The 57,671-nt window shown below is 52.1% G+C and carries 48 protein-coding genes (1 of these 48 running past the window's edge); 7 read left to right on the forward strand and 41 right to left on the reverse strand.

Going from position 1 to position 57,671, the window contains the following annotated elements:
• Window positions 1-77: 77 nt before the first annotated feature.
• The 13 genes from KQJ23_RS05415 to KQJ23_RS05475 form a co-directional block, all read right to left on the reverse strand.
• Window positions 78-608 carry a GNAT family N-acetyltransferase gene (locus tag KQJ23_RS05415; RefSeq protein ID WP_216477676.1) on the reverse strand — a complete coding sequence of 177 codons (531 nt, stop codon included), beginning with the start codon at window positions 606-608 and terminating at the stop codon, window positions 78-80.
• A gap of 18 nt (window positions 609-626) precedes the next feature.
• Window positions 627-1,067, reverse strand: a complete 441-nt coding sequence (locus KQJ23_RS05420) for a Fur family transcriptional regulator (RefSeq protein ID WP_216477677.1) — start codon at window positions 1,065-1,067, stop codon at window positions 627-629.
• Between the two features lie 108 nt (window positions 1,068-1,175).
• A complete protein-coding gene (locus tag KQJ23_RS05425; RefSeq protein WP_216477678.1) occupies window positions 1,176-1,943 on the reverse strand; it encodes an ABC transporter ATP-binding protein in 768 nt (255 codons plus the stop codon).
• A gap of 13 nt (window positions 1,944-1,956) precedes the next feature.
• Window positions 1,957-2,886, reverse strand: coding sequence for an ABC transporter ATP-binding protein (locus tag KQJ23_RS05430; RefSeq protein ID WP_216477679.1), 930 nt, complete (start codon window positions 2,884-2,886; stop codon window positions 1,957-1,959).
• A gap of 2 nt (window positions 2,887-2,888) precedes the next feature.
• Window positions 2,889-4,496 (reverse strand): ABC transporter substrate-binding protein, encoded by a 1,608-nt coding sequence (locus KQJ23_RS05435; RefSeq protein WP_216477680.1) that lies wholly within the window; start codon window positions 4,494-4,496, stop codon window positions 2,889-2,891.
• Window positions 4,497-4,509: 13 nt separating this feature from the next.
• Window positions 4,510-5,316 (reverse strand): ABC transporter permease, encoded by an 807-nt coding sequence (locus tag KQJ23_RS05440; RefSeq protein WP_216477681.1) that lies wholly within the window; start codon window positions 5,314-5,316, stop codon window positions 4,510-4,512.
• 23 nt (window positions 5,317-5,339) lie between these two features.
• Window positions 5,340-6,275 (reverse strand): nickel ABC transporter permease, encoded by a 936-nt coding sequence (gene nikB / locus KQJ23_RS05445; protein WP_216477682.1) that lies wholly within the window; start codon window positions 6,273-6,275, stop codon window positions 5,340-5,342.
• A 37-nt stretch (window positions 6,276-6,312) separates the two neighbouring features.
• Window positions 6,313-7,005: a class I SAM-dependent methyltransferase gene (locus tag KQJ23_RS05450; RefSeq protein WP_216477683.1), complete on the reverse strand. Its 693-nt coding sequence runs from the start codon at window positions 7,003-7,005 to the stop codon at window positions 6,313-6,315.
• Window positions 7,006-7,256: 251 nt separating this feature from the next.
• The gene (locus KQJ23_RS05455; RefSeq protein ID WP_216477684.1) at window positions 7,257-9,314 is read right to left on the reverse strand and encodes an alpha-glucuronidase family glycosyl hydrolase; all 2,058 of its coding nucleotides are present in this window, start codon (window positions 9,312-9,314) and stop codon (window positions 7,257-7,259) included.
• A 71-nt stretch (window positions 9,315-9,385) separates the two neighbouring features.
• On the reverse strand, window positions 9,386-11,062 hold the full coding sequence (locus KQJ23_RS05460; protein ID WP_216477685.1) for an ABC transporter substrate-binding protein: 1,677 nt from the start codon (window positions 11,060-11,062) through the stop codon (window positions 9,386-9,388).
• A gap of 201 nt (window positions 11,063-11,263) precedes the next feature.
• The gene (locus KQJ23_RS05465) at window positions 11,264-12,136 is read right to left on the reverse strand and encodes a carbohydrate ABC transporter permease (RefSeq protein WP_216477686.1); all 873 of its coding nucleotides are present in this window, start codon (window positions 12,134-12,136) and stop codon (window positions 11,264-11,266) included.
• Window positions 12,137-12,252: 116 nt separating this feature from the next.
• Window positions 12,253-13,182, reverse strand: coding sequence for an ABC transporter permease (locus KQJ23_RS05470; RefSeq protein ID WP_216477687.1), 930 nt, complete (start codon window positions 13,180-13,182; stop codon window positions 12,253-12,255).
• Window positions 13,183-13,195: 13 nt separating this feature from the next.
• On the reverse strand, window positions 13,196-15,373 hold the full coding sequence (locus KQJ23_RS05475; RefSeq protein ID WP_346779349.1) for a glycoside hydrolase family 3 C-terminal domain-containing protein: 2,178 nt from the start codon (window positions 15,371-15,373) through the stop codon (window positions 13,196-13,198).
• Window positions 15,374-15,544: 171 nt separating this feature from the next.
• Between KQJ23_RS05475 and KQJ23_RS05480 the strand changes: the two genes are divergently transcribed.
• Window positions 15,545-16,417, forward strand: a complete 873-nt coding sequence (locus tag KQJ23_RS05480; protein ID WP_216477688.1) for a helix-turn-helix transcriptional regulator — start codon at window positions 15,545-15,547, stop codon at window positions 16,415-16,417.
• 527 nt (window positions 16,418-16,944) lie between these two features.
• Here KQJ23_RS05480 and KQJ23_RS05485 read toward each other — a convergent pair.
• Genes KQJ23_RS05485 through KQJ23_RS05525 form a run of 9 tightly spaced genes read right to left on the reverse strand, consistent with a single transcriptional unit; the run spans window position 16,945 to window position 29,013 of the window.
• A complete protein-coding gene (locus KQJ23_RS05485; protein WP_216477689.1) occupies window positions 16,945-20,661 on the reverse strand; it encodes a cobaltochelatase subunit CobN in 3,717 nt (1,238 codons plus the stop codon).
• 46 nt (window positions 20,662-20,707) lie between these two features.
• Window positions 20,708-22,738 carry a VWA domain-containing protein gene (locus KQJ23_RS05490; RefSeq protein WP_216477690.1) on the reverse strand — a complete coding sequence of 677 codons (2,031 nt, stop codon included), beginning with the start codon at window positions 22,736-22,738 and terminating at the stop codon, window positions 20,708-20,710.
• Window positions 22,728-23,666, reverse strand: a complete 939-nt coding sequence (locus tag KQJ23_RS05495) for a magnesium chelatase ATPase subunit I (RefSeq protein ID WP_216477691.1) — start codon at window positions 23,664-23,666, stop codon at window positions 22,728-22,730. Before KQJ23_RS05495 ends, KQJ23_RS05490 begins: the two co-directional genes overlap by 11 nt.
• Window positions 23,667-23,684: 18 nt before the next feature.
• Window positions 23,685-24,512, reverse strand: coding sequence for an ABC transporter ATP-binding protein (locus tag KQJ23_RS05500; protein ID WP_216477692.1), 828 nt, complete (start codon window positions 24,510-24,512; stop codon window positions 23,685-23,687).
• Entirely contained in the window at window positions 24,509-25,516 is a 1,008-nt protein-coding gene (locus tag KQJ23_RS05505) for a FecCD family ABC transporter permease (protein WP_249529526.1), read from the reverse strand. The genes KQJ23_RS05500 and KQJ23_RS05505 overlap by 4 nt, the downstream gene beginning before the upstream one ends.
• Window positions 25,500-26,543: an ABC transporter substrate-binding protein gene (locus KQJ23_RS05510; protein WP_216477693.1), complete on the reverse strand. Its 1,044-nt coding sequence runs from the start codon at window positions 26,541-26,543 to the stop codon at window positions 25,500-25,502. The genes KQJ23_RS05505 and KQJ23_RS05510 overlap by 17 nt, the downstream gene beginning before the upstream one ends.
• A 58-nt stretch (window positions 26,544-26,601) precedes the next feature.
• Window positions 26,602-27,801, reverse strand: coding sequence for a GTP-binding protein (locus KQJ23_RS05515; protein ID WP_216477694.1), 1,200 nt, complete (start codon window positions 27,799-27,801; stop codon window positions 26,602-26,604).
• A 20-nt stretch (window positions 27,802-27,821) separates the two neighbouring features.
• A complete protein-coding gene (locus tag KQJ23_RS05520; RefSeq protein ID WP_216477695.1) occupies window positions 27,822-28,634 on the reverse strand; it encodes an AAA family ATPase in 813 nt (270 codons plus the stop codon).
• 25 nt (window positions 28,635-28,659) lie between these two features.
• A complete protein-coding gene (locus KQJ23_RS05525; RefSeq protein WP_216477696.1) occupies window positions 28,660-29,013 on the reverse strand; it encodes a DUF3024 domain-containing protein in 354 nt (117 codons plus the stop codon).
• 204 nt (window positions 29,014-29,217) lie between these two features.
• Here KQJ23_RS05525 and KQJ23_RS05530 point away from each other — a divergent pair, with 204 nt between their 5' ends.
• The 3 genes from KQJ23_RS05530 to KQJ23_RS05540 are packed head-to-tail and all read left to right on the forward strand — an operon-like array spanning window position 29,218 to window position 32,332.
• Window positions 29,218-30,135, forward strand: a complete 918-nt coding sequence (locus KQJ23_RS05530) for a permease (RefSeq protein ID WP_249529527.1) — start codon at window positions 29,218-29,220, stop codon at window positions 30,133-30,135.
• 13 nt (window positions 30,136-30,148) lie between these two features.
• Entirely contained in the window at window positions 30,149-31,216 is a 1,068-nt protein-coding gene (locus KQJ23_RS05535; RefSeq protein ID WP_216477698.1) for a TIGR03943 family putative permease subunit, read from the forward strand.
• 33 nt (window positions 31,217-31,249) lie between these two features.
• The gene (locus tag KQJ23_RS05540) at window positions 31,250-32,332 is read left to right on the forward strand and encodes a CobW family GTP-binding protein (protein WP_216477699.1); all 1,083 of its coding nucleotides are present in this window, start codon (window positions 31,250-31,252) and stop codon (window positions 32,330-32,332) included.
• Between the two features lie 282 nt (window positions 32,333-32,614).
• On the opposite strand, the gene KQJ23_RS05545 is transcribed toward KQJ23_RS05540, so the two are convergent.
• The 15 genes from KQJ23_RS05545 to rpmG form a co-directional block, all read right to left on the reverse strand.
• Window positions 32,615-34,387: an ABC transporter ATP-binding protein gene (locus KQJ23_RS05545; protein WP_430522281.1), complete on the reverse strand. Its 1,773-nt coding sequence runs from the start codon at window positions 34,385-34,387 to the stop codon at window positions 32,615-32,617.
• The gene (locus KQJ23_RS05550; protein WP_216477700.1) at window positions 34,356-36,158 is read right to left on the reverse strand and encodes an ABC transporter ATP-binding protein; all 1,803 of its coding nucleotides are present in this window, start codon (window positions 36,156-36,158) and stop codon (window positions 34,356-34,358) included. Before KQJ23_RS05550 ends, KQJ23_RS05545 begins: the two co-directional genes overlap by 32 nt.
• Window positions 36,159-36,277: 119 nt before the next feature.
• Window positions 36,278-37,237, reverse strand: coding sequence for a helix-turn-helix domain-containing protein (locus KQJ23_RS05555; RefSeq protein WP_216477701.1), 960 nt, complete (start codon window positions 37,235-37,237; stop codon window positions 36,278-36,280).
• Between the two features lie 2 nt (window positions 37,238-37,239).
• On the reverse strand, window positions 37,240-38,739 hold the full coding sequence (locus KQJ23_RS05560; protein WP_249529528.1) for an ABC transporter ATP-binding protein: 1,500 nt from the start codon (window positions 38,737-38,739) through the stop codon (window positions 37,240-37,242).
• Entirely contained in the window at window positions 38,736-39,437 is a 702-nt protein-coding gene (locus tag KQJ23_RS05565; RefSeq protein WP_249529529.1) for an energy-coupling factor transporter transmembrane component T, read from the reverse strand. The genes KQJ23_RS05560 and KQJ23_RS05565 overlap by 4 nt, the downstream gene beginning before the upstream one ends.
• Window positions 39,437-41,176, reverse strand: coding sequence for an ABC transporter ATP-binding protein (locus tag KQJ23_RS05570; RefSeq protein WP_216477703.1), 1,740 nt, complete (start codon window positions 41,174-41,176; stop codon window positions 39,437-39,439). The genes KQJ23_RS05565 and KQJ23_RS05570 overlap by 1 nt, the downstream gene beginning before the upstream one ends.
• Window positions 41,169-43,010: an ABC transporter ATP-binding protein gene (locus KQJ23_RS05575; protein ID WP_216477704.1), complete on the reverse strand. Its 1,842-nt coding sequence runs from the start codon at window positions 43,008-43,010 to the stop codon at window positions 41,169-41,171. The genes KQJ23_RS05570 and KQJ23_RS05575 overlap by 8 nt, the downstream gene beginning before the upstream one ends.
• Before the next feature lie 28 nt (window positions 43,011-43,038).
• Complete coding sequence (locus KQJ23_RS05580) at window positions 43,039-43,635, reverse strand: MptD family putative ECF transporter S component (protein ID WP_216477705.1); 597 nt, start codon at window positions 43,633-43,635, stop codon at window positions 43,039-43,041.
• A 180-nt stretch (window positions 43,636-43,815) separates the two neighbouring features.
• The gene (gene rpsN, locus KQJ23_RS05585; RefSeq protein ID WP_216477706.1) at window positions 43,816-44,085 is read right to left on the reverse strand and encodes a 30S ribosomal protein S14; all 270 of its coding nucleotides are present in this window, start codon (window positions 44,083-44,085) and stop codon (window positions 43,816-43,818) included.
• Window positions 44,086-44,087: 2 nt separating this feature from the next.
• Window positions 44,088-44,522, reverse strand: coding sequence for a Fur family transcriptional regulator (locus KQJ23_RS05590; protein ID WP_216477707.1), 435 nt, complete (start codon window positions 44,520-44,522; stop codon window positions 44,088-44,090).
• A 43-nt stretch (window positions 44,523-44,565) separates the two neighbouring features.
• Window positions 44,566-45,744, reverse strand: a complete 1,179-nt coding sequence (locus KQJ23_RS05595; RefSeq protein ID WP_216477708.1) for a metal ABC transporter substrate-binding protein — start codon at window positions 45,742-45,744, stop codon at window positions 44,566-44,568.
• Complete coding sequence (locus KQJ23_RS05600) at window positions 45,725-46,597, reverse strand: metal ABC transporter permease (RefSeq protein ID WP_216477709.1); 873 nt, start codon at window positions 46,595-46,597, stop codon at window positions 45,725-45,727. The genes KQJ23_RS05595 and KQJ23_RS05600 overlap by 20 nt, the downstream gene beginning before the upstream one ends.
• Window positions 46,543-47,247: a metal ABC transporter ATP-binding protein gene (locus tag KQJ23_RS05605; RefSeq protein WP_216477710.1), complete on the reverse strand. Its 705-nt coding sequence runs from the start codon at window positions 47,245-47,247 to the stop codon at window positions 46,543-46,545. The genes KQJ23_RS05600 and KQJ23_RS05605 overlap by 55 nt, the downstream gene beginning before the upstream one ends.
• A gap of 78 nt (window positions 47,248-47,325) precedes the next feature.
• Entirely contained in the window at window positions 47,326-48,528 is a 1,203-nt protein-coding gene (locus KQJ23_RS05610) for a GTP-binding protein (protein WP_216477711.1), read from the reverse strand.
• Window positions 48,529-48,545: 17 nt separating this feature from the next.
• Window positions 48,546-48,695: a 50S ribosomal protein L33 gene (rpmG, locus tag KQJ23_RS05615; protein WP_216477712.1), complete on the reverse strand. Its 150-nt coding sequence runs from the start codon at window positions 48,693-48,695 to the stop codon at window positions 48,546-48,548.
• 446 nt (window positions 48,696-49,141) lie between these two features.
• Here rpmG and KQJ23_RS05620 point away from each other — a divergent pair, with 446 nt between their 5' ends.
• A complete protein-coding gene (locus tag KQJ23_RS05620) occupies window positions 49,142-50,137 on the forward strand; it encodes a permease (protein WP_216477713.1) in 996 nt (331 codons plus the stop codon).
• Window positions 50,138-50,216: 79 nt separating this feature from the next.
• Window positions 50,217-51,116, forward strand: coding sequence for a TIGR03943 family putative permease subunit (locus KQJ23_RS05625; protein WP_216477714.1), 900 nt, complete (start codon window positions 50,217-50,219; stop codon window positions 51,114-51,116).
• 244 nt (window positions 51,117-51,360) lie between these two features.
• On the opposite strand, the gene KQJ23_RS05630 is transcribed toward KQJ23_RS05625, so the two are convergent.
• The 3 genes from KQJ23_RS05630 to KQJ23_RS05640 form a co-directional block, all read right to left on the reverse strand.
• Window positions 51,361-52,242: a carbohydrate ABC transporter permease gene (locus KQJ23_RS05630; RefSeq protein WP_216477715.1), complete on the reverse strand. Its 882-nt coding sequence runs from the start codon at window positions 52,240-52,242 to the stop codon at window positions 51,361-51,363.
• A gap of 12 nt (window positions 52,243-52,254) precedes the next feature.
• Window positions 52,255-53,196: an ABC transporter permease gene (locus tag KQJ23_RS05635; RefSeq protein ID WP_216478082.1), complete on the reverse strand. Its 942-nt coding sequence runs from the start codon at window positions 53,194-53,196 to the stop codon at window positions 52,255-52,257.
• A gap of 71 nt (window positions 53,197-53,267) precedes the next feature.
• The gene (locus tag KQJ23_RS05640) at window positions 53,268-54,980 is read right to left on the reverse strand and encodes a type 2 periplasmic-binding domain-containing protein (RefSeq protein WP_216477716.1); all 1,713 of its coding nucleotides are present in this window, start codon (window positions 54,978-54,980) and stop codon (window positions 53,268-53,270) included.
• Window positions 54,981-55,472: 492 nt separating this feature from the next.
• Here KQJ23_RS05640 and KQJ23_RS05645 point away from each other — a divergent pair, with 492 nt between their 5' ends.
• Entirely contained in the window at window positions 55,473-57,611 is a 2,139-nt protein-coding gene (locus tag KQJ23_RS05645) for a helix-turn-helix domain-containing protein (RefSeq protein WP_216477717.1), read from the forward strand.
• A 26-nt stretch (window positions 57,612-57,637) separates the two neighbouring features.
• Here KQJ23_RS05645 and KQJ23_RS05650 read toward each other — a convergent pair whose 3' ends face one another.
• On the reverse strand, window positions 57,638-57,671 hold the 3' end of the coding sequence (locus tag KQJ23_RS05650) for an AraC family transcriptional regulator (protein ID WP_346779350.1). 797 nt of this gene lie beyond the right edge of the window; 34 of the gene's 831 nt are visible here — the last part of the coding sequence; its start codon lies beyond the right edge, outside the window; the stop codon is at window positions 57,638-57,640.

The raw sequence follows: 57,671 nt of genomic DNA on the forward strand, positions 1-57,671 counted from the left end.
CCTTGGTTTTTATGAATATCATCTTATTTTGTTGGTAGGGTAATCCAAAGTTACTTTTGGGACACCCTCTTCTTAATTCAACTCTCCCGCACACGATAAACTTTGCTGTACAGAATGTCCTTGCAAGCGAGGAACTCTTGCTCGGTGAGTAACCTTGGATAGCTCATGATTTTCAGCGGCAGCGGCTTCCCGCCTTCCCGCAGCGGCGGTTGAACATAGCTGTATTCATTCAGGCGAAAGCCCAGCCGCTCATAGAAAGAGATCCGTCTTGCGGACAACTCGTCCTTCGGCAGCTCTACCTCGAGGATCGTCGGCTTCACCGATTGCTCCCCTAATTGCTCCTCCAGACATTTTCTCACAAGCTTGTTGCCAACCCCGCCCCCGCGCACCGATGGATCAACCGCGAGATGCTCAATGAAACGCAGCTCAGGAAACTCCCAGACTGCCAGAAAAGCAATGATCCGCTCTTCCTCGTCTCTCTCCGTGAGCAGCCGATACTCCGGCCGGACCAGAAGCTCCTCTTGCCCGGCCTTGGTACGATATTCCGTCACCGGAAAGGATGCCGACATGATTTCATATACACGTTCAAACTGTTTTAGCTGACTCATTTAGAATTAATCTCCTGTTTATCCTTCTGTTACGTTCTGGCAAGCCTCGCAGATTCCGTACACCTCGAACCGGTGCCGGATCACCTTATAATTTCCCGGCAGCTCCAGCCCATGATCCATCGGACAGAAGTCGAAGGCCAGTGTCTTTTCGCAGTTAATGCAGATCAGGTGATGATGATGGTGCGCCGCGCAATTTTCCCGGAATTTCAAGCCGCCTTCCATGAAATAGAAATGCTCCAGCACGCCCATCTCACTTAGCATTCGAAGATTGCGGTATACCGTATCCAGACTCATGCTTGGATAATGAACGGACATTTGATCATAGACATCCTTGGGTGATAAATAACCGTCATAATCGGCAAAAATCTGAGCCAGCGTCTTTCGCTGCTCCGTTACCCTCCACCCGTTACGCGCCATCGTATCCAGCATCTCTTGAACCTTGGAGTGGCTCTTTTCCATATCCTGCGCACATTCCCTTCCTTGACATCTAAAGCGTCTGGTCCGCTAGGCCCAGCCCGCAAAAAATTCTATCCTTCTATTTTATCAAGAAAAGGGAGAGTTGTCATATCAGGTAGTGGCGGAAGCGATCAGCTTCCTTGTGTAAGGATGTTCCGGATGGGAAATGATTTGTGCAGAGCTCCCTTCTTCGATGATCCTGCCCTCCTTCATCACTGCGATTCTGTCTCCAATCCGGCTAACGAGAGCGATATCATGCGTGATGAACAGGAGAGAGAGGCCCAGTTCCTGTTTTAGCTGCATAAGCAACCTCACAATCTGGGATTGGACGGACACATCCAGTGCGCTGGTGGCTTCGTCGCAAATCAGCAGACTGGGGCTGCTGATAATGGCTCGGGCAATAGCCGCCCGTTGGCATTCTCCGCCGCTCAGTTCTCCGCAATAACGCTTGCCGTACTCCCTCTTTAATCCGACCATATCCATCATATGGTACGCTCTCTCCTCCATTTGCCGGCGAGGCATCCCGCTATGATAGCGAAGCCCTTCGCAAATCGAGTATAGCAGCGTCATTCTCGGTGAAAAGGAGGAGGACGGATTCTGGAAAATCATTTGCATTCGTTGACGCTGAAGAAAGCCCTTGCGGCAAGGTTTGCTTGGGAGCCGGGTCCCATCAAAAACGATTTCGCCCTCCGTGACATCCAGAAGTCCGGCGATCATATGGGCCACCGTAGATTTACCGCTGCCGCTTTCCCCGATCAGGCCAAAGCATTCTCCGCTTTTGACAAATAAATCAATGAGGTCAACTGCGGTGACCTTTGAATTTGACCGATGAAACACTTTTTTCAGGGCCTTTGCCTCCAAAATCACGTGATCGTCCATAAGTGGGTTCCTCTTATTCCTCCCGTATCCAATGGGTTGATGAAAAATGCTTTCTCCCAGGCGTTCGATCCGCTTGAACTTCCTCCCTCATGCTATCCCCTTCTCTTACCGCTTTTCTATCATCCGCAGGACCGGGATGCATGGCATCCCGGCTGATCGTCTCCAGCCTGGGAACTGCACGCAACAACCCTTGTGTATACGGATGGCGGGCATGACGGAGAACCTCTTGCTTCGTTCCCCATTCAACGAGCCTTCCTTGGTACATCACACCGACCATGTCCGCCATTTTCTCGACGACAAGCATATTGTGAGTAACTAGCAGGATAGAGAGGTCATGTTTTTTTTGCATGCGAATCATCAGCTCGATCATTTCGGCTTGTACCGTAACATCCAATGCGCTGGTAGGCTCATCGGCCAAAATAAGCTTTGGTTGGTTCACTATGGCCATCGCGATGGCTATGCGCTGACACATGCCCCCGCTCAGTTCAAAAGGATAGGCTTTAAGGATGCTGGCGGGATCGATAAACTGCATCTCGGCAAGCAGCGCAGCTGCTTGTTGGAGCGCTTGTTTCCTGCCCATTGGCCGATGTACTCTGACGGCTTCATGGAACTGTTCCTGTATCCGCATCCGGGGATCCAAAAATGCCTCCGGATTCTGAAAGATCATCGATAGCCCTGAGCCTCTCAATTTGCGGTATTCTTCTTCCGGCAAGCCGGGCAGGCTTCGCTTTTCAAAAATAATATCCCCGGATACGATTTCTCCATTTTCCCCCAACAGGCCAATAATACTGCGCAAAAGTGTGCTTTTCCCGCTTCCGCTCTCGCCTACAATGACTACCGTTTGCTTGTCCTCTATCCGTAAATCGATCCCTTTGACAACAGGTGAATGATGGTACCGGACATTCAGATCATGGATTTGCAGCAGCATGGCGTCTTCCGTCATCGTTATTTGGCTTCCGTCGAAGAATCCAGAATATAAAATTCAGACGGTTGGGCATGAAAGTAGGCTACGGTTTCGCTATTGTAGACACATGTAAAGTTTTTATGGGCAAAAAATATGAACGGCGCATCATCCAAAATATGCTGGGTAATCCCGGTAATCGCCTCATTCTTCTCTTCCTCGCTGGAAGCCTTATGAAGACTCGCTGCCAATGCATCCACTTCGGGATTGGAATATTTGCCGAAGTTGTTGCTTCCGTCCGTAACGAACATATACTCGATAAATGCTTGCGGGTTGCCTGTGGAACCGGCCACATAAGATTCATAGGTCAAGTCGAATTCACCGTTTTTTCTGGCTTCGCTGATGTTTTCCATCGACTCCACCTTTAAATCAATTCCGATTTCCTGCAGCTGGCTTTGTAGCACCTGGCTTAATTCGAGCATCTCCTTCTGTGCGCTTATCCCGATCATTTTTAACGACAGCTTCACTCCGTTCTTCTCCAGAATGCCGTCTCCGTTCGTATCGGCAAAACCCGCATCGGCCAGAAGCTGTTTTGCCTTCTCCGGATCAAAAGCGGTTACTGACGCAGTTACATTTTTGATTCCTCCAAATGTGAAAGCTTCCGGATAAATGCCGTAGGATGGAACCGTTGTATTGTTGGAAATGACTTTCGTATAGCTGTCGCGATCAATCGAATAACTGATGGCTTTTCTCACTGCTGCATCCTGTACGGCCGGAGATTGCATATTGAAGCGAATCAGCTGGGTTCTCATGCCTGTGCTGGTATCGATTTTCAGATGCTCGGCGTTTTGAATAACAGGGATCGCGGTTTCCGGCACCTGGACGACAACGTCAATTTCACCGTTCTGAAAGGCCATCGTCAAGGCATCCGCATCCTTGACTGTTTTGAAGATCGCCTTGTCCAGCTTTGGCGCCTCTCCCCAATAATGCTCGTTCTTAACAACGACAAGCTCCACCCCGGGATTAAATTCATTTGGAATATAAGGGCCGGTATAATATGTTTGTTCAGCGAAATCCGTAGAGCCTTCAGCGTCATAAACGGTCCATAGGGGATCCGTCAAATCATTGGCCAGGCCGGTCGCCGCTTCCGAGAGCACGATCTTCAAGCTTTGTCCCGAGGCTTCAAATCCTTGGATCGGCAGCAGCTCTTTGGCGCGTTCATTGACCTCAAGCGTACGTTCGAAGCATCTTTTAACCGCTTCTGCCGTCATTTTGACGCCATTATGAAATACAACGTCATCGCGCAAAATAAACTCCCAGGTTTTGTTGTCCGCTGTTTGATAGGACTCCACGAGCCAAGGCACCGCCTTGAACGCGTCATCTAAACGGAACAAGCCTTCGCCGACTCCATAAGAGCCGATTGCCCAACCGTCCCAGCCGTAAGCCGGATCCCATTGTTCATTGTAAAAATAACCAACCGAGCCGAAAGTCAGTACTTTTTCCTCGGCTTTTTCAGCCAACGCGACAGGTTGTGAGGTTGAACTCTGTTGCCCGTTGGACTCCTGTTCGCTTTTGCTTGCGCAGCCGGAAAACAAACCTGTGAATATCAGGCAGATTAATGTCATTGTGATCGCCTTTGTTTTCATATTCATATCTCTCCCTCTTTTATTTTCCGGTTGCTTTGCGGTCCAGTAACCCGCGAAGGGTATCGCCCAGATAGTTAAAGCAAACCACGACGACAAACAACGCAAACCCGGTAAAAATAACGACCCATGGAGCCGTCTGTAAATAATTTCTGGCTTCGCTCATCATCGCTCCCCACTCCGCTGTTGGACGCTGGGCCCCCAGCCCCAAAAAGGATAGTCCGGCCATGCTCAAAATAACGGCGCTAATATCGAGAACACCTGTGATCAGAATCGGCGAACCGATGTTGGGAAGCATGTATTTCAAAACGATGTGATGATTTCCGGCTCCGCAAAGCCGGGAAGCTTTAATGTAATTCTCATTTTTGATTCCTAGGACCAAGCTTCTTCCCAGCCGGGCATAGGATGTCCAAAAGACGACCGCCAGCGAAATCATGCCGTTCATCAACCCGATCCCTAAGGTTCCGGCAACAGCCACCGCCAGTAAAAAGTAGGGGAATGCCTGAAAGATCGTAGTGATCCGCATCAAGAGGGCGTCGACGATCCCCCCAACATAACCCGAAATCACGCCTATAGCCGTACCGAAAGCCGCGGCAACCAGGACAACAACCAGCGCGGAAAAAATCGACACCGATGCGCCTGACAGGATCCGTGAGAAGACACATCTACCTAAATGATCTGTCCCGAAGGGATGCTCCCAGCTTGGTGAAAGCTGTGCCAGCGCCAAATTCGTTTTATAGGGATCATGAGGGGCGAGGTGCGATCCGAACAAGGCAAGAAGCAGAATGCTGCCAACTAACGCAAGACTTAAAATGAGACCTGTTTTCATTTTTTTCTGCTTGTCCAGTCCTGTCACCCTCCGATCCTTTTCAGCTTTGGATTCAGCAGCAGATAAAGGAACTCGATGATGGCATTCACCAGCAAATAAATAAATGCCATCCATACGACATAGCCCTGAATAACAGGGTAATCCCGGTATTCAATCGCTTCAACCGCCAGCTTCCCCAAGCCAGGCCAGTTAAAGATGCTCTCTACGATAATCGTTCCTCCCAGCAACACGCCAAGGGAAATGCCCGTTAGCGTGACGATGGGCGTAAGCGTATTTTTCAAAATATGCACAAAAAACACGACGCGGCCGGGTACTCCTCTAGCATAAAGTCCTGCAACATAATCATGCTGCAGCTCCCGGAGCACGACCGAACGAATCTGTCGGATATAAACAGAGATCAAATTCAGCGATAAAGCCAGCACGGGGAGAATCAGCCCTTTAAGACTTCCGGCCCCGATGACGGGCAAAAGCTTAAGCTTATAAGACAATTGATACATCAATATCAGTGAAATAAAGAACACGGGAAGCGATACAAAAATGTAATTGGTCAGCTGAATCAACCGGTCAAACCAAGAGCCCTGATATTTCGCGCAGGCCACTCCCAAAGGAACCGCAACGGCCATCGTAACCAGCATGGACGAAACGGCAAGCAGAAGCGTATGCGGCAAGGCTTTGATCAGTTCCTGCGCTACGGGACGGTTTGACTTGATGGAGACGCCCATATCTCCTTGCAGCAAATCTCCCAGCCAGGCAATGTATTGTACGGGAATGGGGCGATTCAGCCCCAGCTGCTCCCTTGTTTTTTGCAGCAATTCCTCCGAAGGCGCGATTCCGTTTTCGGTGAGCCACATTTCGGCAGGATCACCGGGAGATAGGTAGGATAATGCAAACGACAACGCCGTAATACCGATCAGTGTGACGAGAAACGAACCCATGCTTTTTCCAGCAGCCCGAATCAAAGCCTAGCCTCCTCCCGGTTCCAATGCAGCTTGTCCATCACTCTGCGGAAGGAGCAGTGAAGCGATAAATGTACGCTTCTTGATATTCATATTGCATCCGATCGGAAATAGCGTTAAACCACATATCGTTAGGATCGATGGTAATGTAGCCTGGAGGCGGCATTCTGCGCAGTTCTACCTTAAAGCCCTCCTGAAAAAAAGCATCCGCAATATCGTTTAGGGAGTGCAGTTGCATCGGCAGCGAGCCGTGGCGGTCAATTTGTTTCTTGTAATGCAGCAAGCTGGGGTTTTTGCTGTAATCCGTATAGGTGCAATAGTATACTCCTCCCGGCTTAAGAGCCTGCTTGATTTTCCAGGCGTGCTCCGCCAGATCCTGAATCAGATAAATGACGGAAATACTGAAGGCGATATCAAAGGCATGATTGAATTTATCGACATGTGCGGTCACCTCATAAGTTATCGGCAAATCATTTTTCCGCGCGTTCGCTACTTCAATGGATTGCTTGGCCAAATCAACCCCGGTTCCGTCCAAGAAGGGCTTTTGAGCATACAAAAACCTGAGAAAGCCCCCTTGATTGCATCCGAAATCGAGCACACGGGATGTGCTGAAATCCGTCTCTTCAATCATGCTGACGACCTTCCGCCAATGGGGCTGATGGTTGTCCTCCATCGCTTGCTCCCCCCGTTCCCGATCATTCCACCACACATCGTAAAGCTGTTGATCCGTCATAAAAAATCCTCCACTTCACTAATCGTAAAAATTACTAATAAAATCAGAATACATGCCTGACTGAGGACTGTCAACTGTAATGTTCCAACCGTGTATTGAATCTATTTCACCTAGATAGCACAAATGGTCTTAGATATTATTCGGACGGCAAGCCAAAAAGCCCGGCATACCTACGTGTACACCGGGCTCTTTATATTTTAGTGTCCTCATTCCCCATTGATCCTTAGCTTGAAGAGACTATAGTTAAAAAATCAATAGATCGTTCGGCCGTGCTCGTCCGCGATGCCGCTCTTGCGCCAAAAGTAAGTATTGATGACGTCCCGCCATTCTTTGGCGTGCTCGATTTGCTCCTGAAGCCGGCTTCGCCCTTGCTCGAAAATATCATGGTCGATCAATCCTTTTAGCCCTTCCCACTGTTCGGCCAACGCCTCGGATCCCTTTACACCCTCAAAATGGGAATCGTAAATATGCTGAATGACCGTCTTGCCGGAATGAAGCCGGTGTGTGTAAGGAACGTGATGAAAAAAGAGCAGCAGTTCATCCGGGGTCGTCTCGGCGGATTCAAACCGTTCCGAATGAGGACGATGATACTGGCTCGCATAACCCGTTCCCGTTCGTACGCTCCGATCCACCCCAATGCCGTAACAGTCGGCAAAATGATAGGTGCCCCACATTGAATATTCGTAGCCATCGACATCCGGGCCGTAATGATGATTCGGCTTGACCATCCAGCCGACACCGAGCGGTGAGGTATATGATTCGTACAAGCTCCATGAAGACATCAACATGGCAAGAAGGGTCTTGATAACGCGATCATGATCTCCGAAGGTCTGCTTTATCCACTCTTCCGCAATTCTATCGGCAGCTAACTCCGGATTCCAGGCAAGACGGCCATAGCCATACAAGTTCGCTTGAGCAAGCGGATGTCCCGTCCAGTTGGCGTCATCGCCAACATTGGACACCGCCGCGAATCCGCCCAGCGGTCGTCCGAACAACGAGCCGTCCGCGACTTTCTTGATCGTTGATCCTTCGCCTCGGGCATGGGTATCGAAATCAAGCGCTTCTTTCCATTGCGGAACAAGGTAGCACAAATGGCGCTGTTGACCGGTATACTCCTGCGTAACTTGGAATTCGATCAGCATATTCGTATGCGGCATCGCACCAAACAGCGGAGACACCGGCTCCCGGACCTGAAAATCCATCGGGCCATTCTTCACCTGCAATACGACGTTATCCCTAAACCGGCCATCCAGCGGTGTGAAATGATCGTAAGCGGCGCGTGCACGGTCTGTCTTCCGGTCGCGCCAGTCCTGCTTGCAGTTATAGACAAAGCAGCGCCAGACGACGATACCGCCATACGGCGCCAAAGCCTCCGCCAGCATGTTGGCCCCATCGGCATGGTCTCGGCCATAAGTGAAGGGTCCCGGACGAAACTCGGAATCCGCCTTGACAAGGAACCCGCCGAAATCGGGAATCCATTTATAGACTTCCTTCACTCGATCCTTCCACCAGGTACGAACTGCTTCTTCGAGAGGATCGGCCGTAGCGAGACCGCCCATTTCTATCGGTGCGGCAAAATTAATACTAAGATACAGGCGAATGCCATATGCACGAAATACATTTGCCATATCTGCGATCCTAGGGAGATACCGCTCACTCAAAAACAAGGTCTCCTCTCTGTGTACATTAACGTTATTGACGACGATGCCGTTGATTCCCACCGACGCCAGCAACCTCGCGTAATCGCGGACTCGGGACAGGTCTGGAACCACTTCCCCTTCCGCATAGAAAATCGAGCGTCCCGCATATCCGCGTTCGATACTTCCATCAACATTGTCCCATTCGTTGATCAGCCGCAGGCCATTTGCCGGATTGCTCAATTCGTCTAACTCATTCAGCCGCTCCCCTGTCTTAATTAAACGCAGGAGGGCAAATGCCCCGTACAGTACTCCCCGGCCGGTCGAACCCGCGATGATGATACTTTGACCAGCCCGCCGAAGGCGGAAGCCATCCGCTTGAACCGCCGACATTTCTACTTCACTAAAGGCGCTTGCAACTTCTGAACATCCCTGGAACGTCCCGATCCGCAAGCATCCCCCTCCATCTGCCGGAACGGCATTGTCCGGACGTCTGCCCGTCCAGGCTGTGATCGTCTCCGTCAGTTCGTAAGCTGCCGTTCGAATACATTCATCGCTCTCTTCCGCGATAATCCTGCTTGCCCAATCCGTCAGGGAAGAGACTTGATCTTTGTCCGTCAAAGCCCTTCTTCCCAGCCAGGCATCATATCCGGCCTGCTCTGCAACCTTCATCTCTCTTTCTCCCTTCCATTAAAAAAGAACCCGGCGCACCGTAAAGGCTTACCAGGCTCTTTTGCGCTAATTTAATATCCCAGCAGACTTTTCGTGCTTTCAAAAATTTCGTTAGCCATTTGCGCGTAGCGGCTGCTGCCGTTTGCTTCTACCGTAGCTACATAATTATCCCAGTTGGAGAGCGGCTCCTGTCCGGTAATAAACTTCAAGGTCATCGTGCTGACAAAGTCCATCAGCGGCGTCTGGATCAGGTTCAGTTGTTCGGCTTGATCCGTTGTAGCCATGATTGGCGGATCAATCTTCCGCGCCTCGCGCGTCGCGAATATCCGGTCGTTGTAGTCCCGCTCCCCTGGCGTCATTTTGGACAGCTTGAGCTTGGAGGAACCTCCATAAGCGAACATCCCGTTCCCAAAGCCAAAGTCGACATTCAGCTTTTTCGTAGCCGTAGGGTTCATGCCGTTGTAGGAGATATCCGGATCCAATACAAAGTTGCCTTCCGCATCTTTGGTGTAGGTTTCGCCCTCTACACCCCATAAGCTGAGTGTTTGACCTTCATCGGAATACCACAGCCAGTCGACGAAACGCAGCATTTTGATGAATTTCTCTTCACCCAGATCTTTCAGCGCATTTTGGCTGATCATAACCCCGTTCTCGAGGCGGGATGTTTCCATCTGCAGCATTCCCTTAGGACCGCCTGGTTGTACGATCATGTATAGTTCGGCATTCGGATCCTCCATCTTCGTCTGGAAATCGGCCATCAGCTGGTAGTTGCCGTTCATGACATAGCTATCGCCCTTAAAGAACTTCGCTTGAGCAGCATCATCCTCTTGAGTGAACGACTCCGGATCCATGATCTTTTCGTTAATTAACTTATTGAAATAAGTAACGTAAGCTTTGAAATCTTCCGATGCATCTGCAAAAAAGAACTGATTTTTCTCGTGGTCAAACTTCATGCCGTTTGCTTTACCCCAGCCGCCGGTCACGCCGTAAGCTACCCCGGCGATATTCAGCGTGGATTCTCCTTTGAATTCATCGGAGAAAATATTGTCTTTTCCGGTAAACTCCTTGACCTTTTTCAGCGCTGCATAGAAATCCTCATACGTCCATTTTCCTTCTTCAGCCTCTACATCAATACCAGCCGCTTCGAAGATATCCTTACGGATGATGTAGGAGTATCCGCCCCCGGAAACCTCCCAAAGACCAGGCAGCACATAATATTTACCATCCGCCTGAAGCTTGACCTTCAAATCCTCCTCCAGACCCCAATCTTTAACCGCTTTCATATAATTCGGCATGTATTGAACCCAGTCGCTGATCGGCACGATTTGTCCGCCGGCGACAAAGGCTGCCTCTTCATACGTTTTCGGAATGATGTAAGGAGCGTCGCCACTGTTCACAAGCAGCGATTTCTGGTTTTCGTATTCCGTTCTAGCCGTAATGGACAAATCGAAGTCTACGTTGGTTCTTTCCTTGACCGCGCTCCAGAATCTCCAGTTTTCGTTGTAAGGATAATTCTCGTGATCACTGTACATCATCGAATAGGTAACCGGTTCATTAGAGTGGAACGTTTCACCTTCGCCAAAGGTGTAGTCCAGAGCTTCCTCTGCATTTTTGTTGTTTGTGCCCTCATTGGCCGGTGCCGGCGTGTTATTGGCACTCTTGTCTGAGCCCGAGCAAGCCGCCAGCCCGAAGACCAGCGCTACCGCCATCATGACCCCCAACCATTTGTGAATCCCCTTCTTTTTCATAGCTAACCTCCTAAATGTTTTGTGAGCATAGCCTCCAGAATTGACTTCGTACAAAACTCGCTTCGAAAGCATACGCTTAGTTTTGTGAGCGCAGCTTCCTGAATTGACTTCATACAAAACTCGCTTCGGAAGCATAGGCTTAGAATTTGGTGAACCTATGAATAGCTTGTAACGAGGAAATCTATATAATGAAATATCCTGTTACCCTTTTACAGCACCAATCATCATCCCTTGGACAAAATACTTCTGCACGAACGGATACACACAGATGATCGGCAAAGAGGTAAGCACCATAGCCGTAGACTTAACCGTCGCCGCTATTTGCGATGTTTCCTCGGACGTGGCGCCCATTTCGGTCGGACTGATCGCACTATCGATAACCTGCTTGAGGTACAGCGCAACCGGCCATTTTGCCTTCGTTTGCAAATAAAGCGAGGGTCCGAACCAGTTATTCCAGATCCCGACGATGACGAACAGCACCATCGTGGCGAGAATCGGCTTCGATAACGGCAAGATAATCCGCCAAAAGATGCTGTATACATCCAAGCCGTCTACCTTGGCCGCTTCCTCGACCTCTGTCGGCAAGCTTGCGAAGAAGGTCTTCATCAGGATGACATTAAATGCGCTGATGGCGCCGGGAATAATAATGGCCCAAATCGTGTCACGCATAGCCAGTGTTTTGGCGACCAGGATGTAATTCGGAATCAACCCGCCGCTGAAATACATCGTAAACAGGACAAAGGGAATAAAAAACTTGTTCATGCGCAGCTTTTCTTTGGATAACGGATAGGCCAGCACCGCTGTGGCGAAGACCGAAATGGCCGTACCTACCACTGAATACACAATGGTGTTGCCGTAATACCGGAAGAAGTCCGGTTTGCTCAAGATAATCTCATACGTTCTGGTCGTGAACTCCACCGGATAAAAGCTGACCTTACCCGCATATACAGCCGCCTCCGAGCTAAAGGACTGGGCGACCAAATAGACAAACGGATATAATGTCACTAACACGACCAGCGTCATAATAAGCCCGTTTACAATTTGAAATGTTCGGTCGGAAGCCGAAGCTTTCATATCTGTCCTCTCCTTTCTACTAGAGGTTGTTCAAAAAGTCGTCTTCCCATGATGATGTAATGCAGGGAGCGGAATCGACGTCGAAGGTCCTGAAAACCCGACTTTTTGAACACGCATTACCATAAGCCCGACTGCGTCGTTTTCTTGGAAATCACATTGGCGGCAGTCACCAATATCAGACCGATGATGCCCTCGAACAACCCGACGGCGGTAGCGTAACTGAAGTTCCCTCCCGTGATACCCATCCGGTATACATAGGTGGAAATAACGTCCGCGGTTTCATATGTCAACGGATTATAAAGCAGCAGGATTTTCTCGAAGTTCGATCCGAGAATACCCCCGATATCCAAAATCAAGAGCGTCATAATGGTTGGCAAAATCCCTGGAATCGTCACGTGCCAAGCCAGCCGGAAGCGATTTGCGCCATCGATTTTCGCGGCTTCGTAAAGCTCCGTATTAATCCCGGTCATCGCCGCCAAATACAGGATCGTGCCCCAACCGAGCCCTTGCCAAAGCCCGGAAGCGATATACAGTGTCGGGAACCACTCCGGCAGGGAGATAAACCCGATTTTCTCAAACCCCATATTAGCCAACAACGTGTTGATTGGACCGGTTAACGAAACCATTTCTTTAACCATCCCGGCGACGATAACGACAGAAATGAAGTGCGGCAGATACGAAACCGTCTGTACAAATTTCTTGATCTTGATCCGCACGATCTCGTTCAAGAGCAAGGCAAAGCCGAGCGTAAGCGGAAAACGGAATAACAGATAAACAACACTCAAAAACAGGGTATTGCGGAACGCCCGCCAAAAGGCCGGATCCTTCATGAACATCTCGAAATATTGAAGTCCGACCCACTCGGTCCCCATCAAATTGGGACCGCCCCTGTATTTGCGGAAAGCGATAATATTCCCAAGCATCGGCACATATTTGAACAAGAGAAAATAAACGACCGGAATGATTAAAAATGAATACAGCTTCCACTCTTTTCTGACGTGTACCCACAGCGGGCTCACGCCTTCCGCCTTGTTACTGGATGGCATTATCAATCACTCCTTATATCTCAAGCTCGTTGTCGGCCATAAGCGTGAATGCCTCGGGCTGCTTGCTGGTCAGCTTGCGGCTTCGCTGGTCCGGCTGGGAGGTGCCTGCGTAGACGGTGTAGGTTCCTTTCTGAATTTTGCTCGCTCCTTCCTCGTCGCATAAAGCGAAAGCGGAAGCCGGCAAATGCAAATTCACTTCCTTGGTCTCACCCGGTTCCAGGTGAATTTTTCGGAGCGCCTTTAGCTGGGCATTAGGCGTCCCGGCCCGCTCGGCCTTGACGTAAAGCTGCAGTGTTTCTCCTCCTGCCCTTTTGCCGTCGTTGCGCAACAAGGCGGTTACCTGAACACCTTGGGAAGTGATCCGTTCCGTATCCAGCTTCACGCCGTCCAAGACGATATCGGTATAGGAAAGCCCGTAACCAAACGGATACAATGCCTCGCCCGTCATGTAGCGGTATGTCCGGTTTTTCATCGAATAATCGGTAAAGGCGGGAAGCTCCTCCGTTGAGCGGTAAAACGTCACCGGCAGCTTGCCCTCCGGAGAAAATTCGCCGAACAACGCTTCCGCAATGACTCGTCCCCCTTGAGCGCCCGGATACCAGCCCTGCAAGATCGCCGGAACATGCTCGTCAGCCCAACTGAGATCAAGCGCACTCCCGGCTAATACGATCAAGACCACTGGCTTGCCGCTGGCATAAGCGGTTCTCAATACTTCCTCCTGAAGTCCCGGAAATTTCAAATCCGGTTTGTCCCCGCTGCCGAACTGGTTTCCGGTATCCCCTTCTTCCCCTTCCAGTTCTGCATCCAGCCCCAGACAAACCACGACAACATCGCTCTCCGCACAGACGGCCTTGACCTCGGAAATCCGGTCGTTTCCGGTGCTGAGCCCGCTGATGCCGTTCTTGTACAAATGGCAGCCCTCGGAATACAAGATGCGGGCAGCGTCGCCGATATAATCCTGGATGCCTTCCAAAACCGTAATATAGCGGGAAGCTGTCCCTTCGTAATTACCGACCAGCGCCTTGCGGTTATTGGCATTGGGCCCGATAACGCCTATTGTGCCGATCGCGTCTTTCCTCAGAGGCAGCAGGCCGGCTTCATTCTTCAGCAGCACCAGGCTGGAACGGGCGGCTTTGCGGTTTAACGCCTGCATCTTGGGGGTATCCACTTCGTTATAGGCAATCGCGTTAAACGGTACTTGCTCCGGCTCGTCAAACAGGCCAAGCTTCATGCGGGTCGTGAACAGCCGGATCACCGCGCGGTTGATTTGTTCCTCGGTAACAAGTCCTTCCTTGACCGCATCCAGCAAAAATAGAAACAAGCTGCCGCAGTTCAAATCACAACCCCGGTTTACCGCCAATGCGACCGATTCAACGGCATTTTCCGTTACATGATGGTGCTCGTGAAAATCCCGGATCGCCCAGCAATCCGACACGACATGCCCGTCAAACTGCCATTCGCCGCGGAGAATTTGTTCAAGCAAAAGCTCGCTTCCGCAGCAGGGTTCACCATTCGTCCGGTTATAGGCGCCCATGACCGCTTCAACCTTAGCTTCTTCTACGCAAGCCTGAAAGGCCGGCAAATACGTCTCATACAAATCCTGAGCAGACACGACCGCGTCAAACTGATGCCTGAGACCTTCCGGTCCGGAGTGAACGGCAAAATGCTTGGCGCAAGCGGCCAGCTTGAGATAATTTTCGTCATGGCCCTGCAGGCCCTGAATAAAACGGACGCCAAGTCTTGATGTTAAATAAGGATCTTCCCCGTAGGTTTCATGCCCTCTGCCCCACCTTGGATCACGAAAAATATTAACGTTTGGCGCCCAGAAAGTCAGACCTTTATAAATATCCGTATCCTCATACAGCTGCTGCATGTTAAATTTGGCTCTTGCTTCCGTAGCAATCGCATCGGCCACTTCCTCCAGCAGCTCTTCATCGAAAGCGGCCGCAAGCCCGATCGCCTGCGGAAATACGGTGGCCACGCCGGCTCTGGCGACACCGTGCAACGCTTCGTTCCACCAATTGTAGGCTTTGACGTCAAGCCTCGGAATCGCCGGAGCGGCGTGCAGCATTTGATGCACCTTCTCATCCAGCGTCATCTGCTCGACGAGACTTTGAGCTCGCGCCCTATACTGATTAATCTTCTCACGGTTGTTTACGAGTTCGACCATCACTTCAACCTCATCTTTCACCTGTTTTTCCGATAAAATAGAATTTGATAAACTCTTTTCCCGCATGGTATCATTTTGTATGCGGTTTCATTGGCTTTATTATATCGGCTTTAATTTCGTTATTTCTTCGTGAATTTAGCTTTTGACTTCTCAAATATTGCTAAATTTGAAACTAAGAAAGGAAGAATCCTGATGATTGAAAGCCTGAATGGCGCCAAGGAGACAGTTTCTTACCGGGACCATTTCGGAATTCGTATCTATTTGAACCAAGAGGCTGAGGATTACCCGATTCACTGGCACACGGCTGCTGAAGTGATCATGCCGATCGAAAACAATTACTCGGCGGTCGTCGATGATACCCGGATCTTCCTGAATCCCGGGGATATTCTCATCATCCCCCCGGGCGAGCTGCATCAGCTGTTTGCCCCGGAAACGGGAAAGAGGATCATCATGCAGTTTGACAGTACGCTTCTCTATCCGCTGAACGGGTTTGATTCCACATTTCACCTGCTTCGTCCTTACATCATCATCGCTTCCCATCAAGATCAGGAACTGCATGGTGCGCTGAGGCCGCTGCTGCTTGAGCTGATGGATGAGTATTTCAGCCGGTCCTTGCTTAAGGAAGCTTCCGCTTACGCCATGCTGATTCAATTTTTCGTCGTGCTTGGCCGGAACTATATGCGCCTGGAACGGCGTTTTCCCAACCGAAAGAGCCAAAAACAGCAGCACAAATACATCGATAAGCTGCTGGAAGTATGCAACTATATCAACGAGCACTGCACTGAAGAGATCCAGGTTGAGGAACTGGCCGACCTGGCCGGCTTCAGCAAATTTCACTTCATGCGGTTGTTCAAGCAATTTGTGGGCATGTCCTATTACAATTATCTCAACCAGCATCGGATCATGCATGCGGAGAAGCTGCTGATTGATCCGAATTTATCGATTATGGAGGTCGCCATGAGCTCCGGCTTCGGCAGTTTGCCTACCTTCAACCGCGTATTCAAGAACTACAAAAAATGCACGCCTTCGGATTACAAGCTGTTGCATGGGATTCACAAGGTTTAATGCCTAAGCCAGCGGACAATGTGAAGAGGGTGTCCCAAACCATCGTAGATGATAGGGGGGTACATTTTTCAATGTGAGGTTACGCCTTGCGTCGCGAAATAAGTGCCGAAAGGCACTAAAATTTATTGGCGAGCGGCTCGTGCGGCGAAATAAATGACAAAAGGCTTTAAAATTGTTGGCGTGGGTGCTCATGTGGCGAAATAAATGACAAAAGGCTTTAAAATTGCTGGCGTGGGTGCTCGTGCGGCGAAATAAATGACAAAAGGCTTTAAAATTGCTGGCATGGGTGCTCGTGCGGTCTTTATAATGCAGAATGTCACTAAAGCCTCGGGGCTTGCTTGCCAAAGCCAGTTTGGAGGTCGGGCGGATTTTCCCTCGCTCCTCATTTGCTCAAGAAAGCCGCAGGGACGCAAGAAACCAAGGCACCAAGCGAGAGAAGGCCGCTTAGCTCCTTGGTTTTTGTATGAATATCACTCTATTTTGCTACTAAGGCTGTACAAAAATTTACTTTCGGGACTCCCTCTCATTTAAATCCTCTCTTCGATCTCTCCCTCAAGCTCCAAATAGCGGTTGCGGAGTTCCTCGAGCTCTTCCTCCGTTGCCGGCCAATAGCTGCGCTGGTGAGATTCCAGCAGGGTCTCCAGCATTTGATGATAGGCGAATCGGTTGTTCTCTAGCAACTGACGGCTGCGGGCTTCATCCGCGACATAGGTTTCATGCAGTGCGGAAAACACCCACGATTCCACTTTGTTCGTCGTCGCCGCAAGTCCGAGTATATTTTCGAAGCGCTGTGCGATCTTTTGCGTTCCATGGTAATCATGCTCCAGCAGCGCGTCGATCCATTTCGGATTGGTTAACCGGGTGCGTACCCCCCGGACGATCGACTGCTCCGCCGATTCTGTCAAAGGCAGCTCCCCGGTCGTGTCTGTAATATGAATCTCCGCCGGCATCCCCTTCGCTATCTCGACGGACTTGGATAAGCCGCCGAAATACTCATAATAATGATCGGAATCGGTAACCTCCCACTCATGGCTGCCGCGAATTTGCGAAACGACATCAACCGCCAGCAAATGAGTGCGGTATAGCTCCGGCTCCGCCCGTCCGCGTTCCTCCAAGCTGTAGACATACTGCTGACTATTCTCATAGGCTTGCCCCAGCTCCGTTTCCTCGCTCCATTGCTTCGTCTCGATCAGCTTGGTCATGCCCGTCCCGTATTGACCTTCCGCAGGGCCAAAGATCCGGGCGTTCGCCAGATCCGCGGCGCGCTCAGAGCCATAGCCTGCCGAGAGCAATCCGGATTGCGTCTTGCAGGTATGAGCCTTGAACAGGTTCATGTCCTCGGGCTCATCCAGTTCGGAGAGACGGTGGAAAATCCGGTTCAGGTCCTCCAGCAGATTCGGAAACATATCGCGGAACAATCCGGTGATGTGAACCACGACATTCAGACGCGGACGGCCCAGCTCGGAGAGCGGGATGATATCGTATTCGGTACGGAACGTCCCGAGCCCTCTTCCGGCGCGTACGCCCAGATAGCGAAGAATCTGCCCGATGGTCTCACCTTGCGTCCGCGACGTTTCCAGTCCCCACAGCACGATGGCTGTTGTGCCCGGATATTCGCCATGCTTGTCATAGTACTGCCTAATTGAGTTGTCGGCGGTCCGCGCCCCCCGCTCTGCGGCAGTAACGCTCGGTACGGCACGCGGGTCAAATTGATAGAGATTGCGGCCAGACGGCAGCACCTCCGGAGAGCGCATCGCGTCGCCGGCCAGCTTGGCCCGGAGATAGCGCCCATCCAGTGCTTTCAACAATCCCTCCATCTCCTCGTTGTTCATGGAGTTCTCGTATGCCTGATAGCCGTATTCCAGCGTCCGCTTCAAGGCCTCCTGCCATTCCGCCGGCTCCTTCGCCCAGGAGGACGGAAGCTCCCTCGCTGCAAGGTACCCGGCAACCAATTCTTCCGCCTCCTGATCCAGTCTCCGAAGTTCATCCGTTTGCCTCTGCGCGGCAAGCTCCTCCGCCTTCTTGCCGCTGCGCTCCGCCAAGAGCCCCCGCAAGGAACGGACCGTTCCCCGCTCATGGCGAAGCACAAACCGCATGTAAGCGGCGGCCGCTTCGGAGGAATGGCCGTCGCCGAGCACATGCAGGCCGCTTGGAATTATGGACCGCTGCATCCGGTACAGCTCCTCCTCCATGTCCTCCGGCGTCTTCGCGGCAAAGTGCAGAGCCTCGGCCGTCTCCTCCAGCTTGCGGAGGATATCCCAGCAGCGGCCGGGATCCAGCTGCTCCGCCTCGCGGTACTCCTGCAGAAGCGAATCCAGCTCAGCCCATTCGCCGTACAGCTCAGCCTCGACAAACGGCGGCGCTTGATAGCCTACCAGCACCGCATGGCTGCGGCGTTTGGCGATCATCGCTTCCGAGGGATTGCCCACGTAATAATAGTACAGGTGAGGAAGCTCCCCAAGAAAATCGTCCGGCACGCAGTCGCCCGACATGCCGCATTCCTTGCCGCGCTGGAACTCCAGCGTGCCGTGGGTGCCGATATGAACGACCGCATCCACCTCCCACTCCTCGCGAAGCCATTGATAAAAGGCGGTATACTGATGCGTCGGAAGCAGGGAACGATCATGCACGGACTTCTCGGGAGCCTCATGGATGCCCCGCGAAGGCTGCAAGCCAATAAAAACATGGCCGCTCACGATGCCGGGAATCAAAAAGGCCCCCTGCTCCGACATCATTTCGCCGGGAGGTTCGCCCCAACGGGCTTCCGCCTCGGCGCCCCATGAACGGGCGGCTAACTTGGCTGCAAAGTCGGGGTCGCTGTAACGGATCATTTCGTCCGCGGCCTGCTCGCCCGTCCATTGTCCGGAGTTGACCAGACCGCCCTCGACAAAGCGGGAGCGCAGCTCCTCCGCGGATATTTCCTGAACATCGTAACCTTCCTTTTTCAGCCGGGTGAGCAGCCGGGACACCGATTCAAACGTATCCAGAAACGTGCCTCCGAACACATTGGCCTCGCCGGGAGGGTAGTTATAGCAAATCAGGGCCAACCGCTTCTCCCGGTTTGCCTTTCTTTTCAGCTCCAGCCAACGCCGGACGCGTCCGACCAGCCGTTCGGCCCGATCGGGAAGTAGCGCCAGCCTGCTGAGCGCAACGCCCAGCCCCTGATCCTCTCCTTCACGGCGCAGAGCAGCGATCGGAAAGGTCTCAATGGCTCCGTCCAGCTCCGGCAGCACAACCTGAACCATAAGCTGCGAAGGACTTACTCCCTGAACCGACTGCCTCCATTCCTCCTCTGTCGTGCCGGATAAGAAAAACGGGTGCAGCATCGGCGCTCCCAAGGCGTCCAGCCAATCCACCGCACCGCCTGCTCCGGCTGGAGATGATGATGAAGCCCCGCCTCCCCCCGGACCGATCCCCAGACGGAAGGGAAGCAGATTAACAATCAAGTCGACCGGCTGACCTTCTTCAACCAGCAATTCGCGAAGACGCTCCAGCGAAATATGCATGACGGAAGGAAAAGCCACCGGCAAAACATCGGCAAATGCCTCGATGCCGTTCATCAGCTCCCCGATACATTCCGCAATATCCAGCGGATTGCCGTTACCTAGAAAGAATAGCGCTACCTTAGGCAGATGCTCCGTATATCCCCTGCTTTTCCGGAAGTCCGCCAGGGTCGAAAAACGATTGCCCCTGAGCGGGTCGAACAGGCATAGTTCCTGAACGAGGACCGGATCGGGAGGGACGGGCAGCAGATTGCACCCGCCATACTCCCGGCCCGCCAGACAGAGCAAGCCGAGCATATTTTCTGCCCCGCCGCCCCGCCAATATTCCGTTATTTTTACATAGCGGTCGTAGTCCTTCCCGAGTTCATTCGGCAGTCCTGTCTCTGCTTTTGCACCCGGGCTTGGCAAGCGGTCCGCAGTCAGTCCGCCGAGCCGGAACAAGGAGCGGATCTCGGCCGCATCCCCGCCTACAGGAACGAACTGCGCCACCCCTTGGCTTAGAAGCAGCTTGATTTGTTCCACAACTTCCTTGCGAACGCCGTGCGCATCGAATATCACAAAGTCTGCGGCATCCGCCCCAAGCTTCGTCTCCAGGCCCGGCGGCGATTTGACGGATTCGGGCCCTCCCGGGTCGACGACGGCAAGCTGCAATTGATCCCGCTGCGCCTCATCCAGCATACGGTACGCTGCCGACAAGTGAGCCTGTGATGCCTCGCTGTTCGTCAATACGATGATTTTCAACCTCTCATCTCCCCACGTATATATAAAAAGTAAATGTTCAAAAGTTTTATAAAAAAGCCGTCCCCACGCTCTTGCGCTCCTGCATTAAGCTCCTTGCCGCACGTTCGATCACGCCGGCATCCAGCTCCTCCAGCCGCAAATACTGCGCCTGCATGCATTCCGCCAGCTTGCGGGCGTAGCCAAGGCGGACAAATCCCTGCTCCGTATCGATGACCAGGGCCTGGATTCCCGATGCCGAAATACGGCTTCCAATGCCGCGAATTTCCTGCCAAAGGTCAAGCCCTGAAGCGGTGCCCGCGTTCGCTTTTCCATCCGTCATGATGATCATTGCCGGAATGAGCCCGCTGCCCTTGCGCTGCATCGATCGGATCGTCTCCGCGCCTTTCTCCAGCCCGGCCAATAGCGGAGTTCGTCCGCCGACGGGCATCGACTGCAGCCGGCGTTCAGCCAGCTCGACGCTGCGCGTAATATCCAGCAGCAGCTCTGCACCGCTGTCCCGAAAGGCGACCAGGCCGACGCTGTCGCGCTGCCGGTAAGCGTCGCGCAGCAGCGACAGCACCGCACCCTTGACCGCTCTCATCCGCTTGGCCGCGTTCATTGAGCCGCTGGCATCGACGACGAACAACAGCGCGGTCCCCGTTCGGCTCTCCCGCACCTTGATGCGCAGGTCGCTTCCCTCGACCAACACGCGCGGTCCGCCTTCGCCGCCGTCAGCAGCTTGCCGCAAGCGGCGGGCCTGCTGATAAGGAGCCGCCGCCCGCAGCGTGGCGTCGAGCGCCAGGTCGGAGACCGGTCCTCGCGGCGTCTCCGACCGCGCATAGCGGCCGGACCGTCCGCCCCCGCTCGCCGGATTGCGTTTGCCCGCTTTAGCCTTAAAGCGGGTGCGCGGCGGAGCAAAGGCAATCCGGCGGACACCGAAATCCCGGCCTACCGCCTCCACGACGGCACGCGCAGGCACGGATGCAGCGCCCTCCCCGCTGGAAGCAGAGCCGTCCCCGGCAGCAGCACTCCCAAGCGCCGGTTCTGGCGTTTGTTCCGGTGCTGATTCCGGTTCTGGCGCTGCTTCCCCGCTGTCGGCCTCCGGCAACGGAGAGCCGTCAGGCTGCATGTCATCCTCCTGCGCAGCAGATGACGGCGCTTGCTCCGGCGGCTGTTCGACGGATCCCTGGCCGCGGTCCGGTTCTTTTTCCGGCGCTGCTTGTCTCCCGGCGTCACTCTCCGCCTGGCGCATGCGGTGCGGCAGGACAAACCAGGCCGCCTCCTGCACATGCCCGGCACGGACCTCCGGCTCGCCCTCCCAGGCTGCCAAAGCGCGAGCAAGCTCCGCAAGCAGAATTTCTCCGCGCTGCCCCGAACATCCCGCCTCCCTGACAATTTCGGCGGTCAGGCGCAGCATCGGCTCGCCGATCCGGACGGCGGCCAGGCACTCCTGCGCCTGCACAAGCCTCTTCCGCAGCGCCTCGGACTCCGGCTCGAAGGCACGTGCAAATGCTTGCGGATCCCGCTCGAAGGCCAGCCTGCGGGTGATTATTTCCGCCCGTTCAGCAGGATCGAACGAGGTGCCGACCCGGACATAAAGTCCCCAGCGGTCAAGTAAAGCAGGATTCAACTGACCCTCTTCAGGATTCATTGTCCCTAGCAGCAGGAAGGAAGACCCCTGCCAACCGGCTGTCCCTTCATGCACTCTTTCGAAGCCGCCTAGTTCTGCAGCTGACAAAATTGCGTTCAGCGCCCTTTCGCTCATCAGGTTCACATCATCTATCGTCAACAGTTGCCCGTCCGCTGCGGCCAGCAAACCGGAAGAAAATGTTCTCTCGCCAAAGCGGATGGCAGCTGCCGTTTCCAAGCCGCCAAAGAGCCGGTCGTCATCGACATGAAGCGGAATGCGGAGCTCCTTGCGTTCCGGAACCAGAGAAGCAAAGCCGCGAACAAGCGTCGTCTTTGACGTCCCCGTCTCTCCGGCCAGCAGAACTCCCTTGACCGACGGATTCACGGCATGCAGCAGCAGCGCTTTTTTGGCCCGCTCCTGACCTACAACGGCGCAGAAGGGATACAAGGAACCGCCGTCAGAGCACATTCGCGGCCTCCAGCAGCAGATCGCCGAGCCGATCCTTAATCGTCTCCGTCCCGTATGCTCCATCCTCGAACGGTCTTCTGCGCATCCGATGCGGCATTACGAGCGAAGCCGCCTCTACCATGTCATCTGCCAGGACACAGGTTCTGCCCTCCAGGGCGGCAAGCGCCATCGCCGTCTTCATCAGCGTGATATCCGCGCGGTGACCGTCCACCTCCAGCCGAATGCCGACCTTGGCAGTCCATTCCAGCAGCTGATCGGCAGGCTCAATCTTCGTAAGCAGCTCTCGAGCGTGCAAAATCCGGTGATGGAGCTCCGATTGCTCTCGCGCATATTGGCGTCGAAACGCTTCAGGATCCGCATCAAAGGCAAGGCGTCGCTTGACGACCTCCATACGGGTCTCCACCTCCCGCTCTCCCCCTACTTCCACGGACAGCGCAAATCGGTCCAGCAGCTGCGGACGCAGATCTCCTTCCTCCGGATTCATCGTCCCGATCAGAATGAAACGGGAGGGATGACAATACGACACGCCCTCCCGTTCGACCGTATTTACACCCATCGCGGCAGCGTCCAGCAAGGCGTCCACGATGGTGTCATCCAGCAGATTAATCTCATCCACGTATAAAATATGTCCGTGAGCCGCAGCGAGCAAACCCGGCTCAAACCTTTTTTCTCCCTCACGGATTGCATGCTCAATGTCCAGCGTGCCGACGACGCGGTCTTCCGTAGCGCTGACCGGCAGGTTGACGACATGAAGCCCCGGCATCAGATCGGCGAGCGCCCGGACTGCCGTCGATTTGGCCGTGCCTTTCTCCCCCCGGATCAGCACCCCGCCAAGCCGCGGATCCACAAGATTCAGGAGCAACCCCTTCTTCATCGCATCCTGACCGACGATGGCCGAGAACGGAAATACATCAGGTGCTATATTCATCGTTATCCTCTCCATTTCCTAATGCACATAGATTGCTTCGGCCGTCTGCGCCTGCTCTCTGTTCGGGAGCAGCCCCGTTACAAGACAGCTCAGCCGTTGATTGACCGGATCGCGCTCAATGCGCCCCTTCACGCCGAACACTTCGCCAAGGGATTGTTCGGTAATCGTATCTTCCGGTGACCCGCTGGCGTGTACCTTTCCCTTGCTCATCATCATGATTTCGTCGGAATAAGCCGCCGCATGATTCATATCGTGCAAGACCATGATGATGGTCATGCCATGTTTTCGATTAATATCGGAAATCAGTTCCATGATCTCCCACTGATGGCTGACATCCAGATAGGTTGTCGGCTCATCAAGCAGCAAAAGGCGCGGCTTTTGCGCCAGCGCCAACGCGATCCACACCCGCTGGCGTTCCCCGCCGGATAAGGCGGACAGCTTGCGGTCGGCAAACATCCAAGTCCCTGTCTGTGCCAGAGCCCAATCGACGATGGCCTCATCCTCCTTGCGCTGACCGGCCCAAGGCGGTTTATGAGGAAAGCGCCCATAGCCGACCAAGGTTCTCACCGTCATGTCCGGCAGCTTATCCTGACTTTGCTGCAGCATGGATAACTGACGGGCCAGACTTCGCCTGGAATAGCCTTCAAGCGGCTTCCCTTCCAGCAAAATCGAGCCCCCTGCCGTCTTTAATTGACCGGAGATCGCCTTCAGCAAGGTGCTTTTGCCGCATCCGTTCGGACCGATAATGCTGTAGATCTTCCCCTCCTCCGCCTGCCAATCCAGACGGTCGATCACGCATCGGTTGTGGTAATTGACAGAAACCTGATCCAGCAGCAATGCTGTCATTCTCCTTCCCTCCTTAGCAAATACAGAAAGAACGGAGCGCCAAGCGCTCCCAGTATAATTCCGACAGGCAGCTCGATCGGTGCGAACATCAGACGAGCCAAGGTATCACAGACGGTGACCACCGCGGCGCCGAGCAGCGCCGAGGCGGGCAGCAGCAGCCGATAGTCGCTTCCGATCAGCAGCCGGGCGGAATGCGGCACAATCAGACCCACAAAGCCGAGCAGACCCACCACGCTGACGGCGCTGGCGGCCAACAAAGTCGCTACAGCCGTCAATACCAGGCGGGTAGTCTCTACCTTGAGGCCAAGGCCGCGCGCATTGGAATCTCCAAGGGAGAGCAGATTTAAATGCACGGAGCCGGCCAAGGCCAGCGCCACTCCAGCGAAGGAATACGGAAGCATCATCTGCAGTTCCGGCCAGCTTTTGGCAGCCAGCCCGCCAACGAGAAATACAAGCGCTCCGTTGACACGGTCGCTATAAAAGGTAAGCAGCGCGGAAATGCCGGAGCCTAGAAAAGCGGACACCGCCACCCCCGCGAGAATGATGCGGACCGGTTGGACGCCCTGCTTCCAGGCCAGCAAATAGATGATAGCAGCTGCCAACGAGGCGCCGGCAAATGCAGCCGGCGTAAGCAGGGGCCAAGCTTGCGGAAATAAAATAAGGATGATGATGCCAAGCAGCCCTGCCCCCGAAGAAACGCCAATAATATGGGGATCAGCCAACGGATTGCGCATGACCCCCTGCAGAATGGCTCCGGACAAGGCCAGATTCACGCCGACCAAGGCCGCTACCAGCGTGCGGGGCAGACGGATGCTCCAGATCACTTCTTTCATCGGTCCGTCAAACCCGTGAAACAAATACCTCCAAATATCCTCCAGCGAAATCGAAACGGCTCCGGTTCCGATGCTAAACGCAATCCCTGCTGCTGCCGCAATTGCCATGGCGGCTAATACGAAGACGCCTCTCGGAGCGGATACCCGTTTGATGTCAGTTTTCATTGCCATACACGTCAGGATATACAAGCTCCGCCAGATACTCGACCGACTCGTTTAGCCGAAAGCCCGGATTCGAAAGCAGCAGATCCGAGGGCAAGATGGCCATGCGCTTTTCCTTGACCGCACGCAGCGAAGCCCATGCCGGTTGGTTGGACAGATCGCTTTCGACTTTCTTCTCTCCATCTTCGCGGGCTCCGTGGATAAGAACAAAGACATAATCCGGGTCCATCTCTACGATCTTTTCCAAGCTGAACGGGGCGGTAGACGGGCTCTTTTGCGATGCCTCCAGCGCAGCAGCTACATTTTTCATATGCAGCATTTCCGCGACCTCGATTCCCACCGTATTTTCCCGCTGCACGCTAATGCTGCTCGGCGTGACGTTCAGCATAATGAAGGTAGGCGCCTGATCTGCGGGCACCTTGTCCGTCAAATCGCCGATCTGCTTCTCCAGCTTTGCCAGCGCTTCGTTCGCTTGCGGCTCCGTACCGGCCAGCTTGCCGAACAGCTGGGCCTTTTCCTTCAAATCGTCATAGGTGCTGAGCGTGAAGAGAGCAAAGGGAACCTCACTGGCCTCCAGAACGTTTACCAGCTCACGATGGAACGAAGTAGAGCCGATTACCAGATCCGGCTTCAAGGACAGCAGCTTTTCCGTATTCACGGTGGTCATGCCGCCGACATCCTCAATCGTCTTCGCTTTCTCCGGAATGGTTCCTCCCGTTGAGGTAGCCTTAGCTATAGCGGTACCGTCGACCGCATACAGCAGATCCAGCAATTGCGGGGAGAGCACGACGATTTTCTGCGGCTGTGCCTGAAGTGTAACCTCGCGATCGGCATCATCCGTAAACGATAGAAAAGTCTCATCCTGAGTCTCTTCCGTCACGGATGAAGACTCCGTCGTTTCCTCCGCAGACGCCGGAGCGCTTGCTTCCTGCTTTTCCGCCGCAGTGTCAGCGGCAGGCGATGAAGCACACCCCGTTGCCACCGCCAGCATCAGACCTCCTAAAAGAATAAGTGTTGTTTTTTTTAATGAACGCATCGTTTTCTTCCTCCTCCATGAAGTTAAAGCGTAATTATTACTATTTATAGATATGAAATTAGAATTTAGGGAGCGGGTCGTTCAATGCACGCCAGTTGCTTGCCATTTCATCCTCTGTCAACAAGGCCTCGTCAAGCGTGCGGGTAATCTTTTCCCTATCCAGCCCGACGCCGATAAATACAAGCTTGGTTACCCGGTCTCCCCATTGCTCGTCCCAATCCGGAGATTTGACAAATTCATCTCCAAAGTAGGCAAGACGTTCTTCCTCCGACAAGGCGGCAACCCATAGCCCCGCAGGTGAAAGCTGCCTGGAAACACCGGCCTGACTAAATGAGACCGCCAGATGATTGCGCGTGGCAATCCACATGATCCCCTTGGACCGCACAACCTCCTTCGGCCAGCTTCCAAGCCATTGCAGCAGTCTTTCTGGATGGAAAGGCTTCTTTCTGCTATACACAAAAGAGGATATGCCGTACTCCTCGGTTTCCGGGGTGTGATGCTCCTTTTGCAGCTCTTGAATCCATCCGGCCGACCGGCTCGCCGCTTCAAAATCAAACAAATGCGTATTCAGAATCTCCTTCGGATCTATCTGGCCGTGACTGGCACGGATGATTTTCGCCCGTGGCTGCAGGCTCCGCAGGGCCGTTTCCAGCTTGACCAGTTCGTCTTCGCTGACCATGTCGCATTTGTTCATGATCAGCACATCGCAGAACTCCACCTGATCGATCAACAGATGGACGACGCCCCGGGTATCTCCCTCTCCTGCTTCCTGGCTGCGGTCCTGCAAGGTCTCCCGGGTATTGTAGTCCTTCCAGAAATGGTAAGCATCCACGACGGTTACCATGCAATCCAGACGGGTCAGCCTAGACAGGTCGATGCCCTGCTCCTCATCCACATAAGTAAAGGTCTGAGCCACGGGCAAAGGCTCTCCAATCCCCGTCGATTCGATCAGTATGTAATCGAACCTGTTATCCCTGGCCAGGCGCTCCACCTCTTGAAGCAAATCATCACGAAGCGTACAGCATATGCAGCCGTTGGACATTTCAATAAGCTTTTCTTCTGTGCGGCTTAAGCCTCCGCCCTCCCGGATCAATCCGGCATCGATGTTCACCTCGCTCAAGTCGTTGACGATCACCGCAACCTTCAGTCCCTCCCGATTGTTCAGCACATGGTTCAGAATGGTTGTTTTCCCGGCACCCAGATAACCGCTTAACACCGTTACCGGAATTTTCTTTTCTTCTCCAGCCAGCACGCTCATGCTTCACCCAACTCCTATCCTTATTTGTTGTCAGCTTTAGGTCTGTATTCCGAATGCGCATCCTCCAGATGCTTTCGGGATAGAGAACCGTCCTCCATGATGGCCTTTCGTTTGGCTTTGAGAACGATTTGTTCCATATCGGCGAAGCTGCAGCCCGCGAGCAGGCTTAGTGCCGCTTCGTGAATCGGTCCGTCCAGCTCGAAGCCATCCAGCAGCAATGAAATAAATTCAGTTCTTCCTGCATCGTCCGGCATACAGTAATTCATCTTCGTATCAAAGCGGCGCCAGATCGCCTGATCCAGTTCTTCCTCCAGATTGGTGGCTGCGATGAAGATGCTGTTCCCTTCAAATTCGTCCAGGGACTGCAGCAAGGTATTGACAACCCTGGCCATTTCCTTGACTTCATCATTATTGTCCCTCGTTCTTCCAATCGCATCGAACTCATCCAGGAACAGAACGCATGGTGTTGTCTTGGCATAGTCGAATATTTTGCGGACATTGCTTCCGGTCTCTCCCAGATGGCTATGGATCATCGAATCCAGCCTGACCAAAATCAAAGGGAGCTCCAGGCGTGCGGCGATATAAAAGGCTGTCAGTGTCTTTCCTGTGCCGGGAGGGCCGAACATGACGATCTTGTTGGGAATCGGCACATCATACTGCTCGAATCTTTCCTTCAAGCCGATGATGGAGATGAATTCCTCGACAATCTGGCGGTTAACAGGCGAGAATACGATTCGTTTTACTTTCTTGCTGCACTCTTTAGGCGTATAAAAGGTCGCCATGTCGGTCCCCTTGGACCGTGGAAGCCGGTGGTTTACATTGTTTTTACTCATTCATGGATGCTCCTCTTACTCTTAGTCAGAATGTTTCAGCCCAGTCGCCAGAGGGCCAGAAGATCCCCTCAGGATCCAGTTCGACCTGCTCAAGCTGCCGTTCAAAGTCCGGACTGGGTGCAATGGATTTGACGGGTACCCAGTCATGGCTCGCATTTTGGGCGTATACGTTCCACTGATTGCGCTCCAGACGAAATTGCACGATAGCCGTACTAAGCCATTGCCGTCCGTGGAAATGGGGCCGCTCCTCAAAGAGAATCATTGCTTTCCCGTCCCATACGTATTTTAAACGCACGGAAGACCGGACCTCCTTCGGAACCTTCGCTTCAAAGTAGCCGTTCAAGATAGCTTCCAATCTTCGAATCGTAAATTCGTCCATATTAACACCAACACCCCATATCACGCCTGTAATTTGCTAAGCTAGATATTAAATCGTAATTTTTACGATGTGAATAGTATACTGATCACTTCTTTGTGTGTCAACCGTTTATCTTGTTGTTATTTGTATTTGTTACGATTAAAATAGAACAGGAACATTATCATTCATCGAAGGGACTTATATACAGTCATGTCATTGCTTGCATTGAACTTTTCATCCGAACTCCTAACGTTCAAAACGATATTCATCAGCATATTTCTGGAAGCACTTCCGTTCATTCTGCTGGGCGTGATCTCATCCTCCCTGCTGCAAATGTTCGTATCCGAGGAATTCATCGCACGGATGGTACCAAAGAACCCTTTACTCGGCATTTTGTTTGCCTGCTTCTTCGGCGTGCTCTTTCCGATCTGTGAATGCGGTATGGTTCCGGTCATTCGCCGACTGATTGCCAAAGGAATGCCTGTCTATATCGCCGCCGTATTTATTATGAGCGGACCGATCCTGAACCCGATTGTCTTCTTTGCTACCTACACCGCCTTTCGCAGCCGCCCCGAGATCCTTTACTCACGGATGGGATTGGCTCTGGTGGTCGCGCTCGTCGCGGGTCTTCTCATTTACCGCTTCATTCGTTATAATCCGCTTCGTCTAAGCATGGAGACCCTGTATGATGAAGGAGCTGGAAGCAGCACGCATCCCCCGGGTACCGGAAAGGTCACCTCGATGTTCATGCATATGACCAGCGAATTTTTTGAGATGAGCAAATACCTTACCCTTGGCGCTTTGATCACCGCCCTGATCCACACCTTTGTAAATACGGGACAACTGGCGGCCTACGGGAACGGTCCGATCTCCTCTCATATGCTGATGGCCGGATTTGCTTACATACTCTCGATCTGCTCCACCTCGGATGCCTTTGTGGCCTCCTCCTTTGTAAGCACCTTTTCGGCCGGCTCGCTGATTACCTTCCTGGTGCTTGGGCCGATGCTTGATCTGAAGAGCACACTTATGCTGCTGTCTGTATTCAAGACAAAATTTGTTGCCGCCTTGAGCGTAATTATCATATTGATTGTTCTGGCATTCAGCATTGGATGGGATCAGCTATTTTTAAAATCTTTCTCGTAAAGGAGTGCCTTCCATGAAAAATCAGCAGCGGACTACCGTGCTCCATCATGCAGCCAGAACCGTTATTCTGCTAGGCTTGGCTGTGTATATTGCGTTTCTGGTCGAAAGTGATACGCTTCAGCTGTATATCGGCATTCGTATTCGGCCGCTTGTCAAAATCTCGTCCATTGTCGTCTATGCCCTGGCCGTTATTCAGGGCTTTATCGCCTATAGAGCTTATCGGGGCTCCATTATCGAATGCGACTGCTGCAGCGGCACCAAGGAGAAATCCTGGTTCCAATCCGGCTTCCTGTACGCCATGCTTGCTCTGCCGCTCCTGCTTGGATTCTTGCTGCCCGATACCGTGCTTGGCGGCTCCTTTGCCAGCAAGAAAGGCATGATTTTGGGTGCATCTACAGCCCCCAATTTGGGCGATATGTACGCGCAGCAGCAGGCCGCTATTTCAGGCGAAGCTGCCGTTAACATCTCAGACGATGCTGCTGGCAACAATTCAAACGCTGCTGCCGGTAACGCTGAGGGTTCCGCAAACCATGAGAGCTCCGATACCTCCCTTTCGGCGGATAGTGAAGAGAACGCTTCGGGCGAATCAATAGCCACAGACGGAGCCTCCGGGATATCTGCCGATCCCATATTCATTGGCGCGGATGCCTTCGAACAGGAGTTGGCCGTATTGGCTGAGCGTCTGTACGCCCAGCCGGTCATCGAGGTCAAGACCGACATTTATATGGAGATCCTTACTACCATTGTCACCTTCCAGGAGCAGTTTGCAGGCAAAGAAATCGAGCTGACCGGATTCGTGTACCGGGAAAAAAATCTGGACAAAAACCAGCTTGTCGTTGGACGAATCGCCGTGCAGTGCTGTACCGCCGACGCGACTCCTTATGGCGTGTTGACCGAGTTCCCCGAGGCCTCCGGGTTTGCCGACGACACCTGGGTCCGGCTGAAGGGAACCCTCGGTCAGACGCAATACAACGGAAACACCATCATTAAAGTGGATGTGACTGAATCCGAAGTCATACCTGCACCGGACAATCCATATATTTACCCTAACTTTGATTTTCTGGATGTCAGTATCCCATGATGATCAAAGGACTTGAAGGATAAGGAGGAGCCTATGAAGACACCTGTTATTGTCATCTCCGGCTTTTTGGGAAGCGGCAAGACCACGCTGCTGCTTGAGCTGATCCAAGAGATGCACCGCCGGAAGCTGAAGCCGGCCATTCTGATGAATGAACTCGGCAAAGCGGATGTGGACGGTATGATCCTGTCCCAGACTGCCGGGGATATCCCGCTGGAAAAACTGTTCGACGGCTGTATATGCTGCAGCAAGAAATCGGAAATATCCGGATCGATCCAGGGACTGCTTGCGCTGGCTCCCGATGTCATTCTGGTCGAGCTGACCGGCGTGGCCAATCCCGAGGAAGTCGTCGATGCGATGGCTGAGCCCGATCTGCTTGACAAGGTGATGCTGCACAACATCGTCACGGTCATTGATGCGGAGCATGTGCTGGACTATAACAGTATTTTTGCCTCCGACAAACAGCTCGTTCACACCCTGCGGCGCCAATTGGATGTAGCGGATGTGATCGTCGTTAATAAGCAGGACCTGGTCTCAGATCACCATCTGTCAAAGGTCGAGCGTCTGGTCAGAAAGCATAATGAGCAAGCTGCTATTTTTTATGCCGTACAGGCCAAAATCGAGCTTGAAAGTGTGCTGCGGGGTCTGACTCCCTTGCGCCTCAAGGCCAAAGCATCCAGTCCGTTCAAGGTTATCTCGGCACCGCACCAGTCTTCGGAACATCAAGGCCGTTCCGGCTCCCGGCATGGGCACGGTGATGGACAAAAGCACAGGCATGATTATAGTCACGGGCATGGACATAATCACGATCATAATCACGATCATGAGCATCGCTCCTTCTCCCGGGTCCAGACCATCTATATTCCGATTAGCAGCGAAAGCCCCTTTTCCCTGAAAAAGCTGGAGAAGCTGCTGAAAAACCAGGGGAGCCACGTGCTCCGCGTCAAAGGATATGTCTCCCTGAGCGGTGCTTCCCATGCCGAGGCGTCGTTGATCCAGTTTTCAGGAAAGCAGCTCCGCCATGAGCGCACGACGTATAATGGGCCGCATTATCTGGTCGTCATCGGTTATGATCTGGACGAACACGAACTGCTTGATGCTTGGCGTTCTATCGGTTGAAATGAAAACAGCGCAACCCATTCGGAACGGTTTGCGCTGTTTTTTTGTATTGCATAGCAGGATAAGCTGATCTCAACTAGTATTTGTGTGATTTTTCGTATAAAAACTCTCTGCACCTCACTCACTCTTTTCAGCTAACTCCTCTCACTACAGAACTGCGTAAGAACTACATGCTCCCAAAGAGAGAAGGCTGATAAACTACCGGCTCAACTTACTGCTATCGAATTGATAGAGAGGAAGGTGCTAGCTCGTTTACTTGCAAGGGAGGTGCCGCGAGCCGCGCTACATTTCCCAGCCCTCCGCCGTCTGGCGGATAGCCATGAACCGCCGGTAGATGCCTTCTTGCGTGATAAGCTCCTCATGTTTACCCCGTTGTACAATCCGGCCCTCGTCAAGAACAAGAATCTGATCCGCATTCCGGATCGTGGCAAGCCGGTGAGCGATGATGACGATGGTCTTGCCATGCACCAGCGCGCTGATTGCCTGCTGGATGGCCTGTTCATTTTCCGGGTCCACGCTGGCCGTCGCCTCGTCCAGAATGACGATCGGCGCATCCTTCAACATGGCTCTGGCAATGGAAATACGCTGCTTTTCACCTCCGGAGAGCGTGGAGCCGCCGTCACCGATCACCGTCTCGTAGCCGCTTGGAAGAGCCATAATAAACTCATGGCAGCAGGCCTTCTTCGCCGCCTCCTCAACCTCCTCGAAGCTGGCCTCTGGCCTACCAAAACGAATATTGTTCAGAATCGTATCCTGGAACAAATAGACCTTCTGGAACACCATGCTGATATGCTGAAGCAGGCTGTCGCCGTGAATTTCGCTGACATCGATGCCTCCAACCGATACGCTGCCCCGGTCCGCCGGGTAAAACTTGGCGATCAGACGGCAAATCGTCGATTTCCCGCTGCCTGAAGGCCCGACAATAGCCGTTGTCGTATTTTGCGGAATAACGAACGAGATATCCTTCAATACGTCCCGCTGGTCATCATACGCAAAGCTCACCTCCCGGAACGAAATATCGTAAGCCGATAACGCAAGATCCCGGCTATTCCGATCGCTCCCTTCCGCTTGCTCGATATCCTCCAGCTTGTCCAGTGTCACATCGATCACTTCCAGCACATGAGCAGCATTGTTAACCGACTCGACATGCCCGAAAATGACGAAGGAAAAGATCGACATCATAAGCATGGTCGGCAAATCCATCACTCCCCGGGCGGCAAGCAGGGCAGATACGGCTACGATTCCTACCGAGGCTGCCTTAAGCGCGAATTGATGAAGCGTATTATAAGGGACGTAATTTTTCTCGATTTTAATATTGATCTCCTTGCTCATTTGAAAAGCGCGGCGAACTCCTTCCCTGGAGACGCCATCCTGCTTGAACGCCTTGACCGTCGGCATCCCCCGAATATACTCGATCGCAGCTGAGACCATATTATCCTGGGCCTGCTGATGAACCGGCGCGTTTTTGCGGCTTTGCAAGCCCAGCAGCTTGAGAAATAAGGCGGATAGCAGGATACCCGCCAACGCAACCAGGGCAACCGGAAGACTGTAAAAAGCAAGGCAAATCACCAGGGTCAAAGCGCTGATATAACCATTCACCACCACATCGATCATCTTCATTCCCAGCATCTCGATGAACGACAGATCCGTCGTTACCGCCGAAGCGATTTCACCCGCATTCTTCTTATCGAAAAAGCCGAGCGGCACCTGCTTCAAAATACCGCCGATTCGGATTCTTTGCTCCGCAGTCACCTCATAGCCGACACTCTCCTGCGCCACGGCTCGCAAGTAGGCAAACCAGAACCGCCCGGCCACCGCAGCAACCATAAAGACAGCCATGCCGCCAACCCACCAGGAGGACAGTTCCGCCTCTCCCCGGTGATCCGCCAGGATGAGATTCAGTCCGTGAGCGGCCCCCATAATCGGAAGCGCCGTGAAGATCGTATGAAAGAATGAATAGACAAAGCCAAGATACAGCCGTTTTCTCCGGTCACCGCTCCATTTCACAATACGCCCTAGAGATTTAAGCATGATCCATCCCCACTTCCATCTCATGATTGGCTGCCCAATGCTTGGCTCCGATATGGGCTTCCCACATTTTTCGATATAAGCCGGAGGATGCTAGCAGCTCGTCATGAGTGCCGCTCTCCGCAATCCGTCCCTTCTCCATGACGACGATCCGGTCCGCATGCTTGACAGTCGACAGCCTATGCGCGATCACAAGCAGGGTCTTCCCACGGGTCAGGGCTGCAATCGATCTTTGCAGCTTATCCTCGTTCTCCGGATCGGTAAATGCGGTAGCCTCGTCGAGAATCACTACCGGGGCATCCTTCAGAATCGCCCTGGCAATCGCGATCCGCTGCTTCTCTCCGCCGGATAGCTTCCCTCCGGCTTCCCCGGCGGAAGTATCGTATCCGTGTTCCAGCTTGCCGATAAAGCCATCGCAGCAGGCTGCTTTGGCCGCAGCAATAACCTCCTCATCCGCAGCATGTGGATTGCCGAGCCGGATGTTCTCCATCAGCGAACAATGGAAAAGGAAATTGTCCTGGGTCACGAAGCTCACATGCTCAGCGAGTTGGGACAAGGGAAGCTGCTTGATATTGATGCCTCCTACCCGGATTTCACCTGCACCGACATCCCAAAACCGGGCGATTAGCCTGGCCACTGTCGATTTGCCGCTCCCGGACGGCCCAACCAGGGCGGTAAAGCTTCCCTCCTTCAGCTTGAGGCTGAAATCCCTGAGCGCTTCATGGCAGGTCCCACTATTCTCCTCCCCGTTCTGATCTGCATCATATGAAAAGGACACCCGGTCAAGCTCGATATCATAAGAAGGCAAGCTTACACGCTCCACCGCGTCGTCCAGGCTTTTCAGATGTAAAAAACCGTAAGCATCCTTTACCGCATATTCGATCGTTTTAGCATCGTTCACGAATACCGTAAAGCTGGTAAGCGGCGCCACGATACCCAAAGACAAGATCAGGCACATCGTCAGCTCCGCCGGGCTCAGGGAGCCGTTGAGGTACAGAAGCATTCCGACGGGCATCGTGCCGAGCAAGGTGGACGGCAAGACAGCTCCGCCGAAATTCATCAGCTTCCAGGTGCTTCTGAACCAGCTTAACGTGTAATCCTTGAATGATTCGACCGCTTTCTCGTATTTTTCGTAGGATGCTGCCGACTGATTAAACGCCTTGATCACTTCGATCCCTTCAATGTACTCCACGATCACGCCGTTGACCCGGTTGCCGGATTCCATATAATCGGCATACTGCCGGTTGAACGCCCGCATCATTACGGCGTAAGCTACTGCGGCAATCGGTACGGTGATCAGTGACGCCAGCGCCATCCGCCAGTCGATCACCAGCAAATAGACAAATACACCTATAGGCAGCAGCAAATTGGATATTCCCTCAGGAATCAGATGGGCGAGCGGAAGCTCAATCGTCTCCACGCGATCGATAATCACGCTTTTCAGCTTGCCCACACTTTGATTGAGCACCGTACCCAGCGGAGCGGACATCCATTTATCGGCAATCCGGAGCCTCATGCGCTCCAGGATATTGTAAGCAAGCTGATGGGCCATCGTGGTGGATACCGCATGGAACGCCAGCTTGGCCGCATATCCCGCCAGACATACGAACGTCCAGAACCAGATGCCCTGCTCCAATTCGTTCGTTCCGAAAAATAAAACGATCATATGATACACGCCCGCATAAGGGACGAGACCGCATGCCACGCTAAGCACCGCGCACAGAACCGATACACTCAGCTGGCGCCGGCTTCCGGCCGTAAAGGAAAGGACGATCCCCAGCCAATTTTTCTCCCTCACGTCTACTCCTCCTCATTCCTGTTTCATTTCCCCCTTGCAAAAAAGGGATGGCCGGCAGCCGCCGACCATCCCCATCTTATAAATTTGCACCCGTATCCTCCACTCCAAAAAGCATCGATTCACTCCATCCGGACAACCGATTTACGATACTCCTGCGGCGACGCACCCATTAGCGCTTTGAAGGCGGAGGCAAATTTGCTGGCATTATCGTACCCCACCTCGGCCGCGATGCTTGCAACGCTATCCCCGCTTTGACGGAGCAGCGCCGCGGCGGCCTGAATGCGGTATGAACGCATGTAAGCATAGATGGAGGTGCCGTAGACTGCTTTAAAGCATTCTTTTAAGGAGGTCGCCGGGATTCCGAACCGGGAAGACAGCTGTTCCGTCGTGAAGCGCTTGTCCAGGTTTTCCGCCAGATAACCCATGACGGCCTTAACCGCTTCCGCCCGTTTTTTCGGAATATAGGCACGCTCCGTTTCTTCCGCCGGCACATCCACTGCGCTCAAGAACAACAGCAACTCCAGCACCTTGACCTTAAAGTAATCCATCTTGATTTTTCCGGGAACCGTATAAAGCTCAGAGAAAATATGCTGTATAGACTCATCTGCACGCATCACAAAGATTCTCCCTCCGCGGCAAAACTTATCCCGCAAGCCCGGTAAATCGACGGACAGTCCTCCTAGCGCGGTCGAAAGGGTGCTGAGGGCTTCCTCCATATATACCGCTACCGTTATCCCTTGATAATGGCCGAGCGGAAAAGCGAAACCTCCCGCATGATTCTCCCGCGTGCCGATCTGCAAATCTCTTTCTCCCAGGTAGAGACAGGAGCCGGGGTTCAGGTTCCACTCGATGCGCCCCTCCCGGCAATGATCGATGGCAAGCATCTCTACTTCCGGCCGAAATTCCGAAATACACCCCTGTGTACGAAAATGATTGTACAGCAAATCAATACCGGGGAGTACCCGATAGCGCGTCATGCTTCCTTCCCCTGCCGCATCTTTCATCTTATACACCGTACAGTGTTCACCCGCCGCGCTGATAGCAACATTGCTTCCGTAGAACAATTCTCCGCTTCCCATCGCTATCCCGCCTGCAGCGTCTGCATTAACCGGATCACCTCGGGATAATGGGCAGCCGACACCGGATGCTCGGTCTCCAGTCCATGATCCTTGAAGAACAGCAGCCGCTGACAAGCGCCATACACCAGTTCGTAATCATGCGTGATGACCAGTACCGTAACCCCGGATGCGGCAATCTCGCGAATCAGCTTCACCACGCGGCGCATATTTTCCCCGTCCAGCCCGGAGGTCGGCTCGTCCAGAATCAGAATGTCCGGCCGATTCATCAACCCGACGGCAAACGTAACGCGCTGCTTCTGCCCGCCCGACAAGGAGGCCGGATGCCGGTCGCGAACCTCCCATAAATCCAGACGCCGGAGCAGCGACTCCGCACGCTCCGCTGCGTCTGCCTCCCGCTCATGACCGAGCATCAGCTCGTTCCAGACACTGTCCGAGAACAGCTGGTAATCGCTGTCCTGCATGACGAACCACAGCTTGCCGAGCCGCTCCTTCGCCGCCGCCCGGCTTCCGTTGATCAGAATTTCTCCGGCCGCCTCTCGCAGCAGGCCGCACAAGGTTTTGGCCAAGGTCGTCTTCCCTGCACCGTTAGGCCCCGTAATGGCGGTCACCTCACCGATTTTCAGCGAAAAGCTGATATCCTTCAGGATTGCAGGCTTGAATTTTCCCGGCGAGATGGTGACGCCCCGCAAGGTCATCCGTTCCTGCGGCCTGCCCTCCTTCGAATCAAGGCCGAAGGAGACGGGGCGCTTGACGACCGGAGATCTTAGCCCGTATGCCTCCAATTTCTCATCGGGCAAGGCAAGCAGTTCCTCCGGCATCCACTCCGCCTCGATTTTGCCGTCCCGCATATAGATGACCCGGTCCGCCAGCGGCAGCAAATAGTAGAGCCGGTGCTCGGCGATAAGCAGTGTCTTGCCTTCCGACTTCAGCCCGGCAAGAATGTCCGCCAGTTGTCCCGTCGCAGCCATATCCAGATTGGCTGAAGGCTCATCCATCACGAAGATTTCCGGATCGGTTACCCTTGCGGAAGCGACAGCTACCTTTTGCTTTTCGCCGCTGGATAGCTTGTGCACCTCGCTCAGAAGCAAAGGCGTTAAACCGCTTTCCGCCGCCAGGCCCTTCACCTTCAGGCGAATATCCTCTGGCTCCATTCCGTAATTCTCTCCGCCAAAGGCAATCTCATCCTGGACGATCGAGGTGAAAAATTGGCTGCGGGAATCCTGAAACACGCTTCCGACCATCCGTCCGAAGCTCCACGGTTCTATCTCTTCAATAGGCTTCCCCCGGAGCAGCACCGAGCCGTTCAGCCGTCCTTCATAGAAGCTTGGAATCAAGCCGTTCACCAGACGGGTAAGGGTCGTCTTTCCGCTGCCCGAGGGCCCTGTAAGGATCACGAACTCCCCTTCGTACAGGGTCAGATCAATATGCTTTAATTGCTCCTGGGCGTTATTGTATTGGAAAGAAACATCTTTCATTTCAATGACGGCTTGCATCCGTGTCATAGAGCTCCCCCTCCCCCTTTAACGAGTACCGCAACCAGTAAGCCGATATAGGCGATCGTTAGAACAGCATCCCGCCAACCCAGCGAGATCTGGTAAATGCTTGTTTTTCGGCCAGGGTGATCAATGCCTTTTGTCGTCGCAGAGGCAGCCAATTCATCCGAAATCTTCAAGCTTCTCATCATGAGAGGAACGATCGTATATTCAAACGTGCTTAGCGGCCTGAGCCAGTTTTTTGGCGAGACAACCGATACTCCCCGCAATCTCGCCGAAATCTGAATCGCCTCATACTCCAGCTTCATCACAGGCATAAAGCGGAAGCTGACCGCGAGCGTGACCAATAGGCCCATCGGCAGTCCGATCTTTCGCAGCGAAGCGATCAATTTTCCGGAAGGAACCCGGGCTAACGCCAAGGCGCTCATGAGAACAGGGATAAAACGCAGGCCCAGGAAAGTCAGGAATCGAAAAATAGTCATGATTTCCAGGGAAGAGATCGAAACCCAGATTTGCAGAAGATACAAGGCCAGAGCAGCGAGCAAATATTGGGCGGTCTGCTTGTAGATTCCTTGCGCGAACAAATACAAGGCGACAACAAGTATAATCCAGGGAATCACACTAAAATCCGCTATAAAGACGGCAACACTGGTAAGCAACACGATCATCAGTTGAGTGCGCGGGTCCGCCTCGATCAAAATTTTCATTATTTTACACGCCACCCGTCCGTATTTTGCTGCAGGCTCCATAAGCGGGCATACAATCCCTGTTTGTCCAGCAATTCGGTATGGGTTCCTTTCTCGACCAGCTGTCCCTGCTCCAGCACGATAATTTGATCTGCATGCTGAATTGTTTTCAGGCGGTGAGCAATCAAAATGACCGTTTTGCCGTCAACCAGCTCGTTGATGGCCTGCTGAACCGCCGATTCGTTCTCAGGGTCAAGGGAAGCCGTCGCTTCATCCAGCAGCACGATCGATGCATTTTTCAGCAGCGCCCGGGCAATGGAAATCCGCTGCTTCTCCCCTCCCGACAGTGTAGATCCGCCTTCTCCGATCGGCGTATCATAGCCTTGCGGCAGTCTCGATATAAACTCATGGCAGCACGCCCGTCTGGCCGCTTCCTCGATCTCCTGCTGGGTTGCGTCCATCTTGCCGATGCGAATATTATTGCCGATCGTATCCTGGAACAGATAGACATCCTGGAATACCATCGATATATCCTCCAGCAAGCTCGCCGGATCCATCGCTTTGATATCCCGGCCGCCAATCCGAATCTCCCCTTCCTGAACATCCCAGAAGCGGGCCAGCAAGCGGGTTACCGTGCTCTTACCGCTGCCGGAAGGCCCGACAAGGGCGGTAATGGTGTTCGGTTCGATCCGGAAGGACAGCTCCTTAAGCACCGGCTTGTCGGCATCATATCCAAAGGTGACCCGATCGAATTCGATCGGCGCATGCGGCCGGGCGGCTTCCGTTCCTTGCAGCGGCTGTTCCTGCTGAACATCCATGATCCGCTGGGCACTGTAAGCTGAATACCGCATCTCCCCATAGTTCATCAGCACGACGGTCAGCGGCTCGAACACCTTGGTTCCTACCAGCAGGAACAAGAGAAAGACAGGCAGCGATAAGGTTCCTCCCACCAGCAGGTAGCTGCCCGCAAAAATCATCAGTGTCATGCCGGAGCGCGTAAGGAGCATCGCTCCCATAATCATCGGGCCCATGATTCCCTCCAAAGAAATCGAAGCCCGCTTCAAATGATCGAAGGATTGACGAAGACGCTCAAAGCGTTTCCCGCCGATATTGTGCGCCTTGATTTCCCGGATTCCTGCCAAATATTCCTGCAGCCGACTGGCTGCTTCATTTTTCGCTTTGACGTGATTTTCGCTTAACCGGGCCTGAACCGAATCCGTAAGCCACAGCAATAACGCCCCGAAAGGAATGGCAACGAACATCGCGAGCGCCATACGCCAATCCAGAAAGAGCAGGCCGCCCAAAGCGAGAACCGGCAGCATAATCGCGCTGATCAACTGCGGAACATTGTGTGAAATCGTATGCTCGACCTGTCCGTAATCTCCGAGAAGCAAATTGGTGATGTCCCCTGGATCCCGTCTTCCGAAGAAACCAAGGGACAGATGACGGATATGCTCGGCCAGGGATAGCCGGCCCGAGGCCGCCAGGCTGTAAGCCGCTTTATAAGTTTTGTCGTAAAGCGACGTATAAGCGGCATATTCCACTGCCAGCCATACAAGCAAAACTACGCTAACTGTCCACAAGCGGCCGATATTCAGCCCTGTCTCCGGCTCCGCAAAGGCACGGTATATTGTATTGAAAATATCGACCAGCAGCGCCGCGGGAACGATCTTGGCAATTCCGTCAAGCAGAGCAGCCACGCTGGAAGGCAACAGACTTCGGGTATTCCCGCCCGAAATATTGTAAAAGTATCTATTCATGCCCTGCCCCCCCTTTGACTTCAACCCGGCCGGATAAACCCTCTCCCGCACCCAATTTCCAGGATGCGGCGCTAATATGGGCTTGCCACATTTGCTCGTACAGGCCGCCCCTGCCGCGCAGCTCGTCATGCGTGCCGCGTTCGACGATTTCTCCCTGGTTCACGACCAGAATTTGCTCCGCCCCGCGGATGGTGGATAGTCTGTGTGCAATGATCAGCACCGTTTTTCCCTTCACCAGTTCAACCAGGCCTTGCTGGATTTTATGTTCGTTTTCCGCATCGGCATAAGCCGTCGCTTCGTCCAGCACCAGAATCGGCGCATCTTTGAGCAAAGCCCGGGCGATGGCGATCCGCTGTGCTTCTCCGCCGGAGAGATAGGTGCCGCCCTCTCCGATTTTCGTATCGTAGCCTTGCGGAAGCAGCTCGATAAACTCGTGGCAGCAGGCGGTCTTCGCCGCTTTAATCACTTCTTCCCGGGTGGCTTTCGTGTTACCCATCCGGATATTTTCCTCGATCGTGTCGTAGAAGAGGTGCACATCCTGGAAGACGAAGGAAACGGCGTCCATCAGCTTCTCCGTCCCCATCTCGCGGATCGGGACACCGCCGATCGTGATCGCTCCTTCCTGAACATCCCAGAAACGAAGCAGCAGGTTCGCGATGGTCGACTTTCCGCCCCCCGACGGCCCGACAAGCGCCGTCATCTCCCCTGCCTTGGCGGTAAAGCTGATCCCGTTCAAGACCTGCTTGTAATCCTTGCTGTCCTTGTTCTCATAAGCAAAAGCCACGCGTTCGAAGGATACGTCGTAAGCGTCAGGCATCCGCGGCACAGCGGGCTCCTCCGTAACGGGCTCGGCGAACACGGCTTCGATGCGTCTGTTGCCTTCCACGATTTCGCGCAGCCCGCCTCCCAGATAAAGCAGCTTCATCAAAGGTGCCGACAAGCTTGGCGTCACGACAAGAAACAGGATGAAGGTAATCGCAAACGCCTGATTCCCCGGGTTGCCGCTGAACAGCAAAATACCCGCCGGAACGGCAAAGGTAAACAAGGAGCCGATAATCACATAAAACAAACTATATGAGGATTTGCATAAGTCCGTAATCCGCAAGGAAATATCCCGATAACGGTCAACGGCTTGCTTGAAGGTCAGGAAAGAATCAGCCGAAATTCCGAACACCTTCACGGCCGGCATGCCTCTGACGTATTCCACACCCGTTGCGTTCATCTCTTCCACCGCATATTGAAAATCGCGATAGGCTTTTTGTCCATTCTCGCTGCCGTACATGCGCGCCTGAAGCCAAAAGCCGATCCCGATCGGCAGCAGCAACACCAGCGCCAGCCGCCAATCAAGCCAGAACAGATAGGCGAGCATCAGCAGTGGAATCACGACGGCGCTGACGAGGTCGGGCAACTGGTGGGCGATAAATTTCTCGATTTTTTCCACGCTGACTTCAATAATCTTTTTCAATTCGCCGGTGGCCGTTTTCGTATGGTAGCCCATAGGCACCTTGGCGACATGCTCGGACAAGCGTACCCGCAACTGATACAGAATATTGAAGGCCGCGATATGAGAGCACATCCCGCCGATATATAATGCGATCAAGGCGGCAGCCAACGCGGCAAAGGCGATCATTCCCCAAAACAAAATCAGTTCCTTATCGATAGACCCCGGAGTTCTTGCATTCAGCAGCAGCTCCTCGATAATCTTGTATACAGCCGCAAACGGTACAATCTGCAGCAAGCTGGAAAGGACGGAAAACAGACTGGCCGTGATCAGAAGGATTTTCTTCTCTCCGGCGATTTTAATCAGTCCCGTCATTTCGGATTTGGCTTCCATGTTCCATTCCCCGCCTTCATTCCCCGATTTATTGGAGCAATCCCGACTTCAGGAAGTGCTTCCGAAGCAACTTTGCAGCAAGCAGGCTGCCCAGCAAAGTCAATACAAACGAAAAGACCATGCTGCCGGCGATCCAGAACGGGGAATAGGCAAAATACAACATCCGCTCCCTCATGTCCGCAGCATACATCGCTTCAAGGTAATCGCTGCCGTATACATACACCGTCACGTAAGCCCCCAAGCCGAACAACGCGCCGTAAGCGGCATAGGCCAAGGCCTGCCGGGAAATTCGGCGATATTGGCTTCCGTCGCCGGCAAGCAATACCGCTTCACCGATCAAGCCCGCCACGGCGAAGAAGGCCAGCATCAGGGGAACTCCCATGATCGTATAGATCAGCCCCGTTACAATCGCCATGAGCAGCAATACGCCGCGCTTCCCAACCTTCATTGCCATCACTAAGTAGACCGTAGCCGAGAAGAAGAGGCAAACGCCGGAAATCAGTGGCATGGCGGAAGTCGCCATGACCGGCGTAAGCGCAAAGCCTACAATTGCATTTACCACATAAATCAAAATGCTGAAAATCCCGATAAGTATGTAATCCTTGGTACGAAGTCCTTTTTTCATCTAAAGCTATCTCCTCTCATTGTTTGATTGATAATGATTATTATTATCAATTAGAGTTTCTTATTTATCAAGTTTTTTTTCGATATGTCATAGAACCGTCTTTTAAGTAAGAAGCGGAGCATACGTACGGAAGGAAACTCTTCTGGATCTGGTCCCTTTGTACGCTTGCCCCGCTATCCCTTACCAGCTTGCTTTTTTTACGCCGGGAATTTGCCCTTTGTGGGCAAGCTCGCGAAATACGATCCGGGATACTTTGAATTTGCTGAGATATCCCTTGGGCCGCCCCGATACGGAGCAGCGGTTGTGAAGACGGGTCGGCGAGGAATCGCGAGGCAGCTTTTGCAGGGCCTCATAATCACCGGTTTCTTTCAGCTTTCTGCGCTTCTCGGCGTACTTTTCCACCAGCGCTTGTCTTTTCAATTCCTTGACGACCTTCGATTTCTTGGCCATGCTTAATCCTCCTTTGGCCTGCGGCTGCAATCTCCGCATAGTCCATAGATTTCAAATTTATGAGACCGGATCACAAATCCATCAGGCGGATGAATCCCCTGATCTACCGGACAGAAATCCAGCGGGTATGTCTTATGGCAGGACTGGCAAATAAAATGATGGTGGTGATGGTCCGGGCCGCATCTCAGCTTGAACCGCACACCGTCGGGAAAGTCGAATTGCTCGATCAGATTGATCTGCACGAGCAGACGAAGATTGCGATACACGGTGTCATAGCTGACACCCGGGATATGCCTGGAAATATGGGTGTGAACCTGCCGCGGCAGTACAAAGCCTCTGGAGCTGGAGAACAGCTCGGCGATTAATCTGCGCTGTACGGTAATCCGAAGCCCTTCCGCCTCCATCCCGCTAATGATGCTCTCCGCCGGGTTCTCCATCTCTCCCCACCCTCTCTTTTCCAGGTCATATCGGTTGCCTGTTCTATTCGTTCAGCGCTGCCTTCAAGGCTTCAAGGTTTTGACGCATCAGACCGAGATAATCCAATCCACCTGCGATATCCTCTTCGGTCAATCCTTCAATCGGGTTAAGAACAGCGGATTTAGCGCCCAGCTCCGCAGCAATCGTATCCGCTACCTTGGACGATACCAGGGTTTCAAAGAAGATCGTCTTTACGTTGTGCTCTTTCGCAAATTCAATGATTTCTGCCATTTGGGCTGCGGAAGGCTCCTGTTCCGGGGACAAGCCGGCAATCGGAACCTGAGTCAGGCCATATTGCTTGGCCAGATAGCCAAAGGCCGCATGCTGGGTTATGAAGTCTTTGCGAAGGGAATCCTTCAAGCCTTCTTGAAATTCCTTGTCCAGTGCTTCCAGCTGAGCAACATAAGCATCTGCGTTGGCTTTAAATGCCTCCTTGTGCTCTGGCGCCGCTTCCGACAGTCCCTTCTCGATATTGCGAACCTGCTGGATCGCCATCGCTGGAGACAACCAGACATGCGGATCTAACCCTCCATGGTCATGGTCGTGGTCATGGCTATGCGCTTCTTCTCCCTCATGGTCATGAGCCTCCTCTTCGTGAGCATGATCCGCTTCATCATGAGCGTGATCTTCCCCCTCATGATCATGATCTGCTTCCTCGTGACTATGGGCTTCTTCGCCCTCGTGGGCATGGTCGGCTTCATCATGGTCATGACCTTCCTCTTCGTGAGCGTGGTCATCCCCTTCGTGATCATGACTATGAGGCGTGCCCTCCATGATCTCCAGTCCTTTGCTCGCCTCGATGACAAGTACATGCTGTCCGGCAGCGCTATCCAGCACTTGCTCCGCCCAGCTCTCCATTCCGGCGCCGTTGTAGACGAATACATCAGCATCTGTAATAGCAGCCATATCCTGCGGCGACGGCTCCCAATCATGGGGCTCTACGCCGGCGGGCACGAGATTCTCCACCTCAGCCAGATCACCGGCTACTTGCCGGGTGAATTCATACATCGGGTAGAAGCTCGTCTTGACCTTCAGCTTCTCTCCTGCTGCATTATTCACAGGTGTCGAATCGGGAGCGGCATTCTGATTCGAACCCGCATTGTTGGCATTCGAGCCGCAGCCCGCCACAACCAGCATGATCGATAAAAATAAAACCGTTACACTATGCTTCCAAAATTTCATGGATATTTGACTCCTTCGACTGAATTGTTTTTTGCGGTCTCCGGCGGCCAATCAGCCGCAGCAACCGTTGGATTAAAATCGTAACCAGCAAGAATGATAGCAAAATCAAGGCGATCGTCCCCCCGGGCGGCGTATCCGCATAATACGAAACGCTCAAGCCGGAGAACACGCCAAGCATTCCGGTTCCAATGGCAATGAAAATGGCCGAGGTGAAGCCGGCAGCAAGCCGCAGGGCCAGCGAAGCAGGGAGGACAATCAGCGCCGAGACCAGCAGCACGCCGACAACAGGCATTGCTGCCGCTACGGTCATTCCCGTTAATACCGCAAAGGAAAAGGACAAGGCTTTTACCCGAACACCGGAAATTTCGGCCGTCTCCTCATCGAAGATCATACTGTATAACGGGCGCCGTAAAATGATAAAATAGCCAATCCCCAGCAGAGCAACGAGCGCAATCAAAGCTAATTGCGTATTGCTGACCGCAACGATGGAGCCGAACAGATAGGAGCTGAAGCTTTTACTCAAATTCTGCTTGAGGCTCATCAGCACCACAGCCAGCGCCAGCCCCGAGGTCATAATGATCGCCACCGGCATCTCGCTGTATGTACGGTAAGAACGCCGCAGCTGTTCGATGATAAGCCCTCCCGCTACGGCAACGGCAAAGCCGCTAAGCGCAGGATTGAGATGAAGCACTGAGCCAAGAGCAACGCCAGCCAGCGACACATGGGACAACGTATCCGCCATCAGCGCCTGCCGTCGCAGCATCAGGTACACGCCAAGCAGCGGAGCGATAACTGCAATCAGGCCTCCGGCCCAGAAGGCCCGTTGCATGAATTCGTAACTGAGCATTGCCATCCCCCCTCCTTCCGTTCCAGATGAATCAACGCATCCAGATAAGGGGCAGCTTCCTCCAGGCCATGCGTCACCATGATCACGGTTCGTCCATGCCGGCTTACATCCTCCCGAAGCATCCCGTACAGCTTCATTCTGCTGGCAGCATCCATCCCCGTGGTCGGCTCATCCAACACCAGGACATCCGGCTCCTGGACAAGCGCTCGCGCAATACAGACACGCTGCTTTTGCCCGCCGGACAGATCCCCGATTTTCCGGTCCCGGTAAGCCCACATATCCGTCCGTTGCAGCACTTGCTCCACCTTCTGCCGATGCTCCGCCTTAAACCTCCGGAACAGCCCGAGCTTGGAATAATAGCCCGAGCTGACCAGTTCGCTAACCTTGCTCGGAAATCCGGCATTAAATGAAGCTGCCTGCTGCGGCACATAGGCTACATTCAACCGGGTGCCATCCTTCTGGATTCGGCGGAAATTCACCGTGCCGCTCCAGGGCTTGAGCAGTCCGAGCATCAGCTTCAGGAGCGTCGATTTGGCCGCGCCGTTCTCTCCCGTGATGCCAATCAGTTGCCCGGCATGGATATCTAATGATAAATTCTCGATGACAGCCTCCTGTCCATACCCAAAGACCACATCACGCATAGAGGATAAAATCATTTAAATCTCTTCCTTTAATCGTAATTATTACTATACAACAACCTATGTTAGCGTAATAATTACGATTTGTAAACCGTTTTATTGAAAAGCTTCCTCCGGCCAAGGCAGGGGATTGTTGAACCTGCTCCAGTCCTGCTTCATTTCTTCTTCCGTCAGCAGACAGCGTCCCAACCGTTGCTCGATATCCGGCCGGTTCATCTCTACGCCGATAAAAACCAGCTCCGTCATTCGGTCTCCCCACTTCTCGTCCCAGCGCGCCCTCACCTCCGGCTCGCTCTCCAGCACTTGGCGCTGCTCCTCCTCGGGCATCGCTGCAAGCCAATACCCCGCAGGACCGAACTGGATTGAAGGTCCGGCTTGGCTTAACGTGGCCGCCATATCGCCGCGGGCGGCGATCCATACGAGCCCTTTGGCACGAACGACTTCCTCCGGCCAATTGCTGAAGAAGTAGCTGAGACGCTGCGGGTGAAATGGGACCTTGCTGCGATACACGAACGAGCCGATGCCGTATTCTTCGGTTTCCGGCGTATGCTCCTCTTTGTTTAGCTCTGCAATCCAGCCTGAAGACAGGCTTGTCTTCTCAAAATCAAACAGGCCCGTATTCAAAATCTCCCTTGGATCCACGACGCCGTTCACCGTCCGGATCAGCTTGGCCGCAGGCTGAAGCTTTCTTAGCACCGCCTCGAGTTTTAACACTTCCTCTTCTTCCACCAGATCGCATTTATTCAGCAGCAAGACATCGCAGGTCTCAATCTGATCGATGAGCAGGTCTACAATATCCCTGTAATCGTTCTCCCCGGCCGCTTGATCCCGGTCCAGCAGGCTCTCGCCCGATGCAAAATCATGCCAGAACCGGTTGGCGTCCACCACGGTAACCATCGTATCCAGCCGGGTCAGCGAGGTTAAGTCGATGTCCAGCTCAGGATTGGCATAAGTGAACGTCTGCGCCACCGGAACCGGCTCGCTGATTCCCGAAGATTCGATCAGAATGTAATCAAATCTCCCTTCGGCAGCCAGCTTCTGAACCTCGCGCAGCAGATCGTCCCGCAATGTGCAGCAGATACAGCCGTTGGACATCTCTACCAGCTTCTCTTCGGTTCTGGACAAGGTATTGCCGGACTTCACCAGATTGGCGTCCACATTAACTTCGCTCATGTCATTGACGATGACTGCTACTCTTAAGCCATCCCGGTTGTGCAGGATATGATTAAGCAGCGTCGTCTTTCCGGAGCCCAGATATCCGCTCAGTACCGTAACAGGAATTTTCTTTGTTGATTCCATCAATATTAGCTCCTTCTTTATCGGGTCTCACGATGCAGCGTGTATTTTCTGAGACGAGGACAGTATTTCATCAATTCCATCCGCTCCGGATGAGTCTTCTTGTTCTTGGTGGTCGTATAGTTCCGGTCTCCTGTCTCCGTGCAAGCTAATGTAATTACTACTCTCATGTTACACATCTCCTTTTAATTCGTAATTTTTACGATTTAATTTAATTATTTTACACATAGACCCTTAACCTGTCAATCAATTCAATTATTTATTTGTAATAAGTACGATTAATCGAAATATATATTACTAAATCTCTTCCTTCTTATCAACAGGACAAGTTAAAATGCGTGTTCAAAAAGTCATCTTTTCACCACCGGGTTTTATGCTTACGATGTGCATTTTTTTTCAAAACGCTTTAGGTTAGTTGAAGCCAAGGACTGAGTAGCACAGCGTAGGTGGCCTACGTGAGCAACGGAAGGCCCGGCTGAATTCAAACTTCGATGTCGATTAAGCTTCATGATTTACTTCGTGATCAAAAGATAACTTTTTGAACTACCTCTATAAGTTATTTGTTGCCTGCCCCGGCATAGAATAAATACTACAACTCTATTACAGGAGGCCATTAATGAGAGCTTCGACGTTCTACAAAACGCTGCCCCTCTTCCTAATTATCGTCTTTCTAATCCCGGTCGTCGCGGTCTGGCCGCAACACGGTGCTGCTCTCTTCGCCCACCCGCAATGGCAGCAGCTGAAAACCATCTTTATCGGCATCTTCCTGGAGGCCTTCCCGTTCATTCTGATGGGCGTCTTCCTGTCCTCCTTGCTCCAGCTTTTCGTTAAAGACGAGTGGATTGCCCGCTGGTGTCCGAGAAATCCCGTGATCGGCGTCGTCTTCGCCGCCTTGCTGGGCATTGTCCTCCCCATTTGCGAATGCGGGATGATTCCCGTCGTCCGCAGGCTTATGCTGAAGGGGCTGCCCGCTCATATTGCGGTAACCTTCATTCTCAGCGGCCCGATTCTCAATCCGGTCGTCTTCGCCGCCACGATGATGGCGTTCCGCTCGCATTCAGAGATCGCTTACGGTCGAATGGGACTTGCCTTTGCCGTCGCTGCGCTGATCGGCTTAATTATATACAGACTGTGCCGCCGCAATCCGCTCAAGCGTTCCTTGCAGGAATTCGGGACACAGGGCGCAGGGACGGGAAACCACCAGCATCCCAAAACCTGGAACAGCTTCTTCACCCACGCCGGGGATGAGTTATTCGAAATGAGCAAATACGTCGTGCTCGGCACGTTTCTGACAGCCGTCATTCAAACGACGATTCCGAGGGACGAGCTGCTTGCACTGGGCAATGGCCCGATATCCTCCTACGGGCTGATGATGGGATTTGCCTTCGTTCTATCGCTGTGCTCCACCTCCGATGCCTTCGTGGCTTCCGCCTTTTCCCATGTGCTGACCACCGGACCGCTCCTTTCCTTTCTGGTACTGGGGCCCATGCTTGATTTCAAAAGCCTGCTCATGCTCTTTGCCACGTTTAAGCCTAAATTTGTGATCGGTCTGAGCCTATTGATCATCGTGCTGGTGTTCACCGGTTCAGTCGCCGTAGATATGATTCTTTAAAAGCGTGATGAACACTTTACACGTTGCCTTCTGTGTATAATCATTAGTTCAACTTATATAGAAAAGGAGTGATCTCACGATGGACTCTTTTGGCTTGAAGCACCGCAGCCATTACTTTATTCGCGCCATTCTGTTGTGCTGCCTTGCGTTCTATATCATAGGCCTGAACAATTCCGATGCGCTGCATTACTACTTGGCACCCCATATGCAGAGGCTGCTGCTGCTCTGCCCGATCCCTCTTCTCTTCATCGCCTTTGGCATGCTGTGGCATGCAATTATGGGAGACTCCGCCCAAATCTGCGATTGCGAGCACCCGCTCCCGGGCGGTCTTCTGAAAAGCAGCGGCGTATACGGCATGTTCGCCATCCCCCTGCTGTTCGGCCTGCTGCTTCCTGATCAGGCACTCGGAAGCGATATGGCAGCCAAAAAAGGCATTGTCTATTCCTTTCCTGACCCAGAATTCGAGCATAAGCCGAAGCCGGCAGATACCTTCGTCCCTGCCTTAAGTACACTAGATGAAATGTTTATTCCCCGGGATATATATAGTGTTGAGTTTTCAGAATTAGCTAAAAGGCTGTATCCGCTCCCTGTTATTCAGGTTGATCCCCTGATTTTCTCGGAGACGATCGGTGCCATCGATATGTATAAAGAGCATTTTGCGGATAAAAAGATCGTTCTGCAAGGCTTTGTCTTTCGGGAGGAGGATATGCCTCCGGACAGCTTCGCATTGACCCGCTTTCTGGTCATGTGCTGCACGGCGGATGCGGTTCCGTTCGGCGTACTGGCACGCGGAGATGTAGTATCGGATCTGGAGGAGGATGCCTGGATAGAGCTGGAGGGAACCATTGGAGTGGGGAATGTGAACGGTGAAGAGCGGCTGCAAATTACGGTCGATCAGATCAGATCCGTCGAGCAGCCGGCCTCTCCGTACATTTTCACCCATCCGGATTCGGTAGCGGCGTTCGACGCACAGAGCTAAAAGATATCGCAAACGGAAGCTAATTGCCAGCATAAATAATATTGATTTAACAAAGGTCATTATTGAAAAGGACAAGCAAGCGGCAATCAAATATCATCAAACTCCAAATTTAGAAGATTTTTTGGTATTAAAATAAAACACAAACTGCAGGCGCATAAGCACGTCAGTGCTCGCCTTTGTGAGCGGATTTCTTCCTTTTCAAGGCTTAGTTCAATCGAAGAAATCCGCGAACAACATGCCAGCCTCAACCTTTCAGCGCTCCGACCATGACTCCCTTAACAAAATATTTTTGCAGGAATGGATAGACCAGCAGGATCGGGAGTGTAGCAACCATAATTGTTGCATATTTTATGGTCTCCCCGATAGCTGCCCTGTCCTGGGCTACGGTTCCGGACATCATCTCATCCGTGCTGTTGGAAATCAGAATCTCTCTAAGCACCAGCTGCAACGGCCATAATTCTCGATCTCTCAAGTAAATCATCGCCCCAAACCATGAATTCCAATGGCCTACCCCATAATAGAGCACCATCACGGCAATGGTTGGCAACGCCAGCGGCAAAATAATTCGGAACAGGATAACAAAATCATTAGCGCCATCGATATGAGCAGATTCTACCAGCCCGCTCGGAATCCCTTGGAATGCCGTTCTCATAATAATCAGATTCCAGGTTCCGATGGCTCCGGGAATGATCAAGGCCCATAATGAATCCATTAAGCCGAGATTCTTGACCAGCAGGAAATTGGGAATCAGCCCGCCCCCGAAAAACATGGTGAACACAATCATAATGGTAATCAGCTTCCTCCAGAAAAAATCCTTCCTGGAAAGAACAAAAGCGCCCATGGAGGTCATAATGATATTGTAGGTCGTTCCCACCACTACAATAAAGAGCGTATTCATATATCCGGAATAAATGATGGGATTCTCCAATACAGCTTTATAAGCCTCCAGGCTGAAGTTTAATGGCTTCAGAAGCAAGCCGCTATGGGCCGTAAGCTCATCGGCACTGCTCAAAGATGCAAACACAACATAAATAAACGGATAAGCGGTTATCACGGCCAATGCCGCCAATATAATGACATTCAACGAATCGAAAACATAATCCCCCACTGTCTTTCTGACAACCATACCTTCCACTCCCTACCAAAGACTGGTTTCGTTGACTTTCCGGCTAACATAGTTTGCTGTTACGATTAAAGTCAGATTTACGATGGAGTTAAAGAGTCCCACCGCCGCACTGAAACTGTAATTTGCCTCCACCAATCCGCGCCGATACACATAGGATGAAATGATATCCGCGGTTTCATAAGTGCTGGGATTATAGAGCAGGATGACTTTTTCATAACCTTCACTCATCATATGACCAATATTCATAATTAACAGGATCACGATTGTGGGTGCGATTCCCGGGAGCGTAATATGGACAAACTGCTTCCATCTTCCGGCTCCGTCGATGGTTACCGCCTCATAGAGCTCCGTATCAATAGCCGTAAGAGAAGCAAGATAGATAATCGAGCCCCAGCCTACACCCTGCCAAATGCCGGTGCCTACATAAATGGTCCTGAACCATCCCGCTTCAACAAGGAAGATTGTTCGGGAGCCTCCGAAATAAGCAACAATATCATTAATCAGACCGCTTTTTGCGAAGAAATCGATAATCATCCCGCAGATCACCACGGTAGAGACAAAATGCGGTAAGTAGGTAACCGTTTGAATTGTCTTTTTAAAATATTTACTTTTGACTTCATTAAGCAATAACGCCAGAATAATGGGAGCCGGAAAGGCAAAGAGGAGCTGATAGAAATTGATTAATAAGGTATTCCGGATGACCCTCCATGCGGAAATACTGTTAAAAAAGTCTTGAAAGTGTCTTAATCCTACCCAGGCGCTGTCCCAGATTCCTTTTATGGGGCTAAATTGCTTAAAAGCGATGATGACCCCATACATAGGAACGTAGTGAAACAGGATATACCAGGCTACTACGGGCAAAGCCATCAATATCAGCCATTTGTTTTTTTTATAATCCTTCTTTATGGCCTGAATGAGACTTGGCTTTTTGTATATCAAATGCTGCGGCTGCATCTTTAATTCCGGCACTATCTGAACCTCCCTGTATTAAGAAACGGGGGAAGTCCTCCCCCATTTCAATCATGCTATTTATCAAAGATGTCGCTGATATTAAACGATTGCGGATTTAAGGCCTGCGGGAATTTTTCAATGAACCGGTCATAGGCATTCTGCCTAACCTGGATGATATCCTCAATACCCAGCCTTTTGATTTGCTCCACGTATTTATCCCAAGTCGCATCCACGTCCTCTTTTCCCATGAGCCACTTCAGGAACATTTCATCCTTATACGTGTTAATTTCATTTTGCTTGGTAGTCGTCTGTGAAACCTCGTCCGGGGTCAAGGTGCCTCTGTAGTTCTTATTTGCTTCAGTAACCTGTTTGGCATATTTGGTCCAGGTCTTCAACGACTCTTGCTGCTGAGGCAGCGCCATATACTGCTCAAAATATCTCTTGTCTTGTACGAAAGGGCCGTCTTTGAAGGCACGGGTATAATACTGCCCCATAGTTGCAATGGGCTGTCCGTTGGGATTGTTAGTAACCAGGTCCGTATATTTCGGGTACCCGTCTTCCAGCGTATAGCTTACGCCCTCAATACCGAAGTTATAGAGCAGGGAGCCTTCCTTCGTATATCCATAATTCAGGAATGCCAGCGCCTCTGGAAGATTCTCGCATGCACTGGTAATATTCCAGGCTCCATTGTTAACAGTAGGTCCATCCTTCGCCATAAAAGGATTGAAATCTCCCTTATTAAGGACGGGATACGGCATAGCGACCAAGTCAAATTCAGGGTCCTTGTTCTTCATCAGCGGCAGGTATTTCCCCAGACCTGAGCCGGTATTCCCCACGGTTGCGCCCGCTTGATTGCCGGTGATTTTAGCATCAATGGTTTTGGTATTATTCGTAGCCAGCTCGGGGTCCAGGAGACCCTCCTTATACCATTTCACCATGGTTTTGGTGTACTCTTTAAACCTTGGATCAATAGCTCCGTATACCACTTTGCCATCCTCAATGAAGTAATCCTGGTTAATTCCCCAGGCTCCGGTAAAGTACATTCCTTTAATATTTCCAACCGTTCCGGTAAAGGGTGCCGTTGCCCCCTTCTGTTCTTTAAAGGCCTTCAATACCGTATACAATTCATCAATGGTTTCCGGTACGGGCAACTCCAGCTCTGTCAACCAATCCTTACGCAGAAAGCCTCCAAAGAAGGTGTAGATACTCTCATCGCCTTTGAGGAATGGAACACCGAACTGTCTTCCTTCTTCTGTCTCCACATCCATTAGCAGATCGGGATAGGCTTCATAAATTTTGGCCAGATCCGGAGCATACTTGGGGATTTCATTCTTTATGTCCACCAGGATTCCATCCTCGAAGGCCTTTTCCCTTCCCCCCGGATAATCCCCGAAGGTGCCTACAATAAAATCCGGTATGTCGCCGGAGGTAAGCATCAGGTTAAACTGCTCCTTCGCCGAGCCTTCTGTAGGATGAATGTACTCAATCCTGACATTCAGTCTTCTCTCCAGCTCTTTATTCAGCTCCGACTCGGCATAATTCTTCATGATAGGAAGAGCCGTGCTCATCAGAGGATCCCAGACGCGAAATGTAACCGTTTCTTTAAAAGGTAATGTTACCGAGGTATCCGCCGGCGTCGAAGTGGAATTCGCCGAATCAGCTGGTTCTCCCCCCTTCTCCTCTCCTCCGCATCCTGTCAACGCAGTTGAAAAAAGCGCCATCAAGAGGAAACCGGCAGCTATCTTGGTCAAAAGCTTTTTACTCTTCCGCACATTACTTTTCAACATTTCTTCTCCCCTTAACTTCATGTTTTTTGTTGCATGCAATTATAATCCGACTGCAAGCCTTCCCGTCTCCTCATCAATTACAATTGCTAGGGCAAGTGTAGTATCTCAATGAACCGCAGAGCAATCTCCATCCGACCGAATGCGTATTCAAAATCCCAAAAGTAAATATTGAATATGGGAAAATCATCATCAAAAACAGAAAAACGGCGCAACACCAGATGATGTCCGCTTCCCGTTAAAGAGGATTGTAGTATACTATTTAGGAACGCAGACTCTCCAAGATCGATAATCCCTGCTTGAGGAACTCACCAATTATAATAATGAGGGGGAGCCATGAACTTAAAGAGAGTTTTGAGCACTAGAAACAGCATCATCTTTACCCAAATCCTGTCCTATATATTGATCCTTTTAATTCCCATCATTTTTACCGGGATCGTTTATCTTGTCACTGTAGGGACTATTGAACAAGAAACAAATAGGGCAAATCTTGCTATGCTGAAGCAAGTCCAGTTGAATATGGACAACATTCTAAAGGATGCCGAGCGGTTAAGCTTCGATATTGCCTTCAATCCGGGCATTCAATTGCTGGCCACTTCGCAGGACAACAACTGGAATAGCAGACAGTATGAGGTTTCTCAGATCGTAAAAGAATTCAAAAGAATGAATATAACGAATGGCTACATAGATGATTTTTACGTGTACTTTAAAAACTTGGATGCTGTGATTTCTTCAACGGCAGCTTCAAGGAGCAATTATATGTACCCTGTTCTGGTCAAGAATGATATAAGGTATGAACAATGGATAGATACTCTGCAGCATGCATACAGCGGCAGATATATCTCAATGAGCGATCAGAAAAACTCCATGGAGGATTCAGAGGCGCTCGCCTACATGCGTTCAATCCCAATAACTAATTCGGAGAAGCCGCTTGCTACGGTCGTCGTCCAGCTTAATCAGGAACGATTTACGGAAATGATCCAAAATATTCAATTAGCCCAGTATGGGAGTATCTTTATCCTGGACAATGATAACAACATTCTCACGTCAACAGCTTCTTTTTCTTTATCGGATATCTTGCAGGCGGATGAGCTTGAACGCAACGACAACATCCTGGTGAAGGGGCAAGGAAAGAATTCGTTGATTATATCCTATTCGAAATCCGATGTATCCAAGCTAAAGTATGTTTCCATTGTCAGGCGAGATATTGTGATGGAAAAAAGTGAGTTTACGGAAAAATTAATGATTGCAAGCATTATTCTATGTTTAATTTTTGGAGGAGCCGTATCGGTTTTGCTTGCCTGGCGCAACTATAATCCGGTGCGTAATCTTGTCCGCATCGTCCAAAACGGGAAGATCAAGAGCTCTTACGACAGATCAAGTAATGAATATCAATTTATTTATGAAGCCATTCAGGATGCGCTTCAAGAAAAGGAAAAAATAAACCTGAAGCTTAAGCAGCAAAGCAGTGTAGTGAGAGCAGATTTTCTGCAAAAGCTTTTAAAGGGGACGTTTGGCCACATCTCCGTGCATCACAATGCGTTTTACGCGCTTGACATGCAGTTTATTTCCGATGACTTTATCGTGGTGCTCCTATCCATAGAAGATAAGGGTAAGCTAATTCCCTTAGGGATTGGAGATGATTTTGAAGCGAAGTCGAAGCTTCCCAGCTTCGTGATCACCAATGTTTTTGAGGAGCTCTTGGGACCAGGATACAAGAACTTTGTTACAGAGATTGATGAAAAAATAGTATTCCTAGTGAACCTGCAAGCTCCTGAAGCGGTGGATCATGTGCAGGAATTGACAAGCATTACAGAAGAGCTGCAGGGCTTCTTTGGAAGATATTACGATCTGAGCCTCACAGCTTCCATCAGTGATGCGCACACGGGGATCCGCGGCATGCAGGAAGCCTATCAGGAAGCCGCAGAAGCCCATGAATACAAGCTGATTGCCGGCAACGGAAAGATCATCAGCTTCCAAAGTCTGAAATATAATGTCAGAGATTACTTCTATCCTCTTGAAAAAGAGCAAAAATTAGTGAATTGCATCAAATCCGGAGAGTTTGAAAAAGGAAAGCAATTGCTTGATGACATTATTCGCTCGAACTTTAAGGACGGCACTCCTACTGCTGAAATGACGAGGTATTTTATGTTTGACCTTGCAAGTACTGTCGTAAAGACAGTAAAAGAAATAGCTGCTGACGAGCCGGTGGAGCAGTTGTTTGAATGTGAAACCGTAGCAGAACTCCAGACGGAAATTACGAACACACTATTGTCGGTATGTAAGCGCATACAATCAAAGATAGGCAATCGTTTCTATGAAATGAGCAGGAATATCATCCAGTTTGTTAACAACCACTACGGAGAGGTTACGTTAAATGTAGCGATGATTGCAGATCATCTTGGGATTACCCCAAGCTATATGTCAAAGCTCTTCAAAGAACAAACCGGAGAAACCCTGCCCGATTACATTAATAAGGTGAGGCTGGAGAAAGCAAAAGTGTTATTAAAAGACGAAAAGCTCAATATCTCCGACGCGGCTGTCAAAGTCGGGTATTTGAACAGCAATGCGCTGATACGCAGCTTTAAAAAGTATGAGGGAGTTACACCGGGAAAATATAAAGAATCCGGATGAGCCCAGTGATGCTGCGGAGTTGCGGCTTACCGCGTACAAGCCCGATAAGAGGTTGGCGAT

The sequence above is a fragment of the Paenibacillus brevis genome, from assembly GCF_018919145.1.
Taxonomy (GTDB): Bacteria; Bacillota; Bacilli; order Paenibacillales; family Paenibacillaceae; genus Fontibacillus; species Fontibacillus brevis.

What these genes read in the sequence shown, in the direction of transcription:
- KQJ23_RS05415 (WP_216477676.1), bottom strand. Translation starts at nt 608, where the DNA reads ATGAGTCAGCTAAAACAGTTTGAACGTGTATATGAAATCATGTCGGCA.
- KQJ23_RS05420 (WP_216477677.1), bottom strand. Translation starts at nt 1,067, where the DNA reads ATGGAAAAGAGCCACTCCAAGGTTCAAGAGATGCTGGATACGATGGCG.
- KQJ23_RS05425 (WP_216477678.1), bottom strand. Translation starts at nt 1,943, where the DNA reads ATGGACGATCACGTGATTTTGGAGGCAAAGGCCCTGAAAAAAGTGTTT.
- KQJ23_RS05430 (WP_216477679.1), bottom strand. Translation starts at nt 2,886, where the DNA reads ATGACGGAAGACGCCATGCTGCTGCAAATCCATGATCTGAATGTCCGG.
- KQJ23_RS05435 (WP_216477680.1), bottom strand. Translation starts at nt 4,496, where the DNA reads ATGAATATGAAAACAAAGGCGATCACAATGACATTAATCTGCCTGATA.
- KQJ23_RS05440 (WP_216477681.1), bottom strand. Translation starts at nt 5,316, where the DNA reads ATGAAAACAGGTCTCATTTTAAGTCTTGCGTTAGTTGGCAGCATTCTG.
- KQJ23_RS05450 (WP_216477683.1), bottom strand. Translation starts at nt 7,005, where the DNA reads ATGACGGATCAACAGCTTTACGATGTGTGGTGGAATGATCGGGAACGG.
- KQJ23_RS05455 (WP_216477684.1), bottom strand. Translation starts at nt 9,314, where the DNA reads ATGAAGGTTGCAGAGCAGGCCGGATATGATGCCTGGCTGGGAAGAAGG.
- KQJ23_RS05460 (WP_216477685.1), bottom strand. Translation starts at nt 11,062, where the DNA reads ATGAAAAAGAAGGGGATTCACAAATGGTTGGGGGTCATGATGGCGGTA.
- KQJ23_RS05465 (WP_216477686.1), bottom strand. Translation starts at nt 12,136, where the DNA reads ATGAAAGCTTCGGCTTCCGACCGAACATTTCAAATTGTAAACGGGCTT.
- KQJ23_RS05470 (WP_216477687.1), bottom strand. Translation starts at nt 13,182, where the DNA reads ATGCCATCCAGTAACAAGGCGGAAGGCGTGAGCCCGCTGTGGGTACAC.
- KQJ23_RS05480 (WP_216477688.1), top strand. Translation starts at nt 15,545, where the DNA reads ATGATTGAAAGCCTGAATGGCGCCAAGGAGACAGTTTCTTACCGGGAC.
- KQJ23_RS05490 (WP_216477690.1), bottom strand. Translation starts at nt 22,738, where the DNA reads ATGTGCTCTGACGGCGGTTCCTTGTATCCCTTCTGCGCCGTTGTAGGT.
- KQJ23_RS05495 (WP_216477691.1), bottom strand. Translation starts at nt 23,666, where the DNA reads ATGAATATAGCACCTGATGTATTTCCGTTCTCGGCCATCGTCGGTCAG.
- KQJ23_RS05500 (WP_216477692.1), bottom strand. Translation starts at nt 24,512, where the DNA reads ATGACAGCATTGCTGCTGGATCAGGTTTCTGTCAATTACCACAACCGA.
- KQJ23_RS05505 (WP_249529526.1), bottom strand. Translation starts at nt 25,516, where the DNA reads ATGGCAATGAAAACTGACATCAAACGGGTATCCGCTCCGAGAGGCGTC.
- KQJ23_RS05510 (WP_216477693.1), bottom strand. Translation starts at nt 26,543, where the DNA reads ATGCGTTCATTAAAAAAAACAACACTTATTCTTTTAGGAGGTCTGATG.
- KQJ23_RS05515 (WP_216477694.1), bottom strand. Translation starts at nt 27,801, where the DNA reads ATGAGCGTGCTGGCTGGAGAAGAAAAGAAAATTCCGGTAACGGTGTTA.
- KQJ23_RS05520 (WP_216477695.1), bottom strand. Translation starts at nt 28,634, where the DNA reads ATGAGTAAAAACAATGTAAACCACCGGCTTCCACGGTCCAAGGGGACC.
- KQJ23_RS05525 (WP_216477696.1), bottom strand. Translation starts at nt 29,013, where the DNA reads ATGGACGAATTTACGATTCGAAGATTGGAAGCTATCTTGAACGGCTAC.
- KQJ23_RS05535 (WP_216477698.1), top strand. Translation starts at nt 30,149, where the DNA reads ATGAAAAATCAGCAGCGGACTACCGTGCTCCATCATGCAGCCAGAACC.
- KQJ23_RS05540 (WP_216477699.1), top strand. Translation starts at nt 31,250, where the DNA reads ATGAAGACACCTGTTATTGTCATCTCCGGCTTTTTGGGAAGCGGCAAG.
- KQJ23_RS05545 (WP_430522281.1), bottom strand. Translation starts at nt 34,387, where the DNA reads ATGAGATGGAAGTGGGGATGGATCATGCTTAAATCTCTAGGGCGTATT.
- KQJ23_RS05555 (WP_216477701.1), bottom strand. Translation starts at nt 37,237, where the DNA reads ATGGGAAGCGGAGAATTGTTCTACGGAAGCAATGTTGCTATCAGCGCG.
- KQJ23_RS05560 (WP_249529528.1), bottom strand. Translation starts at nt 38,739, where the DNA reads ATGACACGGATGCAAGCCGTCATTGAAATGAAAGATGTTTCTTTCCAA.
- KQJ23_RS05565 (WP_249529529.1), bottom strand. Translation starts at nt 39,437, where the DNA reads ATGAAAATTTTGATCGAGGCGGACCCGCGCACTCAACTGATGATCGTG.
- KQJ23_RS05570 (WP_216477703.1), bottom strand. Translation starts at nt 41,176, where the DNA reads ATGAATAGATACTTTTACAATATTTCGGGCGGGAATACCCGAAGTCTG.
- KQJ23_RS05575 (WP_216477704.1), bottom strand. Translation starts at nt 43,010, where the DNA reads ATGGAAGCCAAATCCGAAATGACGGGACTGATTAAAATCGCCGGAGAG.
- KQJ23_RS05580 (WP_216477705.1), bottom strand. Translation starts at nt 43,635, where the DNA reads ATGAAAAAAGGACTTCGTACCAAGGATTACATACTTATCGGGATTTTC.
- rpsN (WP_216477706.1), bottom strand. Translation starts at nt 44,085, where the DNA reads ATGGCCAAGAAATCGAAGGTCGTCAAGGAATTGAAAAGACAAGCGCTG.
- KQJ23_RS05590 (WP_216477707.1), bottom strand. Translation starts at nt 44,522, where the DNA reads ATGGAGAACCCGGCGGAGAGCATCATTAGCGGGATGGAGGCGGAAGGG.
- KQJ23_RS05595 (WP_216477708.1), bottom strand. Translation starts at nt 45,744, where the DNA reads ATGAAATTTTGGAAGCATAGTGTAACGGTTTTATTTTTATCGATCATG.
- KQJ23_RS05600 (WP_216477709.1), bottom strand. Translation starts at nt 46,597, where the DNA reads ATGGCAATGCTCAGTTACGAATTCATGCAACGGGCCTTCTGGGCCGGA.
- KQJ23_RS05605 (WP_216477710.1), bottom strand. Translation starts at nt 47,247, where the DNA reads ATGATTTTATCCTCTATGCGTGATGTGGTCTTTGGGTATGGACAGGAG.
- KQJ23_RS05610 (WP_216477711.1), bottom strand. Translation starts at nt 48,528, where the DNA reads ATGGAATCAACAAAGAAAATTCCTGTTACGGTACTGAGCGGATATCTG.
- rpmG (WP_216477712.1), bottom strand. Translation starts at nt 48,695, where the DNA reads ATGAGAGTAGTAATTACATTAGCTTGCACGGAGACAGGAGACCGGAAC.
- KQJ23_RS05620 (WP_216477713.1), top strand. Translation starts at nt 49,142, where the DNA reads ATGAGAGCTTCGACGTTCTACAAAACGCTGCCCCTCTTCCTAATTATC.
- KQJ23_RS05625 (WP_216477714.1), top strand. Translation starts at nt 50,217, where the DNA reads ATGGACTCTTTTGGCTTGAAGCACCGCAGCCATTACTTTATTCGCGCC.
- KQJ23_RS05630 (WP_216477715.1), bottom strand. Translation starts at nt 52,242, where the DNA reads ATGGTTGTCAGAAAGACAGTGGGGGATTATGTTTTCGATTCGTTGAAT.
- KQJ23_RS05635 (WP_216478082.1), bottom strand. Translation starts at nt 53,196, where the DNA reads ATGCAGCCGCAGCATTTGATATACAAAAAGCCAAGTCTCATTCAGGCC.
- KQJ23_RS05640 (WP_216477716.1), bottom strand. Translation starts at nt 54,980, where the DNA reads ATGTTGAAAAGTAATGTGCGGAAGAGTAAAAAGCTTTTGACCAAGATA.
- KQJ23_RS05645 (WP_216477717.1), top strand. Translation starts at nt 55,473, where the DNA reads ATGCTGAAGCAAGTCCAGTTGAATATGGACAACATTCTAAAGGATGCC.